The 57,671-nt window shown below is 45.8% G+C and carries 53 protein-coding genes and 1 pseudogene (2 of these 54 cut by a window edge); 38 read left to right on the top strand and 16 right to left on the bottom strand.

Going from position 1 to position 57,671, the window contains the following annotated elements:
* The 3 genes in view from R7Z49_RS04985 to R7Z49_RS04975 are tightly spaced (at most 44 nt apart) and all read left to right on the top strand, a layout consistent with a single transcriptional unit that may run on beyond the window.
* Positions 1–609, top strand: the end of a protein-coding gene (locus R7Z49_RS04985) for a dihydroorotase (protein WP_047104476.1). It extends 726 nt beyond the left edge of the window; only the last 609 of its 1,335 coding nucleotides appear in the window; its start codon lies beyond the left edge, outside the window; its stop codon occupies positions 607–609.
* Between the two features lie 44 nt (positions 610–653).
* The gene (locus R7Z49_RS04980) at positions 654–1,214 is read left to right on the top strand and encodes a carbonate dehydratase (RefSeq protein WP_017635738.1); all 561 of its coding nucleotides are present in this window, start codon (positions 654–656) and stop codon (positions 1,212–1,214) included.
* Positions 1,204–2,217 (top strand): CobW family GTP-binding protein, encoded by a 1,014-nt coding sequence (locus R7Z49_RS04975; RefSeq protein WP_005375717.1) that lies wholly within the window; start codon positions 1,204–1,206, stop codon positions 2,215–2,217. Before R7Z49_RS04980 ends, R7Z49_RS04975 begins: the two co-directional genes overlap by 11 nt.
* Before the next feature lie 207 nt (positions 2,218–2,424).
* Here the strand turns inward: R7Z49_RS04975 and R7Z49_RS04970 are convergent, their stop codons facing one another.
* On the bottom strand, positions 2,425–3,297 hold the full coding sequence (locus R7Z49_RS04970) for an aspartoacylase (RefSeq protein ID WP_064354625.1): 873 nt from the start codon (positions 3,295–3,297) through the stop codon (positions 2,425–2,427).
* Positions 3,298–3,444: 147 nt separating this feature from the next.
* Here R7Z49_RS04970 and R7Z49_RS04965 point away from each other — a divergent pair, with 147 nt between their 5' ends.
* The gene (locus tag R7Z49_RS04965) at positions 3,445–4,704 is read left to right on the top strand and encodes a peptidoglycan DD-metalloendopeptidase family protein (protein WP_054579012.1); all 1,260 of its coding nucleotides are present in this window, start codon (positions 3,445–3,447) and stop codon (positions 4,702–4,704) included.
* 523 nt (positions 4,705–5,227) lie between these two features.
* A complete protein-coding gene (locus R7Z49_RS04955; protein ID WP_053303729.1) occupies positions 5,228–6,442 on the top strand; it encodes a CobW family GTP-binding protein in 1,215 nt (404 codons plus the stop codon).
* A 147-nt stretch (positions 6,443–6,589) separates the two neighbouring features.
* On the opposite strand, the gene zigA is transcribed toward R7Z49_RS04955, so the two are convergent.
* Positions 6,590–7,789, bottom strand: a complete 1,200-nt coding sequence (gene zigA, locus R7Z49_RS04950) for a zinc metallochaperone GTPase ZigA (protein ID WP_005375723.1) — start codon at positions 7,787–7,789, stop codon at positions 6,590–6,592.
* 190 nt (positions 7,790–7,979) lie between these two features.
* On the opposite strand from zigA, the gene R7Z49_RS04945 reads away from it, so the two are divergent.
* On the top strand, positions 7,980–8,405 hold the full coding sequence (locus tag R7Z49_RS04945) for a TraR/DksA C4-type zinc finger protein (RefSeq protein WP_064354628.1): 426 nt from the start codon (positions 7,980–7,982) through the stop codon (positions 8,403–8,405).
* Between the two features lie 279 nt (positions 8,406–8,684).
* Positions 8,685–9,293, top strand: coding sequence for a MarC family protein (locus R7Z49_RS04940; protein WP_017635732.1), 609 nt, complete (start codon positions 8,685–8,687; stop codon positions 9,291–9,293).
* A gap of 419 nt (positions 9,294–9,712) precedes the next feature.
* On the opposite strand, the gene R7Z49_RS04935 is transcribed toward R7Z49_RS04940, so the two are convergent.
* The gene (locus R7Z49_RS04935) at positions 9,713–10,153 is read right to left on the bottom strand and encodes a phosphate-starvation-inducible PsiE family protein (RefSeq protein ID WP_005375731.1); all 441 of its coding nucleotides are present in this window, start codon (positions 10,151–10,153) and stop codon (positions 9,713–9,715) included.
* 775 nt (positions 10,154–10,928) lie between these two features.
* Between R7Z49_RS04935 and R7Z49_RS28105 the strand changes: the two are divergent.
* The 3 genes and pseudogenes from R7Z49_RS28105 to R7Z49_RS04920 all read left to right on the top strand — a co-directional run.
* Positions 10,929–11,708, top strand: a pseudogene (locus tag R7Z49_RS28105) (PAS domain-containing protein); the annotation flags it as partial.
* Complete coding sequence (locus R7Z49_RS28100) at positions 11,706–12,242, top strand: methyl-accepting chemotaxis protein (RefSeq protein ID WP_372036153.1); 537 nt, start codon at positions 11,706–11,708, stop codon at positions 12,240–12,242. The pseudogene R7Z49_RS28105 and the gene R7Z49_RS28100, both read left to right, overlap by 3 nt.
* 391 nt (positions 12,243–12,633) lie before the next feature.
* Positions 12,634–13,512 carry a DMT family transporter gene (locus R7Z49_RS04920; protein ID WP_005375761.1) on the top strand — a complete coding sequence of 293 codons (879 nt, stop codon included), beginning with the start codon at positions 12,634–12,636 and terminating at the stop codon, positions 13,510–13,512.
* A 46-nt stretch (positions 13,513–13,558) separates the two neighbouring features.
* Here the strand turns inward: R7Z49_RS04920 and R7Z49_RS04915 are convergent, their stop codons facing one another.
* The 5 genes from R7Z49_RS04915 to R7Z49_RS04895 form a co-directional block, all read right to left on the bottom strand.
* Positions 13,559–14,467 carry a hydroxymethylglutaryl-CoA lyase gene (locus tag R7Z49_RS04915; protein WP_318111405.1) on the bottom strand — a complete coding sequence of 303 codons (909 nt, stop codon included), beginning with the start codon at positions 14,465–14,467 and terminating at the stop codon, positions 13,559–13,561.
* Entirely contained in the window at positions 14,467–15,306 is an 840-nt protein-coding gene (locus R7Z49_RS04910) for an enoyl-CoA hydratase-related protein (protein ID WP_042521092.1), read from the bottom strand. The genes R7Z49_RS04915 and R7Z49_RS04910 overlap by 1 nt, the downstream gene beginning before the upstream one ends.
* Before the next feature lie 29 nt (positions 15,307–15,335).
* Positions 15,336–16,940: a carboxyl transferase domain-containing protein gene (locus tag R7Z49_RS04905; RefSeq protein WP_025767660.1), complete on the bottom strand. Its 1,605-nt coding sequence runs from the start codon at positions 16,938–16,940 to the stop codon at positions 15,336–15,338.
* 25 nt (positions 16,941–16,965) lie between these two features.
* The gene (locus R7Z49_RS04900) at positions 16,966–18,135 is read right to left on the bottom strand and encodes an isovaleryl-CoA dehydrogenase (RefSeq protein WP_248525410.1); all 1,170 of its coding nucleotides are present in this window, start codon (positions 18,133–18,135) and stop codon (positions 16,966–16,968) included.
* 66 nt (positions 18,136–18,201) lie between these two features.
* Positions 18,202–18,576 carry a MerR family transcriptional regulator gene (locus R7Z49_RS04895; protein ID WP_017821195.1) on the bottom strand — a complete coding sequence of 125 codons (375 nt, stop codon included), beginning with the start codon at positions 18,574–18,576 and terminating at the stop codon, positions 18,202–18,204.
* Positions 18,577–18,851: 275 nt separating this feature from the next.
* Here R7Z49_RS04895 and R7Z49_RS04890 point away from each other — a divergent pair, with 275 nt between their 5' ends.
* The 13 genes from R7Z49_RS04890 (at position 18,852) to R7Z49_RS04830 (ending at position 33,789) form a co-directional block, all read left to right on the top strand.
* On the top strand, positions 18,852–20,063 hold the full coding sequence (locus tag R7Z49_RS04890; protein ID WP_318111403.1) for an acetyl-CoA C-acyltransferase: 1,212 nt from the start codon (positions 18,852–18,854) through the stop codon (positions 20,061–20,063).
* Between the two features lie 23 nt (positions 20,064–20,086).
* On the top strand, positions 20,087–21,580 hold the full coding sequence (locus R7Z49_RS04885; protein ID WP_064354633.1) for a CoA-acylating methylmalonate-semialdehyde dehydrogenase: 1,494 nt from the start codon (positions 20,087–20,089) through the stop codon (positions 21,578–21,580).
* A gap of 19 nt (positions 21,581–21,599) precedes the next feature.
* Complete coding sequence (locus R7Z49_RS04880; RefSeq protein WP_186585217.1) at positions 21,600–22,754, top strand: acyl-CoA dehydrogenase family protein; 1,155 nt, start codon at positions 21,600–21,602, stop codon at positions 22,752–22,754.
* A 38-nt stretch (positions 22,755–22,792) separates the two neighbouring features.
* On the top strand, positions 22,793–23,578 hold the full coding sequence (locus tag R7Z49_RS04875; protein WP_145472032.1) for an enoyl-CoA hydratase: 786 nt from the start codon (positions 22,793–22,795) through the stop codon (positions 23,576–23,578).
* 8 nt (positions 23,579–23,586) lie between these two features.
* Positions 23,587–24,726: an enoyl-CoA hydratase/isomerase family protein gene (locus R7Z49_RS04870; RefSeq protein WP_186585218.1), complete on the top strand. Its 1,140-nt coding sequence runs from the start codon at positions 23,587–23,589 to the stop codon at positions 24,724–24,726.
* Between the two features lie 11 nt (positions 24,727–24,737).
* Positions 24,738–25,643: a 3-hydroxyisobutyrate dehydrogenase gene (mmsB, locus tag R7Z49_RS04865; protein ID WP_318111402.1), complete on the top strand. Its 906-nt coding sequence runs from the start codon at positions 24,738–24,740 to the stop codon at positions 25,641–25,643.
* A 110-nt stretch (positions 25,644–25,753) separates the two neighbouring features.
* Complete coding sequence (locus tag R7Z49_RS04860; RefSeq protein ID WP_005375778.1) at positions 25,754–26,512, top strand: SDR family oxidoreductase; 759 nt, start codon at positions 25,754–25,756, stop codon at positions 26,510–26,512.
* Positions 26,513–27,310: 798 nt separating this feature from the next.
* Positions 27,311–28,192 carry a ubiquinol oxidase subunit II gene (gene cyoA / locus R7Z49_RS04855; RefSeq protein WP_005388604.1) on the top strand — a complete coding sequence of 294 codons (882 nt, stop codon included), beginning with the start codon at positions 27,311–27,313 and terminating at the stop codon, positions 28,190–28,192.
* 5 nt (positions 28,193–28,197) lie between these two features.
* Positions 28,198–30,234 (top strand): cytochrome o ubiquinol oxidase subunit I, encoded by a 2,037-nt coding sequence (cyoB, locus tag R7Z49_RS04850; protein WP_005375781.1) that lies wholly within the window; start codon positions 28,198–28,200, stop codon positions 30,232–30,234.
* The gene (cyoC, locus tag R7Z49_RS04845; protein ID WP_005375782.1) at positions 30,224–30,826 is read left to right on the top strand and encodes a cytochrome o ubiquinol oxidase subunit III; all 603 of its coding nucleotides are present in this window, start codon (positions 30,224–30,226) and stop codon (positions 30,824–30,826) included. Before cyoB ends, cyoC begins: the two co-directional genes overlap by 11 nt.
* Positions 30,826–31,137, top strand: coding sequence for a cytochrome o ubiquinol oxidase subunit IV (cyoD, locus tag R7Z49_RS04840; protein WP_005375783.1), 312 nt, complete (start codon positions 30,826–30,828; stop codon positions 31,135–31,137). The genes cyoC and cyoD overlap by 1 nt, the downstream gene beginning before the upstream one ends.
* Positions 31,098–32,012: a heme o synthase gene (gene cyoE / locus R7Z49_RS04835; protein ID WP_033906955.1), complete on the top strand. Its 915-nt coding sequence runs from the start codon at positions 31,098–31,100 to the stop codon at positions 32,010–32,012. The genes cyoD and cyoE overlap by 40 nt, the downstream gene beginning before the upstream one ends.
* A 670-nt stretch (positions 32,013–32,682) precedes the next feature.
* Positions 32,683–33,789: an NADH:flavin oxidoreductase gene (locus R7Z49_RS04830; RefSeq protein WP_025767668.1), complete on the top strand. Its 1,107-nt coding sequence runs from the start codon at positions 32,683–32,685 to the stop codon at positions 33,787–33,789.
* A gap of 80 nt (positions 33,790–33,869) precedes the next feature.
* Here the strand turns inward: R7Z49_RS04830 and R7Z49_RS04825 are convergent, their stop codons facing one another.
* Positions 33,870–34,760 carry a LysR family transcriptional regulator gene (locus tag R7Z49_RS04825; protein ID WP_005375788.1) on the bottom strand — a complete coding sequence of 297 codons (891 nt, stop codon included), beginning with the start codon at positions 34,758–34,760 and terminating at the stop codon, positions 33,870–33,872.
* Positions 34,761–34,915: 155 nt separating this feature from the next.
* On the opposite strand from R7Z49_RS04825, the gene R7Z49_RS04820 reads away from it, so the two are divergent.
* From R7Z49_RS04820 to R7Z49_RS04790, 7 genes are all read left to right on the top strand, one after another.
* Complete coding sequence (locus tag R7Z49_RS04820) at positions 34,916–35,314, top strand: RidA family protein (protein WP_318111399.1); 399 nt, start codon at positions 34,916–34,918, stop codon at positions 35,312–35,314.
* Positions 35,315–35,387: 73 nt separating this feature from the next.
* Entirely contained in the window at positions 35,388–36,848 is a 1,461-nt protein-coding gene (locus R7Z49_RS04815; protein ID WP_025767670.1) for an aldehyde dehydrogenase family protein, read from the top strand.
* Between the two features lie 69 nt (positions 36,849–36,917).
* Positions 36,918–37,907 carry a dipeptidase gene (locus R7Z49_RS04810; protein ID WP_258490097.1) on the top strand — a complete coding sequence of 330 codons (990 nt, stop codon included), beginning with the start codon at positions 36,918–36,920 and terminating at the stop codon, positions 37,905–37,907.
* 109 nt (positions 37,908–38,016) lie between these two features.
* Positions 38,017–39,618, top strand: coding sequence for a BCCT family transporter (locus R7Z49_RS04805; RefSeq protein WP_005375792.1), 1,602 nt, complete (start codon positions 38,017–38,019; stop codon positions 39,616–39,618).
* A 101-nt stretch (positions 39,619–39,719) separates the two neighbouring features.
* Complete coding sequence (locus tag R7Z49_RS04800) at positions 39,720–41,456, top strand: hypothetical protein (protein WP_318111398.1); 1,737 nt, start codon at positions 39,720–39,722, stop codon at positions 41,454–41,456.
* Positions 41,453–42,184 (top strand): DUF3726 domain-containing protein, encoded by a 732-nt coding sequence (locus tag R7Z49_RS04795; protein WP_132936382.1) that lies wholly within the window; start codon positions 41,453–41,455, stop codon positions 42,182–42,184. The genes R7Z49_RS04800 and R7Z49_RS04795 overlap by 4 nt, the downstream gene beginning before the upstream one ends.
* Positions 42,185–42,327: 143 nt before the next feature.
* A complete protein-coding gene (locus R7Z49_RS04790; RefSeq protein ID WP_031777276.1) occupies positions 42,328–42,705 on the top strand; it encodes a nuclear transport factor 2 family protein in 378 nt (125 codons plus the stop codon).
* Positions 42,706–42,787: 82 nt separating this feature from the next.
* On the opposite strand, the gene R7Z49_RS04785 is transcribed toward R7Z49_RS04790, so the two are convergent.
* Both R7Z49_RS04785 and R7Z49_RS04780 read right to left on the bottom strand, forming a co-directional pair.
* Positions 42,788–43,783 carry an ABC transporter substrate-binding protein gene (locus R7Z49_RS04785; protein ID WP_132936383.1) on the bottom strand — a complete coding sequence of 332 codons (996 nt, stop codon included), beginning with the start codon at positions 43,781–43,783 and terminating at the stop codon, positions 42,788–42,790.
* A gap of 141 nt (positions 43,784–43,924) precedes the next feature.
* Positions 43,925–46,159, bottom strand: a complete 2,235-nt coding sequence (locus R7Z49_RS04780) for a hypothetical protein (RefSeq protein WP_132936384.1) — start codon at positions 46,157–46,159, stop codon at positions 43,925–43,927.
* A 427-nt stretch (positions 46,160–46,586) separates the two neighbouring features.
* On the opposite strand from R7Z49_RS04780, the gene artP reads away from it, so the two are divergent.
* The 5 genes from artP to R7Z49_RS04755 all read left to right on the top strand — a co-directional run bounded on the left by artP (position 46,587) and on the right by R7Z49_RS04755 (position 50,214).
* Entirely contained in the window at positions 46,587–47,315 is a 729-nt protein-coding gene (artP, locus tag R7Z49_RS04775; RefSeq protein WP_104970792.1) for an arginine ABC transporter ATP-binding protein ArtP, read from the top strand.
* 88 nt (positions 47,316–47,403) lie between these two features.
* The gene (locus tag R7Z49_RS04770; protein ID WP_132936385.1) at positions 47,404–48,147 is read left to right on the top strand and encodes an arginine ABC transporter substrate-binding protein; all 744 of its coding nucleotides are present in this window, start codon (positions 47,404–47,406) and stop codon (positions 48,145–48,147) included.
* 1 nt (position 48,148) lies between these two features.
* On the top strand, positions 48,149–48,838 hold the full coding sequence (artQ, locus tag R7Z49_RS04765) for an arginine ABC transporter permease ArtQ (RefSeq protein ID WP_005388570.1): 690 nt from the start codon (positions 48,149–48,151) through the stop codon (positions 48,836–48,838).
* Complete coding sequence (gene artM / locus R7Z49_RS04760; RefSeq protein WP_033906962.1) at positions 48,835–49,503, top strand: arginine ABC transporter permease ArtM; 669 nt, start codon at positions 48,835–48,837, stop codon at positions 49,501–49,503. Before artQ ends, artM begins: the two co-directional genes overlap by 4 nt.
* 138 nt (positions 49,504–49,641) lie before the next feature.
* Complete coding sequence (locus R7Z49_RS04755) at positions 49,642–50,214, top strand: protocatechuate 3,4-dioxygenase (RefSeq protein WP_132936386.1); 573 nt, start codon at positions 49,642–49,644, stop codon at positions 50,212–50,214.
* A 9-nt stretch (positions 50,215–50,223) separates the two neighbouring features.
* On the opposite strand, the gene R7Z49_RS04750 is transcribed toward R7Z49_RS04755, so the two are convergent.
* Positions 50,224–51,054, bottom strand: a complete 831-nt coding sequence (locus R7Z49_RS04750; protein WP_132936387.1) for a LysR family transcriptional regulator — start codon at positions 51,052–51,054, stop codon at positions 50,224–50,226.
* Between the two features lie 118 nt (positions 51,055–51,172).
* On the opposite strand from R7Z49_RS04750, the gene R7Z49_RS04745 reads away from it, so the two are divergent.
* Positions 51,173–51,820, top strand: a complete 648-nt coding sequence (locus tag R7Z49_RS04745) for a glutathione S-transferase family protein (protein WP_213961485.1) — start codon at positions 51,173–51,175, stop codon at positions 51,818–51,820.
* Between the two features lie 84 nt (positions 51,821–51,904).
* On the opposite strand, the gene R7Z49_RS04740 is transcribed toward R7Z49_RS04745, so the two are convergent.
* A complete protein-coding gene (locus tag R7Z49_RS04740; protein WP_025767679.1) occupies positions 51,905–52,576 on the bottom strand; it encodes a type 1 glutamine amidotransferase domain-containing protein in 672 nt (223 codons plus the stop codon).
* A gap of 117 nt (positions 52,577–52,693) precedes the next feature.
* Between R7Z49_RS04740 and R7Z49_RS04735 the strand changes: the two genes are divergently transcribed.
* Entirely contained in the window at positions 52,694–53,578 is an 885-nt protein-coding gene (locus R7Z49_RS04735) for a LysR family transcriptional regulator (protein WP_042521059.1), read from the top strand.
* A gap of 59 nt (positions 53,579–53,637) precedes the next feature.
* Here the strand turns inward: R7Z49_RS04735 and R7Z49_RS04730 are convergent, their stop codons facing one another.
* Positions 53,638–55,299: an electron transfer flavoprotein-ubiquinone oxidoreductase gene (locus R7Z49_RS04730; RefSeq protein WP_318111394.1), complete on the bottom strand. Its 1,662-nt coding sequence runs from the start codon at positions 55,297–55,299 to the stop codon at positions 53,638–53,640.
* 137 nt (positions 55,300–55,436) lie between these two features.
* Here R7Z49_RS04730 and R7Z49_RS04725 point away from each other — a divergent pair, with 137 nt between their 5' ends.
* Entirely contained in the window at positions 55,437–56,402 is a 966-nt protein-coding gene (locus R7Z49_RS04725) for an electron transfer flavoprotein subunit alpha/FixB family protein (RefSeq protein WP_005375829.1), read from the top strand.
* 67 nt (positions 56,403–56,469) lie between these two features.
* Here the strand turns inward: R7Z49_RS04725 and R7Z49_RS04720 are convergent, their stop codons facing one another.
* Together R7Z49_RS04720 and R7Z49_RS04715 are read right to left on the bottom strand one after the other, a co-directional pair.
* Positions 56,470–57,618, bottom strand: coding sequence for a dihydrolipoamide acetyltransferase family protein (locus R7Z49_RS04720; protein WP_085568971.1), 1,149 nt, complete (start codon positions 57,616–57,618; stop codon positions 56,470–56,472).
* On the bottom strand, positions 57,615–57,671 hold the final stretch of the coding sequence (locus R7Z49_RS04715) for an alpha-ketoacid dehydrogenase subunit beta (protein WP_017634235.1). Its footprint extends 927 nt past the window's final position; 57 of the gene's 984 nt are visible here — the last part of the coding sequence; its start codon lies beyond the right edge, outside the window — the gene reads right to left on this strand; its stop codon occupies positions 57,615–57,617. The genes R7Z49_RS04720 and R7Z49_RS04715 overlap by 4 nt, the downstream gene beginning before the upstream one ends.

Here is a 57,671-nt window from a genome sequence, read left to right as displayed (position 1 = left end):
GCACTTTTTGACGAGGGAGACATTCGAGATAAATCAATCACCGCGGAGGCTTGTGTTCACCATCTTTGGTTCAGCAACAAAGATTATGGCGCTCTTGGTAATTTGATCAAATGTAATCCTTCAATCAAGTTTCCTAGTGACCGCGATGCGTTGTTAAAAGCGTTAAATACGGGGCAAATAGATATCATTGCAACAGATCACGCTCCTCACACTTGGCAAGAAAAACAAGTGCCTTACGAGCAGGCTCCAGCCGGACTGCCGTTAGTTCAGCATGCGTTACTTACTCTCTTCGAGCATGTCCGTTTAGGTCATATGAGTTTGACTCAAGTAGTCGAAAAAACTGCGCACAACCCGGCCATTCGCTATGGCATTCAAGGCCGAGGTTTTATTCGTGAAGGTTACTACGCCGATTTGGTGTTGGTTGATGCTCATACCCCAACACGAGTTAGCAACGAAAACAGTTTATATCACTGTGGTTGGTCGCCTTTTGCTGGACATGAATTTTCAGCTCAAATTCAAAAGACTTGGGTCAATGGCGCGCTAGTTTATGCCAATAACAAAGTCATCGATAAACCAGCTGGAGCGATGCGTTTATCCTTCAATCGTTAAGTCGCTGACCGTTAAAAAAGAGCCATAAACAAACTGGAAGCATTATGTTAAGAAGAAACCCAACGGGCCATATGCCACAGGTGTCCTCAACAGCCTTTATCGATCCAACCGCTATTATCTGTGGCAAAGTCATTATTGAGGATAACGTTTTTATTGGACCCTATGCTGTTATTCGAGCTGACGAAGTTAATAACCATGGAGACATGGAAGCTATCGTCATCAAACGTGACACCAATATCCAAGATGGTGTCGTAATTCACTCTAAGGCAGGGGCTGCGGTGACCATTGGTGAGCGCTCATCCATTGCTCATCGTTCGATTATTCATGGTCTTTGCCAGGTTTGTGATGATGTTTTCATTGGCTTCAACTCCGTCGTGTTCAATAGCGTCATCGGTGAGAGGTGTGTTATTCGTCATAACTGTGTCGTCGATGGCCTCGATTTACCCGCTTATTTCCATGTACCACCGATGACCAATATTGGTGTCGGTTTTGATTTAGAGAGTATCTCTAAAGTGCCGCCAGAATATTCAGCTTTTTCCGAATCCGTCGTTTCTGCCAACCATGAACTAGTCCAAGGCTACCGGAGAATTGCCAATGAACTTTAATAAGCCACTGATTTCGCGAGTGCCGACTAACATCATCACTGGCTTTCTCGGGGTGGGGAAAACATCGGCAATAATGCACTTATTGACCCATAAACCTAGCCATGAACGTTGGGCTGTATTGGTCAATGAATTTGGCGAAGTTGGTATTGATGGCAGCTTGTTACAAGGCCAAAAAAAACAACAAGACCAAGTGTTTATTCGAGAGGTCCCCGGGGGATGTATGTGCTGTGCAGCAGGTCTTCCGATGCAAATCGCTTTAAATCAATTATTGTCTGAAGCAAGGCCAGATCGATTGTTGATTGAGCCTACAGGTCTTGGTCATCCTAAAGAAGTACTGCAAGTGCTATCGACCGAGTATTATCGTCAAATTCTCGCTTTGCAAAAAAACATTACTTTAGTCGATGCACGTAAACTATCGGATCCTAAGTACACTGAGCATGAAACGTTTAACCAGCAAATCACTATCGCAGATACAGTGGTAGGTAATAAGCGCGATCTCTATCAAGATGAAGATGAGCAAAAGCTGACGGCTTATATAGCAAAGCTCGGTCTGCGGGAAACAAAAGTGATTTTCGCTGAACATGGCGCTATCCCTTTTCATGAATGTGGGGGAGCGACTCGTATTGACGTGCAAAAAACGCCCTCTGTTCTTTATCGTGAAAGAGAGAAAAAGTCACTTGTTCCTGAGTTGCCTATGCCTGAGAGCGGCATTCTAAAAGCAACCAATCAGGGGGAAGGTTTCTACAGTATCGGTTGGCGTATATCCGCTGAAAACGTGTTCGATCATCAAAAGCTGAGATTATTGCTGCTCGACCTCAAGGTCGAACGAATGAAAGCGGTTTTTATCACGGGAAGCGGTATTTTTGGTTACAATCTAACATCAGATGGACTCACAGAGTTTGAACTAGACGAGTGTTCAGAAAGCCGCCTAGAACTGATCTCTTCCGGTCTAGATGACCAATTTGAAGATAGATTATTTCGATGTTTGGAGAAGGCATCATGATAGAAAAGAGAAAACTCTCCTTTTAACCATAATGTCTTACCTCCTTAAAATTCTAGTGGGGTTTCTTTTAAAGCTGCGCTTAGGGCACTTATGCTGCCGTATTAGGGTGGGGTTAGTACCCGTATTTTCTGCCTATGCGGTTCAGGCACAGTTTTATTCATGGTGTGAGGTATCCACGTTACACGTGGCCTAATTACTTGCTTTAAGTTACCCGGAAGAAACACGTCTTTTTTTAGCGAGGGCCATTGCTATATTTGCGGTACTGTAGGCGCTCTCATTGATAAAGTGCGGGTAAATTTCCCCTTTGCCATTCCAATGGATATCATAACCAGCGAAAGTCGCTAATAAAGGTGCTCCTGGTTTGACCGCCTCAAAATCTCTGCCACAAATAGTAGGGTGTACTAGTGCTTGCCGCATACCCTCTTGATCAAGTGGAATCCTGATTTCTTCGGTGTAAAAAAATGCCTCATAATCGCTCAGTAAGCCTATTTGGTTGAGGTTGTGCTTTTCAACATAGTCCAATACTGCGGTAAGCATCTGTTTCATCAACTCCAACGTACTGTACTCTAGCGCACCATGTGCTTGCGCCCCGACCTCAATCATTATTCCATATTGCCCAGCAGTACAAAGGTAAGGTTGCTCTTGCCATTCTTTTCGCTCTTCGAAAAGGACATGTGCTGATGGCATTCGTTGTTTGACGTACGCGCCCAGTTTCCGATAAAACACATCGTTAGAAAGCAAAATCAACGTCGCTCCCATATTGCTTGTTGTATTGTGCAGGTCAACAATCAACAGTTTTTCTTGGTTTGCATATTTCTCGATAAATTGATGTGCAATCTTGCTTTCATGCAAATCAGGACAATGATTGCTATTCATTGCTGAGAACTCGCGATTTAAGTCTGTATCGATGTATCGGACGTTGTGTTTTACTGCTTCGGAGTTTGCGATGATCGAGCAGGCTGAAAAGGTTGATCTATTGACAGAGTAACGTTTTTCTTTGATTAGTTTATGTAAATAAATACCAGAAAGTTCGTTTCCGTGTGTTCCTGCAACGATAAGTGCTGAATTGAATGTGTTCATTATTGAGCCTTCTCAAAGAGAATGGGGTGAATGACTGGTCTTCTCTTAGCCAATCCAGTGAACTGAATAAACGTTTACTAAACTGAGTAAAAATAATCCTAGATATGTTATAACATAACAATCATTGTTATTGATACTTAGTTTCTCATGAGTCAGTTTAAATTTATTGCTTTAATCGTTGCTGTGTTTTGTTTTTCGGTCGCTTTGCTTCTACCTACAGAGGATGAGCCAAATCAAGATAGTCACAGCGTTCAACTGAATCAAAGCAGTGATTCGTCACCACCTCCATCATCAAAGATAGTGGTTCCCTCAGATGTCAGTTTGACTCCGTTGCCTAAACCTAAACAAATACACTATATAGTTAAAGTGGGAGATACGCTCAGTGGTATCTTCGCTCAATTGGGTCTCCCTTACGGTATTTTGCAGCAAATTCTCTCAGTTGATCTTGATCACCTCCAGCTAGATATGATTCAGCCCGGAGAAGAGCTTGAATTAGTGATGGATGACATGGGGCAATTGAGTCGACTAATTTATCATATGAGCCTTGTAGAGAAGGCTATCTACACTAGAGAAAACGATGGCTCCTTCTCTTACGAATTTCAGGAAATTTCAGGGGAATGGCGTGAAACCTTATTTTCGGGAGAAATCAAAGGGAGTTTTTCAGTCTCGGCACATCGAGTAGGATTGGCATCAGGCCACGTCGCAAATATTACGCAGGTGATGAAAGATAAGATTGATTTTGCGCGATCTCTTAGAGCCGGTGACCGTTTCGATATATTAGTGAAACAGCAATATTTAGGTGAACACAAAACTGGCAATAGTGAGATTAAGGCTATTTCTTTTAACTTAGCGAGGGGCGAAGTCGCTGCATTTCTAGCCGAGGATGGACGGTTCTATGATAGAGCTGGTAACAGTTTGGAGCGAGCGTTTAACCGTTATCCTGTCGATAGGGCATACCGCCGAATCACCTCTGGGTTTAACCCTAAGCGTAAACACCCAGTGACGGGAAGAGTCACCCCGCATAACGGAACGGATTTCGCGACACCAATCGGTGCGCCAGTTTATTCTACTGGGGATGGAAAAGTAATTGCGGTCCGCAAGCACCCTTATGCCGGTAATTATTTAGTGATTGAACATAACAGTGTGTACAAAACTCGTTACCTACACTTGAATAAAATCTTGGTTAAAAAAGGTCAAGTTATAAAGCGTGGGCAAAAAATAGCCCTCTCTGGGAATACTGGTCGTTCAACCGGACCACATTTACATTTTGAAGTTTTAGTTCGTAATCGTCCGGTTGATGCAATGAAAGCCGACTTACCTATCGCGAAGTCGCTTCCTAACATCCAGAAACCTTCGTTTTTGGCGCGAGTATCAGAGTTTGATTATCTAGTAGAAACGAAAAACTGACTCCCGACAATTTGTTAGGGCTCAGTTATGCTATTTTGTGTTGTGAGGTTGGAGCAATAGGTGAGTGTCAATATGTGTTCCTAGAAGAATAATGACTGCGATTTTTTCTTTTACGTGCGCCCACATCCGCAACATCGGACACTTTGCAACAACCTCCGCCTTTGATCGGCCTACGTGAAAACATCACACCAATCGCGAGCATCGCAATACAACTTAGGAAAATAAGAACGGTAAGAACTAAAGTCATAACACCACCTCCTATAAATCGCTGTATTGTCATCTTTCTCCAATTTTATAAACAAAGCAATGGTCGTTTTGTAACCACTTATTATTTTTATCAATAGTCAGACCTTTGCTGGTGATGAAACGTGATGAGAAACGAAGGAGAGTTCTGAGAAATCAGCCCCTGTGATCTTTACCGATTCTTAAGTTTTGCGTCTAAGACAGCAATTGGATTCCTTCTATAACTCACTAAGACGTTATGTTATAACATGCGTTCATCCAGAGTTTGTAGGTCAAAAGTATGCCATCAATTCCAGTCACCATTTTGCATGGGTTTCTCGGGTCCGGGAAAACCACGTTTTTACGCAACATTCTTCAACAAGCCGATTCTTCTGGTATTGATCTGTCCGTTATTGTTAATGACATGAGTGAGTTAGACGTCGATGGCGTGCTTATCTTAAATACCGATGCGGTGAGTGAAGAGCAGGGCAACTTTGTTACGATCAGTGGAGACAGCATCAGCAGCCTGAGTGGTGTAAAGCAGCTCGATAAAGCCCTTAAAAAGCTCTGCGCAGAAAAATCGCCAGAATGGGTTGTGATTGAAACGTCGGGCAGTAGTCATCCTTTACCTTTGGTCGAGTACTTCAAAAGTAACGCACAATTCGCACTCAAAGACGTAATTACGTTGGTGGATGCGACTTGGTTGCGAGATGACTATCGACAAGGTTCTGCCTTAATCCCTAAGTGGCAGGAGAACGTGCAGCAGGGTGTTCGCGGCGTTGAAAACTTGTTGGTAGAGCAAATCATGTTCTCAAACCGTATCATGCTCACCAAGACGGACAAAGTGGACGACAATACCGTTCGCAACATCGCGCAGGCGATTCACCCGCTTAATGTTTACACCGAGATAATCAAAACGTCATGGGGAAACTTAGATATCCGCATGTTGAAAGGTGAGCAAGACTACAATTTCTTCCTCGTTGAGCAGTTAACCGCAGAACTTCGTGAGACGGCGAATGAGCCGTTGAATCTCTCTGATAAAGACGAACAAAGCCTTGTCGCCAAAGTGATCAAAGATGATCGACCTTTTCATCCTGCGCGTTTGTGGAATACCTGCCATCAGTATTTAACTAAAGGTGTGTTCCGCAGTAAGGGGTTCTTTTGGTTCCCAACTCGAGACGATGTTTCACTACTTTGGAGCCAAGCAAACGGCAATGTGGGGCTTGAAATTACAGGCTTTTGGCGCGCTTCGGTAATCAATGACGAATCGCAAAACTTCACAGAGGAACATCGTCAAATCCTACAAGATAAGATAGACAGCGTTGAAAGCCGCTTTGGTGATCGTCGTTGTCGCTTAACGGTGATTGGGCAAGAAAACGAAGTCGATGTGTTTATTGATGCGCTGGAAAACTGCTTTTTAACGGATGTGGAATTGGAGCAATGGCAACAAGGGGCAACATTTGAAGATCCTTGGCCAAAGAAAATAGCTAAGTTGAGCCAGAAGAAGACGGTTTGAATGCACTGGTGAGGATTCCCTCGCTACATGTTTGAATCTCGGGTTGTTTCGAGAACGGACTTACTGAATTGGCTCGGTATACCAAAATTGGCTCTGTGTAACGAAAAAGCCTCCCGAATGGTGGGAGGCTTTTTGTATCTCAGTCGTTTACTGTTCCCATTCAGGGAAAGGGTCTTCCAGAGATAACCAATAGTCGAGCCCTTGCTCCATCTCATCTTCTGTTAACAAGCATTCGTTAAGACGAGCAATCAATTTCTCTTGCTCTAATCCCTGACCAATAAACACCAATTCTTGTCGCATATCGCCGTATGGTTCTTGCCAAATGTCGTTTATAGCATCTAGGTAATCTTGATCCGTCGGCCATTCCTCCTTCGGAATCGCTTTCCAAAACATACCCGCAACACCATAACGTGCGATGCCTCCCGCTTGGCTCCATTGACCGACAAACTCTGGTCTGGTTGCTAGCCAAAAGTAACCCTTGGAACGAATCAGTTTGCCGTAATCTTTCGCATTGTGGAGGAAGTCGTAAAACTTCTCTGGATGGAAAGGGCGTCTCGCATGATAGGCAAAGCTGGAAATGCCGTATTCTTCGGTTTCCGGTATGTGCTCGCCTCGCATTTCCTTCAACCAACCTGGGGCTTGTTGTGCCTTTTCAAAACTGAAGCTTTGTGTGTCGAGTACCGCATCAAGTTCTACTTCACCATTCGAGATAGGAAGAATAGTGGCCGATGTATTAAGAGTTTTAAGAATCGCAAGAAGCCTTTCGATTTCTGATTTCTCAGCAAGGTCGGTTTTACTTATCAAGATAACGTCAGCGAACTCTACTTGATCAACGAGTAAGTCAGCAACGCTGCGTTCATCGTCTTCACCTAATGATTCGGCTGTCTCTGTTAAGAACTTAGCTTCATCGTAATCACGCAGAAAGTTAATCGCATCAACCACCGTAACCATGGTGTCTAAACGTGCAACGTCTGAAAGTGATAGCCCGTTTTCATCAGCAAACGTAAAAGTCTCTGCAACGGGAAGTGGCTCGGCGATGCCAGTGGACTCGATAACTAAGTAATCGAATCTGCCTTCTTGCGCGAGTTTAGTGACTTCTTCAAGCAGATCTTCACGCAGGGTACAACAGATGCAACCGTTACTCATTTCAACCAACTTTTCTTCACTGTGGTTGAGAGAAACTTCATTCTGAACGGTCGCTGCATCGATGTTGACTTCGCTCATGTCGTTGACGATGACCGCGACTTTTCTGCCTTGTCTATTGTTAAGAATATGACTTAAAACGGTTGTTTTTCCTGCGCCTAGAAAGCCGGACAAAACCGTAACAGGGAGTTTCTGGGTGTTCATGCTCATGCTCTTTATAGTGTAATGTTATAATATAACAATTAATATAGTCGGTGATCTTAACTCTGGCATCAAGCAGTTTGTGAGTGTGTCGAGCACTGCACCTTATTGGCGGCTTTATTTGTCGTTTAGTTGCACAGGTTCAGATGTCCGGAATTTAGAGATCGAACTCTTATCTCGGTGTGGAGGTTCTATGAACGAAGAGAAAAAGCATGTCATGACAGAAGAAGAAATTCTTGCAGCGCCCGAGGCGGATTATATGAATGAAGCTCAGCTCGCGTTTTTTGAAAACCGATTATTTGAGCTTTATGAATTGACGTTAGCGCATATTGAACGCGCGAAAGAAGAGATGATTGCGCCAATGGAATTCAGTGACGAAAGCGATAGGGCGTCCAGTGAGGAGCAATCTGCAATCGCATTAAGAATCATAGATAGAGAGCAAAAGCTGTTACCTAAGATTCAACGATCGTTGGCTCGCTTGCGCGCAGGGGAGTATGGCTATTGTTTAGAGTCCGGAGAACCTATCGGCATTCCAAGGTTATTGGCACGACCTACTGCTGAATATAGTGCAGAAGTAAAAGCTCAAATGGAGTCAAAAGAGCACTGGTATAAACACTAAAGCCTCACTATCTTATGACGTCGATATTCTTCTCGTTCACTTGTTTTTTTGATGTTCTCTGAGAAGTCTAAAGCGATGGCGACTACCGTTAGGTATGGTAGTCATTACCTTTGAGATATTAATAGTTATCGATAGGATAGAAGTAAGTTCTGTATTGTAAATAACGCACCATTTTTGTTTTTCTGAATGAGCTCTCGCTATGTTAGCGTCAAACATTTTCTCTGCTACTTCAAGCTGATCTTCTATCCTTAAAGCTAAATTGGTACTGGAGAAAGTAGCATGATTGACTTTGTGGCAACTTTTATCTTTTTCTTTGCTGTCATCGATCCCATAGGTACTGTGCCCGTTTTTATCGCAGCCACAAAAAGCTATGAAGAAGTGGCAAAGCGTAAGGTCGCTCTTTTTGCGACTCTATTCTCCGCTGCTATCCTACTGTTTTTTGTTGTTGCTGGTGAAATCATACTTACAGCAATGCGTATTCCCTTGTCTGCGTTTCAAATCTCGGGCGGTATCGTATTGTTCTTGTTTGCTTTGACTATGATATTTGGTGAGAGTAAACCAGCAGAAGAAATCAGAACGCTCAATAGTCATCATGATACAGCAGTTTTTCCTCTAGCCATTCCATCAATTGCTAGCCCTGGCGCAATATTAGCCGCCGTTTTACTCACAGAGAACGTGCGGTTTAATATTTGGGAGCAAGTCCAGACAGTGGCTATGATGCTGCTGGTACTATTGGTTGTTTATATCTTGCTATTAATGGCCAGCGGCATACACAGGATTATTGGGAATACAGGAGCTAGTGCTGTAAGTCGGATCATGGGGTTGATATTAGCCGCTGTGGCCACGACCAACACTCTGAATGGGATTGAAAGTTACTTTGACCTTTAAGGCTTTTTCGCAAACTGAGCTGAAGGTATGCGTTAAGAGCTAATTTTACGGCGAGATGACCGACCACCTGACAATCACTTTTCTGGCGGTTACTTTTAGCCGGATGTAATCCTTCAGGCTATTCGTGACGACCTTGTTTAAGAGGATCACGGAAAAGTTTAAATTAAAATACATAGATGTTGAGGGTATAAATCAGATGGGGAACTGGAGCAACACTTGCCCCATTGAGCTTTGCCAATACTCAAAGATTAGCTGCTAGAAAATAATATCGATAATTTCTCCGCCTAGGCACTACTCTATAATCTTGTAGTCTCGCAGTATATAGAGCCTAGCATGGTGGAATTTATTAGCTTCCAACGTGCCAAGACAAGACTTTTTCATGCCTTGAGAGTATCTGAAAATTCGGGAGGCTGAGAAGTTTATTCAGTATGGCTCTTATTGGGCAGTTTATGGATCAGCCAGTAACCAAGACTCATACTAAGAACTACAGCCGCAATTCCAATCAGGTACATTGGAGACAAGGTTTCAAAGTCTATAATAATGACCTTTCGGGAGATTGCCATCAGCGCGGTGGCCATGACGATTTTTACATGAATAACATTTTCTCTCAGGTAAATAGTTATATTGATGAAAATTTCAATAGCAATTAAAACGGCCATAAAAGCACCAAAAGTGGCTAGCATATCTGAAATCGTCAGAATGAGTTTAGGTGGCGTGATAAGTTTTTGATATATCGTCCATGCAACATCTATCACACCCATGACGATTACAAACAACATAACTATCGACAATACTCTTACAGACCAATGAATCACTATCTGTAATTTTTTTGTTAACTTATCATTTTTATCGACTTCCATGGCCCTGTTTCCTTCGCTTGTTTATGTTCACTTAACCTTCATATGTTGAAGCTAGACAATTGAATACATGTCGTTTAAAGCATAGTTGCTGTGGTGAGAGATAGAAGCGTCCGAGGGAAGGAAGTTATGAAACTTAGGAGTGGGCACAATGTTGGACACATAATGTAATCTCTGGTGTCATGCGTTATTACCTCATTACCTCATTACCTCATTACCTCATTGCCTCATTTCTGATCGTGACGAGTCGACTGGTGAGGTGGTGATTCATCACCTTCACGGCAAACTGAATGAGCGGATACCACAACGTATTGATACTGGGCAAATCGATGCGCTTGTTGCTGGTTCCTCCGTGCGTTGTTAATAGAAATACAAGCGAATAAGGAGTGGGTAATCGCTCAAAAGTCGGGTGGAAAAGCGGTAAAACGGCGAAAATTATTGGAACTAAGTCAAGGCCCTTTTTTTAAATGAAAAGGCTTATTGATCTGAACACACCACTTCTCCATATAAGTATATCCACAAATACAAACCTCAAATTGGCGATAAAGAGCTTTAATATTGATAAATATATAAACAACTTGGGTGCTGAAGAAATTTCAGTATACTGCGCTTAGGTTACACTGGAGAAAAAATCGCCGTATTCCCTGCGGGGTCCTTTGATAAGAAATAGAAATCGCGTTTGAATATGCAACCAAACGATTTTGCCGCTTGCAGTTTATTCGGTATACAAATAATAAACCTTTGACTAATCCGAAGGTCGGTCAAATGAGAGAAAGTCATGTTTTTTAATAAGTCGCTTCAACAAGAAAATCAACGATTAAAGCAGGAGTTGCAAATCCTGCAGCAAATCCAAACCAGTTTAGATGAAGAGATGATCCGCTTAACATTGGATAGTAAAGGCCTCATTACTTCTGCAAATACCAAACTACAGCAAGAACTTTTCTTACATGATGATGAGATCTTAAAGAAATCAATTACTGAATTGGTACCGTCAAATTCGCGCAATACAGACCACTTTCATCGAATGAAGAAAGCCGTCCAAGATAAAGTGTTCTGGAATGGGGCATTGCAAGTACAGAAAGGTAATGGTGAGGAAGCCTGGTTAAGAACGATTATCCAGCCTGTTTTAAATGAGCGCAGAGAAGTAGAAAGCTTTTTTGTTTTTGCTTCTGAACTTACGCGAACGATCAAATCATCCCGTGAGCAAGAGGACATGCTAAATGCATTAAGTCGTTCTATGGCGGTGATTGAGTTCACATTAGATGGCCATGTTTTAAAAGCCAACGATAATTTCCTAAACACAATGGGTTATACGCTTGATCAGATTCTAGGGAAGCATCATCGCATGTTTTGTGATCAGGAAGAGTCGAGCTCTCAAGCTTACCGTGAGTTTTGGCAACGTTTAGCAAAAGGGCAATTTTCATCAGAGCGATTCAAACGAGTTAACCGTTATGGTGAAGAGGTGTGGCTAGAGGCTTCATATAACCCTATCCATAACGACAGAGGAGAGCTCTACAAGGTCGTTAAGTTCGCGACAGATATTACCCAGCAGGTGATGCAGGAACAGAAAATGGCCCAGGCTGCGCAATTGGCGAACGAAATCTCCCAAGAAACTGGAACACAAACCCTGCAAGGGCAAGAGGTTATAGGCTCAACGTTAGAAAAGATGCAGATACTTTCCGAGCAAATGCAGCAAGCGAACACCGCGATTGACGAGCTTAAAGCGCACTCATCGCGTATTAGCGAGTTGGTAAATAGCATCAGTGGTATCGCTGACCAAACTAACTTATTGGCGTTAAATGCGGCGATAGAAGCGGCTCGTGCGGGTGAGCATGGTAGAGGTTTTGCCGTTGTTGCTGATGAAGTCAGACAGCTTGCTACAAGAACCAATGCAACCACCGATGAAATTGTCACAATGGTCAGTGAAAACCTACAGCGAACAGATAACGCAGTTAAGCTGATCGCTAAATGCCAAAAAGAAGCACTAGATACGCTAGAGCTCTCTGAAAAAGCAGGCAATGTGATGAATGAAATACAAGATGGCGCTAGCCGTGTTGTAGAGGCCGTGGAGCAATTTAACCGCTCGTTGTAGTTAATCAATAAGTTTTCATTGTAGGGGCGATGGGTAAAAAGCAATTCGCCTTATTCAACCTGTATTGAGGAGCGCTGAAGTCGCAATACTACTCCTGCCGCAGTCAAGTTAAGCGTTTTGAAGGGGAGGTAGTTCGACACCCGGTACAGGTTTTAGCCAGTTTGCTTGCTGTATAGAATGCTAAAGTAATTTAGTATGCGAAAAGGCTTGCCTTAAGACTTTGCCTGCATTTAATGTATCTAGCAGCAGAACTTCAATCTGCGTGACAACAATACAGGAGAGGATCGGGCTTTCACTTTTTCGCTCGACACAAACCCCTTTCAAATTTACACAATAGCGCAGTAAAACTCTCTTGCTGCGCTATTGTGTGTTCCATATTTTGTGAGTACTTATGTTTAACTCAGAACGCAAAGCGACGGTTATTCTGGTTGCGACGACGATGATCGCTGCACTTGGCTGGATATTCTCTAAGGAAACAATACAGGGTTTACCACCTTTTGGCTTTATTGGGGCGCGATTTACTATCGCTTCGCTCTGCTTACTGCCTCTATGTTACCGACCTTTGCTGAAAGCAAACTTAAAAGATGTGCTTTCTGCTGGTGGTGTCGGGCTCCTGTTAGGCAGTGCCGTTATGACATGGATTTACGCTATTTCTATCAGTGATACTCTTGGGGAAGGCGCATTTATCATGAGCCTTTCCATGCTGTTTGTGCCGATTGTTGCATGGGTTATGTTTCGTCAACGACCACAACGAATTTTCTGGCTTTCTTTGCCTATCGCTGTATTAGGTCTTGCTTGTCTTTCTTTAGTTGGTGGCTGGAAACAATCGGCCAGTCAATTGTGGTTTCTTGGTGCAGCACTGGTTTTGGCGCTTCATTTTAATGTGAACAGCAAATACTCTCAAAAACTACCTGTGCTGCTGCTTACTTGCGTGCAACTTTTTTCAGCAGGTTGCTTAGGTTTGTTGGTTTCATTTTTTATGGAATCTTTCCCGGCTGAGGTGGACTCCTCTATTTGGTGGTGGTTTGCGTTGAGTACCTTATTAGCGACGAGCTTGCGTTACGTAATGCAAACCATGGGGCAAAAATTTGTTCAGGCAGGTAACGCTGCTCTAATTATGATATTAGAACCAGTTTGGACGGTTATTCTGAGCGTGCTGTGGTATGGCGAAGTGCTAACGGCAAATAAACTAGTAGGTTGTGTGCTTATCTTATTTTCTCTAATTATTTATCGTACTGGCGGGCGGTTTCGCTTCCCTACTCGAAAGTAGAGCAAATTAACTTGGGTTGGGAGAATTTGAGGTGCCGGATGGCCTTCTACGAAAGTGATAATACGCGGTTACGCAATGCTAATGACACTTTTGATGTAGGCTGCCGACCCAGCTCTTCGCTGATCATCCAGCCAGCTTTAGCCAGTAGCTCTAAGTCGATCCCCGTTTCTATTCCTAACCCTTGGCATAAATACAGTACATCCTCCGTTGCGACATTTCCTGATGCGCCATGAGCGTATGGGCATCCACCCAGCCCAGCTACACTACTGTCGATGGTATTGATGCCCATACTCAATGCCTGATAAATGTTGGTGAGAGCTTGTCCCCATGTGTCGTGGAAATGGACAGCAAGCTGGCGAAGAGGTGCAACCAACATGACGGCTTCCAGCATAGCAGCGATACGGTTTGGCGTGCCTGTACCGATTGTGTCGCCTAGAGACACCTCATAACACCCTAAATCGATGAGTGATTTGACCACGCTCGCCACTTGTTTAGGGGCTGTCGGGCCATCGTAAGGGCAGTCGGCAAAGCAGGATAGATAGCCACGAACAGGGATGCCGTGTTTGGTGGCTAATCGCATTACAGGTTCGAAGCGAGTTAGGCTTTCTGCAATCGAGCAATTGATATTGTGTTGGCAGAATCCTTCTGATGATGAAGTGAAAATCGCGACCTGATTGGCACCAGCCTCCAAGGCTTGTTCGAAGCCTTTTAGGTTTGGTGTCAGGGCAGAATAAGTAACATGATTTCGCCTTGTTATTGCTTTCATGACCTCTGTTGAGTCCGCCATTTGTGGCACCCATTTGGGCGAAACAAAAGAGCCCGCCTCAATATGCGTTAACCCAGTATCAGAGAGTAAGTTGATCAGCCGGATTTTAGTCTGGGTCGCAACAGGAGGTTCATTTTGCAACCCATCTCTAGGACCTACTTCGACAATCTTTACTTTGGAAGGTAGCATTACTTGTCCTGTGACTTGGTGACCCAACTTGGGCTACGTTTTTCAAGAAACGCTTGCAGCCCATCTTGACCTTGGGGTGATACTCTAATGTCCGCAATGAGCTTGCTAGTATAGTGAATCAGTTGTTGATCGATGGGGTTTTGATGACATTGATGGCAGAGCGTTTTCGCTTTACGCATCGCATCTGGGCTATTCAGTAGCAACGTCTTGATTACGCTATCGACCGCATTTTCAAGCTGTTTGGCTTCTTTCACTTCGTGCACAATACCAAACCGTTCGGCATCTTCGGCTGAAATGACTTCACCACTTAAGATATAGCGTCTAGCTTGTCTATTCCCCATCGCGCGCATGACGTAAGGCGCAATGGTCGCTGGAACTAAACCAAGCTTAACTTCACTTAAGCAAAAGTTGGCACTTTGGCTTGCGATGGCGATATCACTACAACAAATCAACCCTAAAGCACCACCATAAGCGGAACCTTGAACAACTGCGATGGTGGGTTGAGGGAACGAATCTAATGTTTCCATGAGTCTTGCCAAGTTTTGGGCATCAACGAAGTTATCTTGCCTCGTGCTGTCGGCCATCGACTGCATCCAATTCAAATCGGCCCCGGATGAAAAGTGCTTGCCGTTACTTCTTAATACCAAGCACCGCACATCCGTTCGTAAAGCGAGATAATCTAGGCGGTGGATCAGCAAGTCGATCGTACAAGCGTCAAAAGCATTGTGTTTAGCTGTTCTGTTTAGGGTAATGGTCGCTACGCCATTATCATCGACATGCCAAAGAACATCATCTTGCCTTTGGGCGTTGGGAATAATGCTTGGTTGCATTTCCTGCATACTAACTTCCTTAATTCATCTTTGGATGTTTACATTCTGAAGACGCCAAACTCGCTATCAGGAATGGGGGCATTTAATGCTGCCATTAACGCTTGACTCAACACCTGACGCGTTTTTTTAGGGTCAATAATTCCGTCATCCCATAGCCGAGCACTCGCAAAATAGGGATGTCCTTGTGTTTCATACAAGCCTATGATCGATTCTCTAAAAATGTGCTCTTCTTGCTCTGACCACTCTTCCCCCTGACGTTCCTTCGCGTCTTTTCGAACTTGTGTTAAAACGCCTGCTGCTTGTTCTCCGCCCATAACAGAAATACGCGCGTTCGGCCACATCCACATCATGGTTGGATCATACGCTCGGCCGCACATGCCGTAATTACCAGCGCCGTACGATCCACCGATGATCACGGTAAACTTCGGCACGTCAGCACAAGCGACGGCCATCACTAGCTTGGCGCCATGTTTTGCGATGCCTTCTTCTTCAACCTTTTTTCCGACCATAAAGCCGGTAATGTTTTGGAGAAAGAGAAGCGGTGTTTTCCGTTTGGCGCACAGCTCAATAAAGTGCGCGCCTTTTTGTGCCGATTCAGAAAACAAGATACCGTTGTTTGCCACAATACCAATCAAGTGTCCTTGAATACGAGCGAAGCCACACACTAGCGTTCTGCCGTACAAGGCTTTGAATTCGTCGAAATCAGAATCATCGACGATGCGGGCAATAATTTCTCGAACGTCGAATGACAGTCGTAAGTTGGCATTCACAATTCCGTAGATTTCTTCTGCGTCGTAGCGGGGAGGAAGCACGGTGTTTTCTGGCTTAACAGGTCTTGTTCTATTGGCATTGGCAATGGCTTCTCTCGCAAGCATTAGGGCATGTTCATCATTTTCAGCGTAATAATCTGCGACACCAGATTTTCGACAATGCACGTCTGCACCGCCGAGCTCTTCACCCGTCACGACTTCGCCAGTGGCCGCTTTCACCAAAGGTGGCCCCGCCAAAAAAATGGTGCCTTGCTCTTTAACCATAATGGACACATCCGCCATGGCAGGAACGTACGCGCCCCCAGCAGTGCAAAGCCCCATCACAACAGCAACTTGGGGGATGCCTTTCGCCGACATTCTCGCTTGGTTAAAGAAAATGCGACCAAAGTGTTCTTTATCGGGGAAGACGTCGGACTGATGAGGGAGATTTGCGCCACCGGAGTCCACCAAGTACACGCAGGGGAGTTGGCAACGTTGGGCAATCTCTTGCGCTCTAAGGTGTTTTTTTACCGTGAGTGGGTAGTAGGTTCCGCCTTTTACCGAAGCATCGTTGGCGATGACCATGCATTGAATCCCCTCTATGATACCAATGCCGGCGATAACGCCAGCGCAGGGGATCGCTTCGTCATACACTTGCCAGGCGGCAAACTGGCTGATTTCAAGAAAGTCAGTGTTGTCATCAAGCAAGCGCGCGATGCGTTCTCGTGCGGGGAGTTTTCCTTTTTGCCTCTGGTGCTGAATGGCTTTTTCACCGCCGCCCTGTTTGATGGTCTCGATGTGTTGATTAAGTTGAGTGACCAACGTTTCCATCGCAGCTTTATTGGAAAGAAATAACTCGTCAGTTGGCTTAGTTTTACTTTTGATAATGGCCATAATGACTTCCTTGTCGTATGTTCCGTTAGCGAGATTCTTCGAACAACTCTCGGCCTATTAACATGCGGCGAATCTCTGAGGTACCCGCGCCGATTTCATAAAGCTTTGCATCACGTAGCAAACGACCAGCAGGGTATTCATTGATGTAGCCATTCCCACCGAGCAGTTGTATTGCATCGAGTGCCATTTGTGTGGCGAGCTCTGCACTGTACAAAATCGCTCCTGCCGCATCTTTGCGTGTTGCGTTACCTCGATCACAAGCCGCTGCGACGGTATATACATACGCTTTTGCTGCACTCATTCGAGAGTACATATCGGCGATCTTGCCCTGAACTAACTGAAACTCGCCAATGGATTTTCCAAACTGCTCTCGTTCATGTACGTACGGGACCACAATGTCCATGCAAGCTTGCATTATCCCGAGTGGTCCGGCAGCGAGGACGACGCGCTCGTAATCCAGCCCACTCATTAACACCTCGACGCCTTTATTCAACTCGCCAAGGATATTCTCTTTTGGCACTACGCAATGGTTAAATACAAGTTCGCAAGTATTCGAGCCTCTCATGCCTAGCTTGTCCAGCTTTTGAGCATGAGTGAAACCTGCGAAGTTACGTTCAATAATGAATGCGGTAATGCCACGTGAACCTGCGCTGACATCCGTTTTAGCGTAAAGCACCACTACGTCAGCATCGGGCCCGTTTGTTATCCACATTTTGTTGCCATTCAGTACAAAATGGTCGCCCTTGTTCTCCGCTTTCAGTTGCATGCTTATCACGTCTGAACCGGCATTGGGCTCACTCATCGCTAGGGCGCCAACGTGCGTACCATCAATGAGTTTTGGAAGGTATTTTTCGCGTTGAGAAGGCGTGCCGTTACGAAAGATTTGGTTGACGCACAGGTTAGAATGAGCGCCGTAGCTTAGAGCGACAGACGCAGAGGCACGGCTGATTTCTTCCATGGCAACAACATGAGCGAGGTATCCCATGCCTGCACCACCAAGCTCTTCATCGACGGTCACACCAAGCAACCCCATTTCTCCCAACAAAGGCCATAAATGATTCGGGAACTGGTTATCGCGGTCTATCGCAGCGGCGATGGGCGCAATATGTTCCGTAGCAAAGGCATTAACGTGTTCTCGGAGCATATCGATGGTATCACCAAGTCCGAAATTGAGTGGGGTATAGGTGCTTTTCATAACGTCTCCCGGTATCAGAGGTAAGGTGGAAAAGCCGATAGCGGTGTTGCTAATTGAGTATAGCGTTTATGTCTGCTTGCTTTTGAGTGTTTGAATACAACGCTCCTTAGCGGCATTCAACTCAGCCATAACGACGCTGATGTCGTTGAGTTGTTGTTGTAGGACAGCTTGTTTCTCTTCAATGATATTGAGCATTTTCAACAACTGTCCTTCGGTTTGTTGCATGTCGTAGAGCTCGAAAAGTTCACGAATTTCTGCCAACGAAAAACCGAGTCGTTTCCCTCTTAAAATCAGTTTGAGGCGAATTCTATCCCTGCGTTGATAAACGCGCATATTGCCTTTTCGCTCTGGTTCAATCAGACCCACGTCTTCATAAAACCGGATACTGCGAGTAGTAATATCAAACTCCTTGGCGAGGTCACTGATCTTGTATTTTTCCATAACATACTTACCTCGAATAAAAATCCAGTTTCTGGAAATCGAACCTTTAATGGGAAGGTCGAACATCAACTTTGAAATATAAACGCCTGCTTGGTGTGTTTTTTCATCTCATTGTAAAGGCTAGTGCTATGCTTACGTAAACGTCAAGAAATCGCGGAATGAAAGTTTGTTAGTGAAAAAGGCGATAAAGGCTGGTGTGGCGCTTGGTGAGTAATTCTATGTAGGGTGTCATCATTCTGCCAAGTGTTCACATATACCTTAAGGGAATGCGAATCATGGGAAAAGACATCTGGATTGTCAGCGCGAAAAGAACGCCAATTGGGCGCTTTCAAGGCAAGTTGCAAACTTACTCTGCTCCTCAATTAGGCGCACTGGCGATCAAGGCGGCAATGCACGAAGTGAATGTGACTTCGGTGGATGAAGTGTTCATGGGATGTGTGCTTCCAGCAGGGTGTGGACAAGCTCCTGCGAGGCAAGCATCTATGGGGGCCGATCTTCCTTTGGGTGTAGGGTGCACCACCATTAACAAAGTGTGTGGCTCTGGCATGAAGAGCGTCATGTTAGCGCACGATCTCATTAAAGCTGGAACGATTCGCTCAGCCATTGCTGGTGGTATGGAAAGTATGACCAATGCGCCGTATTTGCTGAGGGAGGCGAGAAAGGGAATGCGCATGGGGCACCAGTCTACGTATGACCACATGTTTCTCGATGGGCTACAAGATGCTTACGAAGGGCACTTAATGGGTGTTTATGCTCAGCAAGTCGCTGACAGGCTTAAGTTCACCAGAGAGCAAATGGATGAATGGGCCGTGATGTCGGCAAAACGTGCGTTGGAAGCTCAAGAGCGAGGCTTGTTTGCCGATGAACTTTCGCCGGTTTCACTCAATACCAAGTCAGAACAAGCGGTGCTGGACTACGATGAGCACCCACGCTCGATTGACCTTGGTAAAATTCCTCAACTCAAACCTGCATTCGATGAAAAAGGTACGGTGACCGCTGCTAATTCGAGTGCCATTTCAGATGCCGCGGCGGCTCTTGTGCTTATGGATGAAGACACTGCGCGTCATCAGGGGCTTAAACCACTTGCGATCATCAAGGCGCACTCTACACATGCCAGAAAACCTGCAGAATTTACTTTGGCACCCGTCTACGCAATTGAGCAACTGCTGTTCCAGCTAGATTGGTCAATTTATGAAGTGGACCTGTGGGAAATCAATGAAGCCTTTGCCGTTGTGACACAAATAGCGGTGGCGGAACTTGGACTAGATACGAGCAAAGTAAATATTAAAGGTGGAGCCTGTGCACTTGGGCATCCGATAGGGGCTAGTGGCGCACGAATTCTGGTGACATTGATTCACAGTTTGCGTCAGCTACAAGCGCTAGGCACCAATGGTGATCTCGAAGCCAAAAAAGTGATGCGGGGTGTTGCGTCACTTTGTATCGGTGGTGGAGAAGCCACGGCGATAGGCATTGAAATACCGCTTTAATTGAAATCAGAAAGGAGTAAATGATGACTCGTTTGGTTCCCTTGTTTATTGGTGGCGAGTTTCGTGAATCTCAAACATCGGATTGGGTTGAGGTAACCAATCCTGCCACTAATGATGTCATTGCGTACGTTCCATGTTCCACAGAGCACGAGATGGAAGCTGCCATTGATAATGCGAAAGAGACATTCCAATCCTGGAAGGAAGTGGCAGTATCCGAGCGTGCCAGAGTCATGCTTCGTTATCAGCACTTGCTCAAAGAGCATCATGATGAGCTTGCCACACTGCTTTCTCATGAAACGGGTAAGATTTTAGCGGATGCTAAAGGCGATGTATGGCGTGGTATCGAGGTGGTTGAGCAGGCGGCAAACATTGCTAGCAACATGATGGGCGAAACCGTCGAAAACGTTGCCACGGATATTGATAGTTACTCAATGATTCAGCCCCTAGGTGTGTGTTGCGGCATTACGCCATTTAACTTTCCTGCCATGATTCCGTTGTGGATGTTCCCAATCGCTATCGCTGCGGGCAATACATTTGTGCTTAAACCCTCCGAACAAGTGCCATTGACCTCTATTCGTTTAGCTGAATTATTTGAGCAAGCTGGCGCGCCGAAAGGAGTGTTGCAGATCGTTCATGGCCGCAAAGAGCAAGTCGACTTTCTTCTGGCTCATCCTGATATTCGAGCGGTGTCATTTGTTGGCTCGGTTCCCGTTGCCCGTTATATCTACACCACAGGGACTAAACATTTTAAACGGGTTCAAGCTTTTGCTGGTGCAAAGAATCACATGGTGATCATGCCTGATGCAAACAAAGATCAAGTGGTGAATAACCTAATCGGAGCCTCCGTAGGGGCTGCGGGGCAGCGTTGTATGGCAATTTCTGTTGCGGTATTTGTCGGCGATTCAAAACAATGGATTACAGACCTCAAACAGGCAATGGCGAAAGTACACCCAGGGCCTTGGGACGATGAGCAAGCTGCTTATGGCCCACTGATCAGTGAGCAAGCTAAACAACGCGTATTGGACCTAATTGAAGATGGCAAACAACAAGGCGCAGTGTGTGAACTCGATGGCAGTCAGTGTGAAGTGGAAGGCTTTCCCGATGGAAACTGGATTGGCCCAACCTTGTTTAGCGGTGTAACAGCGAACATGTCGATTTACACGCAAGAGATATTTGGCCCTGTCTTAGTTTGTATGGAAGTCGAAACGTTGCAAGAAGCTATTGAGTTAGTGAATCGCAACCCTTACGGCAACGGAACTTCTATATTTACCGCTAATGGCGCTGCTGCGAGAAAATATCAGCATGACATTCAAGTCGGTCAGGTTGGGATCAATGTGCCAATTCCAGTCCCTTTACCATTTTTCTCCTTTACTGGTTGGAGAGGCAGTTTCTATGGTGATTTACATGCGTATGGTAAACAAGCGGTACGTTTTTATACCGAGACTAAAACGGTGACGGCACGTTGGTTTGATGACGATATTCCGACGGGGCCCAATCTGACCATCCAACTGCGCTGAGTGAATAAAAGGAGCTTTTATGGACTTTGAACTTAATGAAGATCAACGTGCATTTGCTGATACCGCTCAGCAATTTGCCGATGAGTGTTTAGCACCGATGGCGGCGGAGTGGGATGAAAAGCAGATCTTCCCCAAAGACGTATTGAGAGAGGCGGGGGAACTGGGGTTTCTCAGTCTCTACACTCCAGAAGCGCAAGGTGGCCTAGGGCTGAGTCGCTTGGATGCTTCAATTATCTTTGAACAACTGGCCATGGGATGTACGTCCACTACGGCGTTTATGACGATTCACAACATGGTCAGTTGGATGATAGCCAGTTTTGCTACCGATGAAGCCAAAACGCAGTTCTGTCCGAAATTAGTTACGGGGGAGTGGTTAGGCTCCTATTGCTTAACCGAGCCTAATGCGGGATCGGATGCCGCTTCGTTGGCCACAACCGCGAGCAAAAAAGGTGATACTTACGTGTTGAATGGTGGCAAAACCTTTATCTCTGGCGCAGGAGAGACAGATGTTTTGGTCGTGATGGCGCGAACCGGAGAAGCGGGTGCCAAAGGCGTGTCCGCATTTGTTATTCCTGCTCACGCTGATGGTATCAGCTATGGGCGCAAAGAACCCAAAATGGGTTGGAACAGCCAACCAACACGAGCGGTTACTTTTGAAAATGTCGTTATTCCAGCTAGCCATTTACTGGGCGAAGAAGGGCAAGGTTTTGTCTTTGCGATGAAAGGGCTTGATGGAGGGCGTATAAATATTGCGACCTGTTCCGTCGGTACGGCTCAACAGGCCCTCGAGCAGGCGACACAATACATTCAGGAGCGTAAGCAGTTCGGCAAGTCGCTTGCGCAGTTTCAAGCCTTACAATTCAAATTGGCAGACATGGCAACAGAGCTAGTGGCTGCGCGGCAGTTAGTGCGCTATGCCGCCAGCAAACTCGACCGAAATGACCCCGATGCCAAGGCTTATTGCGCGATGGCAAAACGGTTCGCAACCGATGTGGGTTTCCAGGTTTGCGACCACGCGCTGCAGCTTTATGGCGGCTATGGTTACATCAAAGAGTATCCAATGGAGCGTCATTTCAGAGATGTGCGTGTGCATCAAATTCTGGAGGGAACGAACGAAATCATGCGCTTGATCATCGCACGTCGTTTGCTCTCTGAGGAGTCGGCCTTGCTGTAGCGAAGTATTGGATTTGCTCATTGAGAAAGGATTCAGATATGCCATTAACCCAAGAAGCCATTCAACATACGATCACTAATCACGTTGCGGTGGTGACGATGAACAACCCGCCAGCCAATACGTGGACAGCAGAGAGCCTCAAGGTACTGAAGTCGCTGATACTCACACTTAACAATGATAAGCAGGTCTACGCACTGGTTTTAACCGGCAGTGGAGAAAAGTTTTTCTCTGCTGGTGCAGATCTCAAGCTATTTTCTGACGGTGACAAAGCGGTTGCGTTAGACATGGCGCGATGCTTTGGTGAAGCCTTTGAAACGCTCTCGGAATTCCGTGGTGTTTCCATTGCCGCTATTAATGGTTACGCCATGGGTGGAGGTTTAGAAGTGGCATTAGCTTGTGATATTCGAGTCGTTGAAGAGCAAGCGGTACTTGCTTTACCTGAAGCCAAAGTCGGACTTTTGCCCTGCGCTGGCGGTACCCAAAACCTCACAGCGTTAGTAGGGGAAGGCTGGGCAAAGCGTATCATTTTATGTGGAGAGCAAGTCAGCGCTGACAAAGCAAAAGAACTAGGCCTAGTTGAGGAGTTGGTTCCCAAAGGTGAAGCTTTAAGTAAAGCGCTGGAACTTGCTGAATCTGTTGCGAACCAGTCACCATCTTCTGTCGCCGCATGTAAGGCGCTCATTCAAAATATGCGCTCTGCGCCACTTAAGCACGGCTTAATGAAAGAGCGAGAGTTGTTTCTGAATCTTTTTGATACGGAAGATCAAGTTGAGGGTGTTCGCGCCTTTTTAGAAAAACGCCCACCGCAATGGAAAAACCGATAGGAGGCCACATGGCAGGGATGGTAACCATTAGTGAAATAGAGTGCTTAGATGGCGTGCACCGCATTGGCATCGCAACGTTAGACAACACCGCTTCATTGAATGCATTGACGTATGACATGTTAGTCCAACTTAACGATCAGCTTATCAAGTGGCAAGATGATCCACATATGGCTTGTGTGGTACTGACTGGCGCTGGAGAAAAAGCATTCTGTGCTGGTGGTGATGTTCGAGCTATGTATCACGTCATGCATAACGAGAGTAAAGAAAAAATCGTAGAGTTCTGTACGAACTATTTCTCGTTGGAGTATGAGTGTGACTATCTCATCCACACTTACAACAAACCCATTATCGGTTGGGGAGAAGGTATTGTCATGGGCGGTGGGATGGGGCTTTTTATGGGAACCAGCCATAAAGTTGTGACAACAACATCACGCCTTGCTATGCCAGAAATCAATATCGGACTGTATCCTGATGTGGGAGGTACGTGGTTTTTAAGCCAGATAGATCCGCAAGTGGGTTTATTCCTCGGATTGACAGGTTCAATGGTTAATTCAAGTGACGCTGTCACTATTGGTTTGGCCGATTGGTTACTGTTGGAAGAGCAGTATCCCACCTTACTGGATGAGCTGAAGCGGCTCCAGTGGGGCAAAGAAGATGCGAAAGAGTTGGTAACTGCACTACTACAGTTAATGGAAGAACAAGTTATTGATAGCAAACCAACCACGCAAATTTGTCCATACTTAGATCAGATAGAGGAAGCGTGCAAAGGCTTTGATCTTAATACGATAGCACAGCGAATCATGGCTATCGACGGGAACAGTCAGTGGATAGAAAACGCGAAACAAACGTTCGCCGCAGGCAGTCCGATCACCGCGCATATTTGCTTCAGACAAGTGAAAGAGTACCACAGCTTACCGCTTGCAGATTGCTTCCGTTTAGAGTTGAGTTTGTCGGTTCGCAGTGCCTTATTAGGTGAGTTTAAAGAGGGCGTCCGTTCTCGGCTCATTGACCGGGATGGCGAGCCGAGCTGGATATTTAACAGTGTCAGTGAAGTCGATGAAGATGTTATCGATACTTTGTTTACCTCGCTTTGGTCAGATAACGAGCATCCGCTTGCTAATTTGGGTGAACAAACACTAGGTCAATAAGGAGAATGATCATGAGTACCATCGCATTTATCGGTTTAGGAAGGATGGGGCATCCTATGGCGCAAAACTTACTCGCGTCTGGATTTAACGTGCAAGTATTCGATGTCGATAGCGAAGCCGCAAAGCAACTAGTACCTTTTGGTGCGGTGGTGGCGAGCTCTATCGAAGAGGTAGTAGATGGTGCTAGCACAGTCATCACGATGCTACCAGCAGGGTCTCACGTTCGTTCCGTGTATCTTGGTGACTTACACGGTGGCGTAGGTGTCCTCAATCTTGTCTCGCCAAGTACCTTGATGATTGATTGTTCAACCATTGATCCGGACTCTGCGCGATTAGTCGCCAATGAAGCGGCAAATAAACGCGTGTTGTTTGTCGACGCGCCCGTTTCGGGGGGCGTTGCTGGCGCTAAAGCGGCGACATTAACCTTTATTGTTGGTGGTTCGGATCAAGCGTTTTCTAAAGCCAATGCGATTTTGCAGTATATGGGAAAAAATGTTTTCCATGCTGGCAAAGCAGGCGATGGTCAAATGGCAAAAATCTGTAACAACCTTATGCTCGGCATTTTAATGTCTGGTACGTGCGAGGCATTAAACCTAGGTATCGATCATGGACTCGATCCAAAAGTGCTATCAAACATCATGCTGCAAAGCTCTGGCCGAAATTGGGCATTGGAGCTTTACAATCCTTGCCCAGGCGTGATGGACAGTACGCCAGCCAGTCACGATTACCAACCGGGCTTTATGAGCAAACTCATGCTAAAAGATCTCGGCTTGGGGTTAGATGCGGCGTTACAAACACATTCTTCGGTTCCGATGGGGTCGTTAGCGCGCAACTTATATTCTTTCCACAACGCGAGCGGCCACGGCGAGCTCGATTTCTCAAGCTTATTTGAGTTATACAAGAGTAAGAAAGGCTAGACCGAGTTTTGTGACAAACCAGCCCGAGATGGTGACGTAAAATGCGCATCATTTCGGCCAACTTAGACTGGTTGAGGTATAGAACATTACGAGCTATGGAGTGCACCAATATGGACATAAAAAGTAGTGTTATTGCCATTACAGGAGCAGGGCAGGGGCTTGGGCAAATGATGGCCATTACCCTTGCTCAAGCTGGCGCTGATTTAGCGTTATTGGATGTAAACGCCAGTGGCTTAATGGAAACACAAGAGCAGTGTCGAATGCTGAGTGCGAAAGCGTTGACATATCAAGTGGATGTCACCAACGAAATCGATGTTGAAACCACGTTTGAAGCGATTATCCAAGATTTTGGTCAACTCAATGGGTTAGTCAATAACGCTGGCGTGTTAAGAGATGGGTTACTTGTAAAAGCAAAAGATGGCGTGATCAGTAAGATGTCTTTAGATCAATTCAATTTGGTCATGAACGTTAACGTGACAGGAACATTTTTGTGTGGGCGTGAAGCTGCCGTCAAGATGATTGAGAGTGGCTCCCAAGGCGTTATCATCAATATTTCTAGTGTTGCGAGAGCAGGGAATATCGGACAAACCAATTATTCTGCGTCAAAAGCGGCGGTCGCGACCATGGCGACAACATGGGCCCGTGAGCTCGCAAGATACGGTATTCGCGCGGCGGCGGTTGCACCAGGTGTAGTTCATACCGCGATGGCAGAGCAAATGAAACCAGAAGCCATAGAGCGATTAGAAAAGATGATCCCAGTTGGCAGGATGGGCGAAACAAGCGAAATCGCGCATGCAGTAAAATACATTATTGAGAGTGATTACTTTACTGGCAGGGTTTTAGAAGTGGATGGCGGTATTCGTATGTAAGTGACCACTTAAATAAGGCTCTGATAGACCTGAATAATAAGTTTCTTTCCATTTCAACATTTTCTATGTTGTGGAGTGCTAATTCTGCGCAACCCAAATGTATTTACAACTTATGTTTGGATTTACCTTGAGAATGATTTCTCGCAATCCAATAAAGAGATGTAAATACCACTCAAATATTAAGTGAAATCATTAATTTGATGCTGATCACACTTTTGGTTTTTTAGTTTCCGCTTCTCATTAAGGCTATCTGCGTAAATGAAGTTGATAGTCAGTCTCATCAATTTTAAGTTTCAACTATTTGTTTTTAAATAATTAATTGTTGAAGCACGAGAAATTCGTGTTGAGGTTAATATTCGATTTAAAGTGTGTAACTTCCATTAATGGAAGGTTAGTTTCCAGTTGTGGCTAATGAGCTTTAACTTTTTACTCCTCATAATGCGCCAAATGTAACATAGTGTTTCAAAGTGTAACAATAAACTCACGCTAAGAGTGTGGTTTTGATCTCCACTCAATTCCGTTTTGTTTCGCTCTGAGCCCGACGTTACTCATGCTCAACACATAAACATTCTAATGACTATAACAACTGGTTCTTGGCTTGATACCAATCGTATCGTAGCAAATAACGGTTCATTCTAGCTGGTTAAATGCTTGATGACGAAGTTGAAAAATTGTAAGTAGAATAACTACTTATCGAAGTTTTTTCTTGTTCTCATACATTACCTCTGCGCTATTTGTGAGCTTTTATTTACTTTGATTGGCATCTGCTTTGAAACCAGACAACCATCGAGAAAGTTAATGGAAGCCTCAAGATATAAACGCATCTTGTCGAGGGGAAGTTTGGCGTCCGTCATACTTATGCTCTCAGGATGTAATTCAGCTTTACTTGACCCCAAAGGTGCCATTGGTGTGCAAGAAAAAGAGTTAATTATTACTGCTCTTTTGCTGATGTTGATCGTTGTAATCCCTGTGATTTTAATGACGATTTACTTCGCTTACCGATACCGCGCCTCTAACACTGAAGAAGAGTACGCACCCGAGTGGTCACACTCGACCAAAATCGAAGTGGTGGTATGGACAATTCCAATCATCATCATTGCGATTCTTGCGACGATCACATGGCGTTCAACTCATGAACTAGAGCCATCCAAACCTTTGGAAAGTGATGTTAAACCAATGACCATCGAAGTGGTGTCACTCGATTGGAAATGGTTGTTCATATATCCAGAAGAAAACATTGCGACGGTGAACTATGTGGCGTTCCCGAAAGACGTGCCAGTGCAGTTCAAACTGACTTCGGACAACATCATGAACGCGTTTTTCATCCCTCGCTTAGGTACACAGATCTACGCGATGCCAGGAATGGTAACCAAGCTCAACCTGATAGCGAACCACGAAGGTGACTACAAGGGTTTTGCATCGAACTACAGCGGCGAAGGCTTTTCGCAAATGAAGTTCACAGCTTCAGCAATGTCTGATCGTGCTGCGTTCCTAAATTGGGTGCAGAAAGTGAAGGCGAGCCCTGATCGTATTGAAGATTGGGAGCAATACAGCTCACTGGCAGCGCCAAGTATCGCAGAGCCAGTCACTTTGTTCTCTAGCGTTCCTCCGTTCTTGTTCACCGACGTTGTGACTCAGCATCCTGGTTCAATGAACTGTTTGCCTGAAAACCAAGGATAATCGTAATGTTTGGAAGATTAACTCTTGATTCAGTTCCATTCCACGAACCTATTATCGTCATCACCCTAGCGGTTGTGGCGCTGGTTGGTTTAGCCGTAGTTTACGCGGTGACCAAAGCCGGAAAGTGGCAATATTTGTGGAATGAATGGTTTACTTCAGTAGACCATAAAAAACTTGGCTTCATGTACATCGCAGTAGCGATGGTGATGCTTGTTCGTGGTTTTGCTGACGCAGTCATGATGCGTAGTCAGCAACTCCTTTCTTCTGCGGGTGAAGCAGGTTACTTGCCACCGCATCACTACGATCAAATTTTTACTGCCCACGGCGTGATCATGATCTTTTTTGTAGCGATGCCATTGGTCATTGGTTTGATGAACATCATCGTGCCATTGCAGATTGGTGCACGTGACGTGGCTTTCCCGTATCTGAATAACTTGAGCTTCTGGCTGTTTGTTGTTGGTGTCATCCTAACAAACATGTCTCTCGGCTTAGGTGAATTTGGTCGTACAGGTTGGCTAGCGTATCCGCCGCTTTCAGGTATTGAGGCAAGCCCAGGAGTCGGGGTCGACTATTGGATTTGGGCGCTGCAGATATCAGGTGTTGGTACGACGTTAACAGGCGTGAACTTCTTCGCGACCATTTTGCGTATGCGTACACCGTCTATGCCAATGATGAAGATGCCAGTTTTCACTTGGGCGTCTCTGTGTGCAAACATTTTGATCATCATTTCATTCCCAATCCTAACGGTGACTATCGCTCTGCTTACGCTGGATAGATACCTAGGCATGCACTTCTTTACCAATGATCTTGGCGGCAACGTAATGATGTACGTCAACCTGATTTGGGCTTGGGGTCACCCAGAAGTGTACATTTTGATCTTGCCAATTTTTGGTGTGTTCTCAGAAGTCACCGCAACCTTCTCACGTAAAAAGTTGTTCGGTTACACATCGCTAGTTTGGGCTACCGTAGTTATCACGATTCTTGCCTTTGTTGTTTGGCTACACCACTTCTTTACGATGGGGTCTGGCGCGAACGTAAATGCCTTCTTCGGTATTGCCACGATGATCATTTCTATCCCAACAGGGGTGAAGATCTTCAACTGGCTATTCACCATGTACAAAGGCCGCATCCGCTTTACGACGCCAATGATGTGGACGGTGGGTTTCCTGATCACCTTTACTGTTGGTGGTATGACGGGCGTACTAATGGCTGTTCCGGGTGCAGATTTCGTTCTGCATAACTCAGTATTCCTTATCGCTCACTTCCACAACGTTATCATCGGTGGTGTGGTGTTTGGATGTTTCGCTGCGATCACTTACTGGTTCCCGAAAGCGACCGGTTTCACCATGAATGAAACTTGGGGCAAACGTGCGTTCTATCTTTGGATTATTGGTTTCTTAATGGCGTTCCTACCGCTTTATGCGCTGGGCTTTATGGGGATGACTCGTCGTTTAAGCCAAGACATCAACCCAGAATACTTCCCACTGTTGTCGATTGCCGCAGCAGGTACGGTTGTGATTGCGCTGGGCGTATTGTCTCAGTTCATCCAAATTTACGTGAGTATCCGTGACCGCGAGCAAAATCGTGATTTAACTGGTGACCCGTGGGGTGGACGTACTCTTGAGTGGGCAACATCGTCTCCACCGCCGTTCTACAACTTTGCGCACCTACCAAAAGGTGATGTGCTGGATGCCTTCTGGTACCAGAAACAAAGTGGCGAGTTCGATCCAACTAAAGAAGTGGAATACGAACGTATTCATATGCCAAAAAACACGGCAACAGGCATCTACGTGTCGGCTTGGTCGCTCCTATTTGGCTTCGGCATGATTTGGTACATCTGGTGGCTAGCGGCGGCAAGTTTGGTCGGTATTATCGTGACGTGTATTCAGCATAGCTATAACGATGATGTGGATTACTACGTGGAAGTTGAAGAGATCAAAGCAATTGAGGCCGAACGTCGAGCTCAGCTTGAAGAAGCGAAGAAAAACTCAGTGAAAGACAGCGAAAGTAAAGATGATCTGGAGGTGACGTATGCAAACTAATATCGCAGCACATCACGACCATGATCACCACCATGACACGAATGGCAACAAGCTATTTGGCTTCTGGGTTTACCTGATGAGTGACTGTGTACTGTTTGCGACCTTGTTCGCGACATACGCTGTGCTGTCGAGCAATTCAATTGCGGGTCCAACAGGTAAAGACATTTTTGAACTCCCATTCGTGTTTGTCGAAACCATGCTGCTTCTGTTTAGCAGTATCACATTTGGTTTTGGCATTATCGCGATGAAGCGCAACAACGTTGCTGGTCTCAAACGTTGGATGTTAGTCACGTTCGCGCTTGGTCTTGGCTTTATCTGTATGGAGGTCTATGAGTTCCATCACCTGATTGAAGAAGGCTATGGGCCACAAACAAGTGCATTCCTATCGGCATTCTTTACGTTGGTTGGTACGCACGGCTTGCACGTAACCTTTGGTCTGATTTGGTTAGCGGTAGCGTATCATCAACTGTCGACGAAAGGTCTGAACGACAATATGGCAATGCGCTTTAACTGCTTAAGCCTATTCTGGCACTTTCTAGATATCGTTTGGATTTGTGTCTTTACCATCGTTTACTTACTGGGGGTAATGTAATGGATCAACATGTAGAAACCAGTTCGTCAGATTACGTGAAAGGCTTTATTGCCTCACTGATTCTGACGGTAATTCCGTTCTACTTTGTTTGGACGAAATCATTACCAGATACAACGACCTATGCGATTCTATTTGGATGTGCATTAGTGCAGATATTTGTTCACTTTAAATACTTCTTGCACATGGAAACAAAAACATCCGACGGACGTTGGAACCTTGTATCACTGATGTTTACCGCCATTGTTGTACTTATCCTTATCGCTGGCTCGGTATGGATCATCTACAACATGAACGTCAACATGAAGTTGTAGGTCAAGGTATGCTGAAAAGTTATTTGTCTATCACTAAACCGGGCATTATTTTCGGCAACCTGATTTCTGTTGCGGCGGGGTTCTTCCTCGCCGCAAAAACAGAACCAGCCAGTCTAATGCTGTTCGTTACGACGTTAGTTGGTGTTGGGTTAGTCATCGCTTCAGGTTGTGTGGTGAATAATATTTTCGATCGTGATATCGACCAAAAGATGGCACGTACACGAAATCGTGAAACAGTGAAAGGCAACATCAATATCGATATTGCGTTTGTTTATGCACTTGCTTTATTGCTGGTAGGAACCGCACTGTTATTTATCCGAGTGAACCCACTATCCGCTGTCGTCGTGTTGCTTGGCTACGTGTATTACGTGTTCTTTTACACGATGTGGTACAAACGTAACTCGGTGTATGGAACCTTAGTGGGAAGTATCTCAGGCGCAGTTCCGCCATTGGTGGGTTACTTAGCGGTAACAAACTTCATTAGCTTGGAAGCGATTTTACTCTTTACCATGTTCTGTCTCTGGCAAATGCCGCACTCGTATGCCATTGCCATGTTCCGCATGCAAGACTACCGAGAAGCCGGGATTCCCGTATTGCCAGTTAAAGAGGGCATTCATAAAGCTCATCGACACATGAAAGCGTATGTCGTGGCGTTTGGAGCAGCATCATTGGGGTTATTTTTACTAGGTGAAGCCGGGTATGAATACTTAGCGGTTGCAGCGGTTGTTTGCTTTATGTGGACGAAAGTGACCTTTCGCAGCATTGATGACAACAACTATATCGCTTGGTCAAAGTCGGTGTTTAAAGTCTCACTGCTAGTGGTGATGGGGATCAGTGGTGTGCTTGGTGTCGAGTTGATTCCTCTAGCTCTGTAACAACCAAACCTAAGCGTTTGCTAAGCGCCAATATCTTTTGCTGCTGAATGCATGAATGGCCTTACCTAGAAGTAAGGTCATTTAACTTTCTATTGTTCTTTATTTTCCCTGTTTTTCCTGCTCCTCCTCTAGCTTCACTATCACGTATTCATATCTAAAAGCAAAAACAACCAGTGTGTAAAACATAGTGAAGCACGTTTTCGCTGACGCGTAATAATGCCAAGAGATAGTGACTATTAAGCTAAAAAGTATAAACAGCGCAATAACTCTATTCGCCATATGAAAATTCAATATCGATAGTTTGTAATGTAAACATTTGGGGAGAGTGCTAGTTCCCATAGCAGCATACAAACTAACAATGTGAATGTTTGAGTTGAATCACCAGCTAGCGAAATACAAAAGTTTTACGACTGAAAGTGGGTAAGGAAGCACCTTAGCTCCAGTGAAATGAACACGATTAAGAATCATCCTTTTACATAATCTAAAAACTCACCAAACCTTAACCCAGATTAAAGTTTTGTCGTCTCCGAGGCATTAAGGTGCGCCTGTAGTTTGCAGGTCTCAAGGATTCAGAGAAGGAACAGCCATACATTGTGTATCGCTGTTCCTTTTTGGTTCTTGTTTACTTGCGAAAAGATAAAACATAAAGACAACTTTAAGAGGACTGGTTTTGAGCATTTTGTTTTCCGAAGCCCGAATTGGCAACATGACCCTAAAGAACCGTTTTGTGAGAAGCGCAACGTGGGAGAACATGGCGACCGAAGATGGTCACATGACGGTAAAGCTTTACGATATTTACGAAACGCTTGCGAAAGGGGAAGTTGGGCTTATTGTTACGGGTTATGCCAATATCGTTGAAGAAGAGAAACCCAACGCAGGTATGATGGGGATCTACAACGACTCTTTTATTGAAGAATACAAAAAGCTAACAGAGCTAGTACATCTACAAGATTCTAAAATCGTGATGCAAATTGCTTACGGTGGCACCAAAACCACCCATAACGTCGGTGAGCGTGTCATCTTCGCTCCGAGTGACGTGCCTGAGCGTGGTACAAATACGCAAGGCAAAGCGATGACAAAGGACGAAATAGACTACATCGTAAAGGCATTCGCATTGGCGAGTAAACGTGCTCAAGACGCTGGTTTTGACGGCGTAGAGATTCATGCGGCGCACACTTATTTAATTAACCAGTTTTTAAGCCCGTACTATAATCGTCGCGAAGACGAATATGGTGGTGACTTAGAAAATCGCATGCGCTTTCTTTTAGAAATTTATTCTGAAACCAGAAAGCTGGTTGGAAGCGAATTTCCCATCCTCGTTAAACTGACGGCAACAGAGTTCTTTGACGGCGGTTTAACGTTCAATGAAACTCGCGTCGTCTGCAAGAAACTTGAAGAAATAGGCGTTGATGCGATCATCGTATCTGGCAATGTTCACGGCAAAGCAAACGAACTTGTTGGTCAAACGTTCGATGGTTACACACTACAAGAAGAAGGTTACTTTCACGAATATGGTCACGTGATCAGTCAGGACGTTAGCATACCGGTGATTACTGTCGGCGGGCTGAGCGACATTGATGCGATTGAGAAAATTGCAGAAAACACAGGTATCCAATTTTTTGCTGTGTCACGCCCTTTATTGGCTGAGCCACAGTTGATCAAACGTTGGAAAGAAGGCAATCGCGCACCAGTAGATTGTGAACGTTGCTCAAAGTGTCGTACCAAGCGTGGTAACTTTTGCGTGGTGTATAAGAACCGAAATCGTCGCAAAAAATAGAACGAAGCGAATACACAAATACAAATTAGCCTCCACTCTGAATATGGAGGCTTTTAATTATCCGCATGTTAATCGAACCATTATTTATCTTCTTTTTGATAGTTTAAATAATGCACACAAAGATCGTGAAATGCTTTAGCTTGAGGCGAGATCGTGCGATCGGTTAACGTAAATATACCAATTTGCCTTTCAAGTGGTGGATCGATAAGCGGAATCCAAACCAAGCGTGTTTCATTGGTTGGGAAAGCAAGCTTCGGTAGGGTCGTGACACCAATCCCAAGTTCTAAGACAGAAAACAGTGAAGTAATATTTTCGACCGAATAGAGCGCTTGCTGACTCAGAGCTCTTGCTGGGGTTGGATCGAGAAGCGTACAAGTGCCGTTACGGATAAAGGGTTGTTCCAACAAAGTTTGCCACTCGATTCCTTCTGGATGACTTGCAATAGGGTTGTCCTTTAAACACACCACGCCTATTGGATCGGCTAACAGCGGCGTAAAGTCAATGCCGCCCTCATCGAGGTGAGAGGGGTTACCGAGCGCCAAGTCGACTTCACCGGAGAGTAAGCGAGCCTCGACGCCCGCCGCGTTATCATCGATCAAGCTTACTTCTACATTTGGATACTGCTCGCAAAAGGCACCCAACACGCTAGGGATGAGTTTCGCTGCAACAGAAGGAACGCTCGCAATTCGCACTCTCCCTTGCTGTCCGGCCGCGGCAGCTTTGAGATCGTTGTCCAGCGCACTGTAGATATTGAGAAACTGAACCACCTTGGGCAGACAAATTTCACCAAACGGGGTCAATTTGGTTTTGTTTCCGGGTTCAAACAGCGTTTGCCCTAGAATTTTTTCAAGCTCTTTTATCGATGTTGACAGTGCCGCCTGAGAACGATTTGCACGATGTGAAGCGGCTCGAAAGCCTCCTTCCTCGACTACCATCACAAAATGCATTAATTGTTGAAGCTTAATACTCATCCCTAATGCCTCTTAATCCCTTTATTTACGTTATTTTAAACAGAGTGATAAGTTTAATTTATCAAATGTCAAAAATTTACCGTTAGATTTATCGCCTGTCAATGTGCATTATTTAACCATATTGAAACAAAGCTGTTACAAAGGTTGAAAGGCACGTGAATACTCCTACTAAAAAACACCCAGTTAAAACCAGTCTATTTGCTTCTAAAGCGCCGCTTGAATGGGCGATAGTCAACAACGGAACCCTGTATACGGCTCAAATTCCTATTGATGACACAGGCGCGATTGTGGAAGGCGGTATCGAAGCACAAACACGTCAAACCTTTAACAATCTCATTCACACCCTGGAGTGTGCAGGGGAGTCTTTGGACTCGGTGTTGCAGGTCCTGATTTATGTGTCTGACAGAGAATACTTAAAGACCGTTAACCAAGTGTACGCGGAATATTTTGAAGCGCCGTACCCAAATCGCGCCGCCATGGTGGTTGCAGGGTTAGCGCGAGAAGAGATGTTGGTGGAGTTTGTTGTCTACGCGTCGGCAAGCCAACCAGAATAAATCCAACGAGAATAATTAGAGATCAGTGAGTGAGTGGCTTGCCATCACAAATCGGAAGAACAAGGAAAGAACCATGACTTTTATTAACAATGTTCAAGCAGAAAAATCCCTCTATATAGCAGGTGAATGGCAATCGGGCATGGACACCATCGCCAATATTAACCCTTCTGATATCAGCGAAAACATTGGCGATTTCGCACAAGCGAGTGTGTCGCAAGTAGAGCAAGCGATTCAAGCGGCTAAATCAGCGCAGCCAGAGTGGGAAAAAACACCAATCGAGCGCAAGCAAGCAGTGCTACAAGCGATTGGTGATGAGCTCATTGCACGATGTGACGAATTGGGCACCTTGCTTTCGCGTGAAGAAGGTAAGCCATTTGCTGAAGGTCGAGGTGAGATTTACCGTGCTGGCCAATTCTTCCAATACTTTGCTGCTGAGGTTCTGCGTCAAATTGGCGATAGCGCTGCTTCCGTCCGTCCAGGTGTCTCCGTTGAAGTTACTCGCGAAGCCGTCGGCGTTATCGCCATTATCTCTCCTTGGAACTTCCCAACAGCAACAGCGGCTTGGAAAATCGCGCCAGCACTTGCGTTTGGCAACAGCGTCGTCTGGAAGCCTGCCAACCTAACCCCAGCAAGTGCCGTTGCGCTGACAGAGATTATCCATCGCCAAGGTTTACCTGCTGGCACGTTTAACCTCGTTTTGGGCAGCGGTTCGCAAGTCGGTAATACCCTTATCAATTCGAAGGACGTGAACGGCGTTAGCTTCACTGGTTCTGTGGACACTGGCCGTAAAGTTGCAGCGGCAACGGCACCAAATTTTGTGCGTTGTCAGCTAGAGATGGGTAGCAAAAATGCGCTCGTAGTGGCAGATGATGCAGACATTCAGATTGCTGTCGAAGCGACAATCGCAGGCTCATTCTCGGGTGCAGGTCAAAAGTGCACCGCGTCTTCTCGTCTTGTGGTTATGGACGGAATTCACGACGCGTATGTTGAAGCGCTAATCAAACGCATGAGTGAACTTAAAGTGGGTCACGCACTGGAAGAGGGCGTGTTCATGGGCCCAGTGGTTGATGGTAACCAACTGAATGCGAACTTTGAGTGGATCGAAAACGCACGCCAAGCAGGCGCGGAGCTGGCTTTCGGTGGTGAGCGTCTGAGCCTAGAGCATGACGGTTACTACATGTCACCAACTCTGTTTTTAAATACACAGAATGGCTGGGAAGTGAACCAAGAAGAAGTCTTTGCGCCAATGGCGAGCGTGATTCGCGTTTCTGATCTGGATGAGGCAATTGCAGTCGCGAACGATACGCGCTTTGGCCTGACAGGCGGCATTATCACGCAAAGCTTGCGTAATAGCGCGATCTTCAAACAGCAAGTCCAAACGGGCTGCGTCATGGTTAACTTGCCAACTGCGGGTACAGATTATCACGTTCCATTTGGTGGCCGTAAAGAGTCTAGCTTTGGTCCTCGTGAGCAAGGTCAGTACGCCAAAGAGTTCTACACCGTAGTGAAAACCGCTTATCAGCGTCCTTACTAAGATCGGCAGGGTAACTGATGGTGTCAATTGCCCGCACGAAAAGGCTAAGAAATTGTTTAAGGAGTGGTTATGTACCAACAACGGATTGTGATTGACGGATTGCAGTACTGCAATTGGGATCGAGAGTATTTCCAAACGCTTAAGGCGAGTGGCATTACCGCCGTTCATGCCACCATCGTCTACCACGAAACTGCGCGCGAAACCTTAACGCGTTTTGCTGAGTGGAACTTGCGCTTCGAGCAAAATGCGGACCTCATCATGCCTATTTATTCAATGGCAGATGTAGAAAAAGCCAAAGCAGAAGGCAAAGTCGGCATCTTCTTCGGCGCGCAAAATTGCTCACCTATCGATGATGAAATTGGTCTGATTGAAGTGATGCGCCGCCAAGGCCTGCTGATCATGCAACTGACCTACAACAACCAAAGCTTACTGGCGACAGGTTGTTACGAAAAAAACGATTCCGGCGTAACTCGCTTTGGTAAGCAAGCGATTGAAGAGATGAACCGAGTCGGAATGATCATTGATATGTCCCACAGTGCAGAGCGTTCGACGTTGGAAGCCATCGATCTTTCTTCGCGTCCAATTTGTATCAGCCATGCTAACCCGACGTTTGCGCATGACGCACTGCGCAACAAGTCTAATACCGTGATCAAAGCACTGACGGAGCGCGGTGGTTTGATTGGATTCAGTTTATATCCGTTCCATTTGCCAAATGGCAGCCAGTGCACGTTGGATGATTTCTGCCAGATGGTTGCGAAAACCGCAGACATGTTTGGCGTTGACCATTTAGGTATCGGTAGCGATTTGTGCCTAAATCAGCCGCAACAAGTGTTGGAATGGATGCGCAACGGGCGTTGGTCAAAAGCGATGGATTACGGCGAAGGTTCAGCAAGTAACTCGGGATGGCCAGATGCGCTGCCATGGTTCTGCGGCAGCGCAGGGATGGAGAACATCTACAACGGATTAATGGATCACGGATTCAGTGAATCTGAGGCTGGAAAAATATTGGGTGAAAACTGGTTCAACTTCCTTAAAGAAGGATTAGAGCCTATTTCATAGCATTCCCCAAAGTAGGAACCGCCTGCCCACATAATAACAATACGGCAGGCGTAAAACTCACATTTGTAGCCAGTCTTTGGCTGCTGCAAAGAACCTCTGGAGCCAGAGTATGTCTGATTTAACCAATAGCATGAAAGCTTCCACGATGAGCGTGTCATCGGGTAAGTCAAAAGTAAAACACAACACATCAACAACAGAAAACACGATGGACAAATTAGGACTGAATAACCCGGCCTTTTGGTATAGCGGTGGTTTCATCGCGTTGTTCGTTGCTATTGCACTTTATGACGGCGAGCTGTTATCTACGATCGTTAACGCCGGTTTTAGCTGGGCAGTTCAGGTGTTTGGTCCATACTGGCAGTTACTGCTGCTTCTCACTTTTCTTATTGGTCTTGGCTTGGCTGCAGGGCGAACAGGCAAGGTGATGTTGGGCGGGATTGCAAAACCAGAAATGGACTCTTTCCGCTGGATGGCGATTATTTTCTGTACCTTATTGGCTGGTGGTGGTGTTTTCTGGGCCGCGGCTGAGCCTATCGCACACTATGTTAGCCCACCCCCTTTGTACGGCGCGCAAGATAACCCGCAGCAAGGTGCGGTGAATGCGTTGTCACAATCCTTTATGCACTGGGGCTTTCTAGCTTGGGCGATTGTAGGTAGCTTAACTTCCATCGTGGTGATGCACCTACATTACGACAAAGGTTTACCACTAAAACCCCGTATTTTGCTTTACCCAGTCTTGGGCGAACGAGCACTTAAAGGCCAACTCGGTGCATTGATTGACGCGTGCTGCATTATCGCGGTAGCCGCGGGCACCATCGGGCCCATTGGGTTTCTAGGCTTGCAGGTTAGCTACGCGTTAAATGCGCTGTTTGATATTCCTGATGGCTTTACCACTCAGCTTATCATCATCTTGTTTGCGATTGCTCTTTACACCTTGTCAGCACTCAGTGGATTAAGCCGAGGTATGCAACTGCTTAGTCGTTACAACGTGATTCTGGCAATGGCATTGATGGTTTACATCCTGTTTTTTGGCCCTACGAATTTTATCTTTAACGGATACATTCAAGGTGTAGGGAGCATGCTGGATAACTTTATCCCAATGGCGACCTACCGTGGTGATGAAGGTTGGCTAAGCTGGTGGACAGTATTTTTCTGGGGCTGGTTCCTTGGTTATGGTCCGATGATGGCAATTTTTATTGCGCGTATTTCCCGTGGTCGAACTATCCGACAAGTCATTTCCACCATCAGTATTGTGGCTCCGTTAACCACCTGTTTTTGGTTCACGATTGTGGGCGGCTCAGGTCTTGCGTTTGAAATTGCTGAACCGGGTAGCGTGAGTGCGGCGTTCGAAGGCTTTAACCTGCCAGGTGCTTTGCTTGCGGTGACTCAGCAACTACCAATGCCAATGCTGACTTCAATTCTATTTCTGATTTTAACCACGATCTTCATCGTCACGACGGGCGACTCAATGACCTACACAATCAGTGTCGTGATCAGTGGTGAAACGGAGCCGAATGCGATCATCCGTACCTTTTGGGGCGTAATGATGGGTGTGACGGCACTAATCCTGATTTCTCTTGGCTCTGGTGGCATCTCTGCACTGCAATCTTTCATTGTGATTACCGCGGTTCCGGTTTCGTTGATTCTGTTACCGTCACTTTGGAATGCGCCGCAAATCGCAATCAAAATGGCGAAAGAGCAAGGGCTATAACAATTATCTAATTCAAACAACGTGGAGCTTGTGCGGGTGTTTTCCTCCTGCATCCGCACAAACCCTAGTATTCTTACAATAACAAATAGGTGGTGAGCAAAATGGATGCACATCGTTCTACTTATACGGAAGCAACTATGCGCGATGCAGCGATTGTCATGGCAGCCGAAAGGCTTGGCGCAATGCACCAAAACCGAATCAGCTTTGTACGCAGTCTGATTCGTAATATGGCAAGCCAAAACTGGCAAGTAACCAAGCATGAGTGGCAGCTTTGTCCTCGTGGTTATGGTCATGTGATTTACAAATTGACCACGCCAGAGCACGTTTATCATTTGGTGGTATTCTGTGATGAAATTGCCGACGACGAGCGTAATGATCGCGTAATTGCTGAAAAGTGGGACGTCACATTTGCACTGGTTCAAGGCGATGTTGATGTTACTTTGTTGGAAAGATTGCGAGAAAATGTACCGCTGCAAGAAGCGGGACGTAATCCAAACAACGTACTTGTTCTTGCTCGCGCAAATAAAAGTGTGCGCGTGTTTGAGCACATTGTTAGCGCACTTTCTCAAGGCGAGCAGCCTGAGCCGAAAGAGTTAGCGGAAGTGGGTTATATCCTGCGTACCACAGCAGTTTATGGTAACGGAAAGTTTGGTATCGCCGATTTCAAACTGTTAGAGAACAACTCAGATTTCAGCCAGTCTTTTAGTGCGCAAATGTGTGCCGTATATATGTTGCGTGAATTCAGCCTAGATTGGGTGCACTATCTGGCACTTCAACAAGGTGGCGACAACGCGGTGGCTTTGCATCGTGGCTTGCAGCGCTACCTTGGTGTCGGCAATGCGACTGGCTTAGGCATGGCTCCATACTTGATTAATCACCCGTGCATCGTTGACCAATGGATGACCTCTCGCGAACGTGCGGTAGCGCGAGTCTTTGCGATGCCATGTGAAGCTTCATTCCATGCTCCTTTGCAAGGATTACTACAAAAAGCACAGCGTCATTTAGAGCAAGTCATCACCATCAATGAACATCAAGATAGGCTCAATCACCAAGCGATAGCAGACATCAAACAACTGCTATCAGAGCTAACAACGTTAATGGCATCACATCCGAACTGGGCGAGTTTGGTCGAGCAAAAGAAAACAATGAGTGTGGAAGCCCAAGAAACCCTCACCTCTTGCTTGATCGAACTCTACCCATCTTTAGTGGATGAATTTGCTAGCCAAATGAATACGGATGAAACGTTATCGATTCCGGGCGGGAAAAAGATCCAAGATTTACTGGAAGTGTTGCAAAGCAAGTACCGCTGGGCGATTGATGCGGATTACTCACTAGCCGAGAACAACTACTGGTTCTGGTATCGCTCACAAGATAAAGAAGAGCCAAGGCTTGGTGTTCGCGGGGAAGAGGCTGGAGAAGAAAAAGAACTGCCGCTTGATATCGGCAGACAAGTGAATCGCTTGTACCAGGCCTTGCTTGACTGTGATGTAGAAATGTCCGTAGCAGAGTTTCTATTGCAAAAACCGGCTTATCGTTCGATCACACGTCGCGTATGGACGCTAGGCAACCGTGCGATGGGGGATATTCAAATGAATGTGCTGCGTAAAGATGCGTTACCAATGCACTTACTGCGCTGTAAATTGGCGATCTTTGGCGCGACTAAGTTTGATCCGCGCTCGGATCGTTGGGTTCGAGTAACTTTCTTCCAAGGTGCGCCGTTGTTAGATGAAATTCACGACCCTAAACTGGCAGACACATGGATTTTCCCTAGCATGCCGCCGCGTGACGAAATTGCGCAAAGTGATAATCAAAAAATCAGTGGAGGATTTGAATTATGATCGTCTCTCACAACGAATTGGTGGCCGCCGTTAGTAAGGCATTTCTTGGCATGCGCCGTCACTGTGGTGAGGCGGATGTCATTGCGAACATGGTGGCGGACTTGCAAATGGTTGGCTTACATGGAGTTCGCCATTTTAATAACGCGAGTCTGTTTCTTGGGTTAGATTCAGACTGCGCCGTATCGGTGACCAACAGCACGCCGTCAAGCATAGAGGTAGAACTGCACAACGGGAGTGTAGCGTGTCATTTACCCGCGGTGTTGGATTTCGCGCTCGAGAAAATGATCAACCGTAAGTCGATTACCATTACGTTGAAACAGTGTCATAACCGTTGGTTGGGTTTCAGTGAGTTGTTGAAGCTCTCTGCGAAAGGCATCGCGTGTCGAGCACAGTGGGTCAATGGCTCTAGTCCCAAGCGAACGCTTTATGTGTTAAACCGCGGACGAATCGCACCAGAAGTCTTTTTCTCGGATCAGTTTGATGGGCATGATACGGATTTGCATAGTATGGTTATCGAGCTCTCCGTGAACGATTTCGATATCGAGAAAAGTGCACAAGGATATACCACCCACATTGAAGGCGATGAGTTAAGCCGTACGCAACAAGCTTCTTGGCAAAATGGTATCTTTGTCGAAGACCAAGAATGGGAAACACTGAAACAAACGGCAACCGCGTTGCTGGTGGAGAACAGTGAGCGTTCTATGCTCGGTGCTGGTGGTGTGGTTTAAGCTATGAAAGGCGATGATTCCAAGTAGAAGTGATGAAGGCTGCTGTTTAGCGGCCTTTTTTTGTGCGCGATGTTCAGTCACTTCTGAAGTTCAAAGACTATGATTACCGTTATCCGCAAGATGGAGCAACACAGGTAAGAAAAATGGATCTGCAAGAGAATAAAAGAAATGCCATTGCGTTTTACGAAACCGCCTATAGAGGTAACCCAAGAAAGGCAGTTGAAGACTACGTAGGTGATGAGTACATCCAGCACAATCCATTAGTTGGAAATGGCCCCGAGGCTTTTATCGAGTATTTTGAGCGGATGCAAAATGAGTATCCCGATAAAGATATTACGTTTGTGCGAGCCATTGCTGAAGGGAACTTGGTGGCACTACACACTCACCAAACATGGCCTAATGATATTGAATACGTGACGATGGATTTCTTTCGTTTTGATCATAATGGGAAGATTGTTGAACATTGGGACGCTCTGCAAGAGATACCCAAAGAAACATTGAATGGTCACACCATGTATTAACGAGTCGTTGACGAGTCTCCCATGCCGTTTATTCAAACGGTATGGGAGGTTAAATGATTTGTGGCACTTTAAGTATTAATCATCAAAGCGCTTTTTCGATTCTCGCCGCGACGTCTTCAGATACCCAGCCTTTCCACAAGTCAGGGTAGGTATTAAAGAAGTAAAACATCGCTTCTTCACCGTCCGCGTAGTTATCTTCCATCCATGCGAGCATTTCACTCATTTGCTCGTTGGTAAATCCGCGTTTCTGCAAGTACGCGAATGCTTGGGGTTCTTTGCTCGCAAACGCCTCAGTTGTTACTGTGCGAACTGGAGAAGGTGGGTACATTGTTACTTTTGGTGAAGCGCAATCAGGCTGAGTGGTACAGTTGCGATACTCTTCTAAATCTGTTCCGCTACCAAAATCCACTTTGACCATATCATACTTGCCCAATACGGGGGTCGGTGACCAGTAGTAACCAAACCAAGGCATTTTGCGATCATAGGCTTTGGCGATGGTGCTAGCTAATGCTGCGCCAGATCCTGGGTCAACCATCTCAAAGCCGTGCTCACTTAACCCTAATGCATTAAACAAGTGACCGGAGGTGATTTGGCATGTCCAACCAGCAGGGCAGCTATAAAACGCGAACTTGTCATCATCCTCTGGGTGTTCAAATAGTTTGGCGTGCTTGATGACGCCTTCTATCGTCGCGAGTTCTGGATACTGTTTTACCAGATAGGCGGGAACCCAAAAACCTTCTTCACCACCATTGACAAGCGATTCACTAGCGATGCGCAAGCGTTTATCCGCAATCCCTTTATCAAGTGCTTCTTTAATGCCGTTTGTCCATAACTCTGGCGCAACGTCAGGTTGCCCCTTTTCAATCATAGAGGTGCCTGTAGGAACGCTATCACCAGGGATCAATTCCGCATCGCACTGGTAGCCTTCATTTAAGACAAATTGGTCGATGTGCGCCATTAAGCTGGCCGAATTCCAATTCATGTCTGCGATGGTTATTTTTCCGCATTCGTCTGCATTTGCATGAGTAGATAATGCTGATAGCAGCAGAACAGAGAGCATTGAAGGTGTCGTCTTCATGTGACTGAATTTCCTTGTCGTTGTCATTTACTTCAGTATATACATCGGTTTATAAAGATTCAGTGAACAAGTTTTTTTCAGTGACGTTAAGCATAAAAACGGTGATTTATGAAGCGTTTGGTGAGGCGTGTTGAAAGGGAGTTAATACAGCAAGAACACTCCTTCGTAGCCGCCAATCTCAATATGAGAAACATAGTCGCCGATGTTACCGTCTTGATCTACAGGTCGCATAGGCTCTGGAAGTGCGATAGTTATCTTCGGTGAGGAGAAATAATCGATATTCTTACCAAAGAAATCAGTTCGATACAGAACTCGGCCTTTGGTGAACTCGCGGGCTAACACCATCTCTGTAGGGCCATGCATCACTACCGTATCGTCTGAGTGATACGCAAAGTACGTATGGGTTGGTAACAAATCGATAGCGCCATTAGGCAAGTCAGGATGAGCCACTTTGCTCATAGAAGCATCTCCAATCACCGTGTAATCGGCAGGATAGGGCGTGCTGGTGGACATCATTAGCGGAGTCGCCTGATACCCCTCTGGTATTTGATTGGCAGGCTCTCCCAAATCAACGGCAAGCAAGGCGCTAGGTTGATAAGCAATATTCTTTGGTACGCCTGCCTTCCAGAAGTTGTCACTTGTTGCGTTATTACTTCCATATAAGTAGCCATTGTTCCACTGATTAAAGTAAATGCGCTCAGGGTGATAGTTTAAGTAGAACACCGCTAGTGCAGAGTATTGGTCCTGTTTCCAATTGTTTTCTGTGTTACCAAAGTATTGAACGCGACCATAACGCGTGGTCGCTTGATAAATCACTTTCTGGCCAGCTTTGGCGAGTGCAGAGTTATCCCAAAATTTAGTCAAGCCAGCATAGCCACTAAAGCCGGTAGCAGGGAAAAGGTAGTGCTCGCGCAAGTACAAGGAGCCAGCGTTAACCAAGTGGTTTTGCCCATTACGACCGAATAAGTTTGCCGTACCTATGTTGAGGCCAATTAACGCATCTTCATCCAGCGTTGCCAGTTTATTCAAGAACGCCGAGAATTGCGCTTTGTAAGCATCGTCAGCAGCTTGGCTACCCGCCACCAAACCAAGTTCATCCACTGTGCCTCCGGAATATATGTAGAACTGATTTGCACCGAGTAACTTATTCGTATCGTCGTTGTACGCACCATTTAAACCTTGTTTCGCCCATTCAGCTTGGTAAGAGTGGCGCATTGTATTGGCAAAAAAGGGATTGCCGAGATTGGTCAATGCCCAAGAAGAGGTTTGATTCCACATACGACCAAATGGAATAACGCGTGACTCCCAACGAAATCGTGCGGTTGCATTCTTATTTGAACGGTTTTTGTATTCATTCCAAGAAAGATAATTGTCTTGGTTTCGATCTGCAGATTTGTCGAAGCCACGAATTTTACGCCAGCGTTGAATGGTTTGACCTTCAGGTGTCTCCGTTGGTGCTCCTGAGATATTGACGGCAGGGAAGCTATCTTTGAGTTGAATGTTTTCGAGACGTGGGCGGTTTTCTATGTTGTCGTCATGCCAAGTAATTTTCGCAACGTAAAGGCGGCCGCCGTCGCGTAAAAAGGTGGAGCCAAAGTACTGACCGCCACCATAAGTTTTTCCGCTACCATCATGCGTTGTAGCGCGAACCCAATCCAAAGGAACAGACCAGCTTACTGTTTGGTTTTTAGTCATGTTCTCAGTTTTGTCTTTTTTAATCGCGAAGCTTTTCCATTCAGTTACCTGACCAAACGAGTCGATAGCAGGAGGGTATTCAATCGTAAAGCTGCCACCCTGAGCAAACTGAGAAAACGTAAAGGTTAAGCGGTCGAACTTCTCTGAGTGATAAACATAGAGGGCACCACCATTATTCGCCTGACCGAATACATCAGCATCCCATGGCGGTGGTTGATATAGCCAAAAACCGGCGTGGTCAGCGCTGGCGGTATAGCCAACGATCATCGGTTTTCGATTGAGTAGAGTATTCTCGCCATGGCTTGAGTCGACTTCAGCTAGGATAGTGTCTTCAGAAAAGTGGAGAAAGAAATCTTCGTAGTCAACTCCATTCAGTTCTGCTTGGTTACGTATATCGTTTTCCAGCCAACCTGAGTTAAGTTCCAGCTTTTGGTTGTACATGTAACCAAGCGCTTTTACACGCTCGTTATCACTCTTATTTTCGTAAGCTCCAAACACGATATCGGCATTATCCAACTCCCATTCAAGTGCAGCGGCAGCAGAGATAGGCTTATCTTGAAGATCAATACCCTGTTCATGCAACCCAGGTAATACGATTGCTGTTCTACTCCAAACGTTGGGTACAGAAAGCAAGCTCAAAGAAATGAGTGTAACGAGAGAAAAACAATGCGACTTCAACATGGAGTTATCCCATTAATACTTAGATGACTCAAATTAAGAGTCAGATACAAAGAGAAATTATAGTCCATTCGCGAAGTCGTAATCAGGACCCTGCCATAGAGGACTTTACAGGAAAACTAACAGGGGATGCTGTGCAAAAATGAGCGGGTGTACTTGGAATAGATCATCCTCATAGACTCAAAACTTCCTCTACACGTCAGCACAAAAATAACCACCATTTTAACCTTGTTTCGGTCGTCACCATGTTGTTGGATTTTTCTTCAACAAATTCAGTTAAAACTAACTCTTCAAACCAGTCAGATACTCTGTCTTGGTGGTAGCTGATCATACAAAAAATTAACAAATTAAATTTTTATACATTTTTATTGCATAAAAAGTCCAGTTGAGTAATATAAATACCAAGTGACAATTAATGCGGTATGTCAGCATGACTATTCAGGTAAGCGGAATCAATAAATCCTACGGTGAGACACAAGTGCTTCACGATGTCAGCTTTAAGTGTGAAAGCGGGGAAACACTGGTGTTACTTGGTCCAAGTGGCGCAGGTAAGAGCTCTCTACTGCGTGTTCTTAACCTTCTTGAAGGGGCGGATAACGGCAAGCTAAACATCGCAAATGATGTTTTTGATTTCTCTACTGAAATCAAAGAGAAACAAGGTTTAGCACTTCGTCGTAAAGTAGGCATGGTGTTCCAGCAGTACAACTTATGGCCGCACATGACAGTGATGGAGAACCTGATTGAGGCTCCGGTAAAAGTATCTGGCATGGATAAAGAAGAAGCGAAGAACCAAGCAATGCAAATTCTCGCAACGCTGCATTTGGCAGACAAAGCGGATGCATGGCCGATGCAGCTTTCTGGTGGTCAGCAACAACGTGTGGCGATTGCTCGTGCATTGATGATGAAACCGGAAGTCTTGCTTTTTGATGAACCGACCGCAGCGCTTGATCCGGAAATTACTAACCAAGTCGTTAAGATTATTAAAGATTTAAGCGAAACTGGCATCACCCAAGTCGTAGTAACGCATGAGGTCGATTTTGCTAAGAAAATCGCTAGCCACGTACTGTATCTAGAAAAAGGACACATCGTCGAGCACGGCACAAATGATTCGTTTTCTAATCCGCAAACCGCCCAGTTTGCTGACTACCTAAATCACTAAATTACGTTTTTAAAGTTCAGTCTATTTAACAGATAAGCTCGGCTGTCATTGCGAGTGTCAGCCCACTAAGTACACACGGAGTATTGCAATGAAAAAGATTCTACTAGCTTCACTAATCGGCCTTTCTTCTGCAACTATGGCAGCAAACGCAGCAGCACAAGAAGAGATCAAATTCGCGATGGAAGCGACGTACGCACCATTCGAATACATGGATGAAAACAACCAAATCCAAGGTTTTGACGTGGATCTGGCGAACGCACTATGTAAAGAAATGGAAGCCAAATGTACCTTCCACAACCAATCTTTTGACAGCCTGATCCCTGCATTAAAATTCAAGCGTTACGATGCGGCTATCTCTGCAATGGATATTACTGACGCGCGTTTGGAGCAAGTGAACTTTTCTGACCCTTACTACGACAACTCAGCAGCGTTTGTTTCTATCAAAGAAAAAGTGGCTGTTCAAAAAGCACTAGAAGGTAAGCGTGTTGGTGTTCAAAACGGTTCAACACACCAAAGCTACCTGATTGAACAAATGCCGGGCGTAACAGCGGTTCCTTACTCAAGTTACCAAGACGCATTCATCGATATGAAGAATGGCCGTATTGATTCTGTATTCGGTGACACAGCTGTCGTAGCAGAATGGTTCAAGAAAGAAGATAACCTAGCGTACGTGGGCGAGCACGTTACTAACCCTAAATACTTCGGTAACGGTTTCGGTATCGCAGTAAACAAAGGTAACGACGAGCTAGTGAACAAGCTGAACACGGCACTGAAAACAGTGAAAGCGAACGGCGAATACGACGTAATCTACAACAAGTACTTCGGTAAGTAATATGGCACTAACGGGTTACTCTTTATCGCTTGTTCAAGCTAGTTGGATGACTGTCCAGCTAGCCTTCACAAGCCTTTTAGTCGGTTTGATTCTGGCAGTGGTATTCGCCAGTGGTGAAATGTCTCGCCGCGTTTTCGTTAAATGGCCAATGACGGCGTTTGTGACGATTGTACGTGGCTTGCCAGAAATCCTTGTCGTGTTGTTCATCTATTTTGGTTCGACGCAGGTTCTGTTTTTAATCACCGGCGACTTTATTGAAGTTAGCCCGTTCTTGTCTGGCGTGGTGGCGTTGTCATTGATCTTCGCTTCCTACGCTTCTCAAACTCTACGTGGCGCATTAAAAGCCGTTGGAAGAGGGCAGAGAGAAGCAGCAAGTGCACTCGGCATCAGTCAAGCACACGCTTTCGTTCGCATTGTTTTACCACAAGCAGTAAGACATGCACTACCAGGTTTAACTAACCAATGGTTGGTTCTGCTGAAAGACACCGCGCTTGTATCACTGATTGGCGTAACGGATTTGTTGAAGCAAGCGCAGCTAACATCTGCAGCGACGCATGAAGCGTTTACATGGTACGCAACCGCTGCGGCGATTTACTTAGGCATTACTTTGATTACGCAACGTGCCGTAAAACTGATTGATAAGAAATTCTCAATTCAAGGTATGAGCATGGGACAGGAGGCGACCGCATGAACGAACAACACGTTTGGCAAATGCTGGATGGCTTAGGCACTAGCCTCCAATTGACCGCTGCTTCCTTGGTTGTGGGCTGCCTCTTAGCTTTGATGATGACGCTGACTCTGATCCTACGTACTCCGGGTTTGCATTGGTTAAGTCGTGGCATCATCACCTTGTTTACTGGTACGCCTTTATTGGTGCAGATCTTCTTGGTGTACTACGGTCCGGGTCAGTTTGATGCTGTAAGAGAAAGTGTATTTTGGACATGGTTAAGCCAACCTTGGTTCTGTGCGATGTTAGCACTAGCACTAAATACCGCTGCATACAGCACTCAGTTGTTCAAAGGAGCGTTTAACGCGATTCCTTCCGGTCAATGGCAAGCGTGTCGTGCATTAGGCATGAACAAAACCGCAACACTGAAAGTGCTTCTGCCATACGCTATTCGCCGTGCTGTTCCGGCTTACTCGAACGAAGTGATTTTGGTCTTCAAAGGCACGTCACTAGCAAGCACGATTACGATCATGGATCTGATGGGTTACGCGCAGCGCATTAACGCACAAACCTACGATACGTTGACGGTATTTGGTATTGCAGGCGCATTTTATTTAACGGTAAATGGTGTGCTAACTCTCATTTTCCGTCAGGTAGAGAAGAAAGCATTGGCGTTCGAAGCCGCATAATCCTTCAATCAACACTCATCATTTAGTTCCACAGTGCCTCTGCGAATGGCTCTCTTGCAGGGGCATTTTTTATATTCGTCATGGCAAATTCCTCAAGTTCTCCCAAACTTAATTCAACGCAATTGTATTGGTGGCACCATGGAAAGAAGACACTTTTTAGCGCTGTGGACATTGTTGTTCGCACCCTCATTAAAAGCGAAAACACCAATGCGGCCAACGCCAGCACAAACTGAAGGGCCATTTTATCCAGTAGTGGACATTCCTCTTCGTCAAAACTTGATTCTGCAATCAGAAGGTTTGGTCGGTGAAGCTATCGTGTTGCAAGGTAAAGTCGTAGATACATCGGGAAACCCTGTCTCAGGCATCAAAGTAGAAATCTGGCAATGCGATGGGCAGGGGATTTACGATCATCCTAAGCAACCAAATAACGATAAGTTTGATGCGCACTTTGCTGGCTTTGGTGCAGTTTTAACTCAATCGGATGGTCACTACTTGTTTCAGACCTTGTACCCTGTACCTTATGCTTCTCGCCCACCGCACATTCACGTTAAGTTGTTGCGAGATAATCAAGAACTTCTGACCACTCAGTTGTACTTGAAAGGCAATACTGGCGATGAATGGTGGGGAGGCAAAGCCCGTGATTATCTGCAGTTTGAAACTATACGAATCGACGGGCGGTTAACGGGCCAATTTAACTTTGTGATTGGCTAGCTAATCCGGTTAAGCCATTAATTCAACCAATTGCGCCAAGCATTCTTTATCCAGTGTCGGATGAGGCTCGACGCCCGTGACCAAAACGATATCCACGGAAGGTAGCGATGGCATATCGTCTAAGATCTTAAGATCCTCGCTAACGCTAATACTGCCCATCGCACCGATAGCCATGCCTGAACGTACAATTGCTCGTTGTGCAGAAGCCGTATTGCAACATGCCAGTAGTTGATAAGGAGTGCCACGTTTGGTTAATCCGTCTACTGCTGCCGCATGGTATTTACAGTCGGTTTGGAATAGGGCGAGAGGGAGAGGTTGGGCGTTCTCAATGTCAAAATCAGGATGAGCAATCCACACGCCTTTGTCGCTTGCTAGCCAGTAACCTTCCTCACTGTCCGGTGCTCTTGTCACAATAGCGGCGTCTAGCTTTCCTTCATCAAGTTTTTCTCTCAAGGTGATGCTCGGCTCACTAAAGACCTGAATCGAACATGTGGGCTCAGATTGCTGTAATACGCGGATGACTTTAGGCAAGATATTGTCGTTGTAGTCTTCTGGGCAACCTAAGCGAAGAGGACGCTTATTTTCATAACGTTTCACTTGTTTCAGTGCTTGATTGTGCAAGCTAACCAATTGCTCTGCGTGAGAGCGTAGTGCTAATCCCGCTTCACTTAAGACAAGATTGCGACCTTCTTTTTCAAACAAACTGACGCTGAGTTCGTCTTCTAGCTTACGCATTTGCGCACTGAACGCGGATTGGGTGCGATTGATCTGCTTGGCTGCACGAGTGAAACTTCCCGTTTCGACAAAAGCCAGAAAGCTGCGTAACGCATCGATATCCATATCTAAAACTCATCCATCGTTTTTGTTGAAGTGTTCCATCAAAACTATCCGTTAGTCCCCTTAAATACAATCAGATATTGTGAATGGGTACTCAAAACACGAACCGCATGGAGGCGTCATGAAACTGTTTATTGCTAACCAAAACTACTCAAGCTGGTCACTGCGCGCATGGCTGATCTTTTCTCAATTCAAACTGGATGTGAAAGTCACCAAGCTCAAATTATTCACGGAAGATTTTTATAAGACCTTGGAAGATGTTACACCAACGGCGAAAGTACCTACCTTGGTGGATGGTGACGCAACCGTGTGGGATTCATTAGCGATTTTGGAATATGTTAACGAGCAATACTTACAAGGCCAAGCATGGCCAAGCAACTCTGCAGAACGAGCTAAAGCCCGCGCCATTGCCTCAGAAATGCATTCGGGGTTCTTTGATTTAAGAAACGAGCTCCCAATGAACATCCGTGCGCGCAGAAAAGTCGATTTAACGGAGGGTGCGCGTAAGGATATTGCGCGTATTGATGCCATTTGGGCTGAGCAAGCCAAGCTGTATCCCAACGGCTGGTTATTTGGAGAATGGTCGATTGCAGATGCTATGTATGCACCTGTGGCATTGCGTTTCCAAACTTATGGCATCGAGTTATCGGAGGGTGCCAAAGCTTACCAACAGAAGGTGCTAGCAAGTGAATCTTTACAGCAATGGCTGGAAGAGGCGAGCCAAGAAACAGATATCGTAGAAGAGGACGAGGCAGGGGAAGAAGTATAAGCGCATCTTGCGATCGCCTGTAGCAAGGGAAAGCATGACAAAGCACGCTTTCCTCTTCTAGGATGGTTGTCGTTTCCGGCGCGTTTAAGCTAGGTGTTCAACAATCGCTCTGCCTACGCCGTGTGCGCTCGTTGGGTTTTGACCTGTGATGACACGATCATCCACAATTACAAACTCTTGCCAAGGTTGCACTTTAGAGTAGCGCGCTGCGCTGCGTGCAAGAGATTCTTCCAATAGGAATGGGATATCGTTGATGGTGCCGAAGTCGATCTCTTCTTCGCGAGTGAAACCTGTCACTGATTTAGACGCAAGTAGCTTCTCGCCATTGCTAAGCGTGATAGGAAGAAGAGCGCCCGGACCATGACAAACTGCTGCCACAATACCGCCATCTTCATAGTGTTTTGCGGAAATCTTGGCAAAATCTTCGTTGCTCGCTAGGTCTGAAAGAAGACCAAAGCCACCCGGATAGAAGATCGCATCATAGTTGTCACCGTTGATTTGTGATACTGGAATCGTGTTGTTGATGCGGTTCTGGAAATCATCATCCGCCAAAATTTTCTCGTTGGCTGCGTCGCCTTCGATGTCGGTTCCGTACAGTGGTGCTTGTCCACCTTTGATAGAGGCAATGTCGTAATCGAAGCCTGCACCTAGTAGCTCGCTAAGGGCATGAGTGAGCTCTGGCGCGTAAGTTCCGTTTGCTTGGTCAGTTTCACCAAGAGTCGCATGGTTCGTCACAATGATGAGTACTTTCTTCATGATGGTTTCCTTTTTGGCTTACGTGTATTTGTTGAACACCTTCATACTAATTGCTAAACAAATAAGTGATAATACGATTAATTGGCAAAACATTATTGCTATATAGCAAAGGTAAGTATGGACAGTTTTGAAGGCATCAATGAGTTTGTTACGGTTGCTGAGAGCTTAGGGTTTTCTGCAGCGGCAAAACAGTTAGGTTGCAGTACCAGTCATGTCAGTCGCCAAGTCACAAGATTAGAAGAGCGATTAGGTGTCGCTTTGTTAGCCCGTTCGACAAGAATGGTGAGTCTAACGGAAGCGGGGCAAGCGTATTATCAGCAGTGTAAAGAGTTGGTGATTGGGCTTCAGCAAGCCAATGAACAGCTCACCACGCAGCAAACTCAGTTGAGTGGTACGTTACGCGTGAGTGCCGCTGGTGCGTTTTCTGAGAACCATGTAGCGCCTGCCTTGATGGCGTTTGCCAAGCAACATCCTAATCTCACGGTTGAAATTAACTTCAACACCAGCATGGTCAACTTTATTGAAGATGGTTTCGATTTTGCCATTCGTTACGGCAGGTTGAGTGATTCAGGCTTGGTTGCGAGAAAGCTGGTGGATCGTCCCATGGCAGCGGCAGCCAGTCAGCGTTATCTCGATGAACATGGTTTACCAACGCACCCAGAGCAACTCAAGCGTCATAGCTGCATTATTGCCAATAAGGACGTTTGGTTGTTTGAAAAAGACGGCAAGCCTTTAGATGGCGTAAAAGTGCAGGGCAGATGGAAGAGCAATAACGCACACACGGTCTTGCAAGCCTGTGCAGAAGGATTAGGTGTGGCGTACTTACCGAAGAGTAGTTTCAACGATGCTATTTCGTCTGGTCGTTTGGTGCCAATACTAGAGCCGTATTGGGGAAGCGGCAACAGCAGCTGGATTGTTTATCAGAATCGTCACTTTCTACCACTACGAGCGCGATTGGCTATCGACTTCTTGCTTGATCATTTTGTCGATTGGCAGGAGTAATGAGGCTCTGCCAATCGGTTTGTTTATCCATTTGTTAGATCGTCAACATACTAACGTATCTACATGTTTTGATAGCTTGGTCCGCCGCCACCTTCTGGTGCTTTCCACGTGATGTTTTGCGAAGGATCTTTGATGTCACAGGTTTTGCAATGCACGCAGTTGGCGGCATTTATCTGAAACTTCAACTTACTCTCAACTTCCACCACTTCGTAAACCCCTGCAGGGCAATAGCGCTGGCTCGGCTCGTCATACATACCTAAATTCACATCAATTGGAATGTGAGGGTAAGTCAGAACAAGGTGACAAGGTTGATTCTCTTCGTGCTGTGTTCCCGACAAAAATACCGACGAAGGCTTATCAAAACTGATTTCACCATCTGGTTTTGGGTATGCAATTGGGTGGCACTCTTGTTTAGGTTTTAACTGCTCATGATCGTGCGAATAGTCCTTGATAGACCAAGGTAACGGCTTCTTAACCAGTGGTTGCCACAGGTTGTGTTCAAAAGTCGAAAGAGCACCGCCAAGTATGCTGCCAAACTTATGAATGTTCGCGCCAAAGTTACGCGTTTCGGCGAGTTCGTCATACAACCATGATGATTCAAACAACGACTGGTAGTCTGGCTCAGAAGCTCCAGTTTGTCGGGCCGTATGTACCGCTTCTGCTGCAATGATTCCGGACTTCATTGCTGTGTGGCTGCCTTTAATTTTTGCGACGTTCAAAGTCCCCGCATCACAACCAATCAATAAACCGCCAGGGAATTGCTGTCTCGGCAGAGAGGAAAGCCCACCTTTCGCAATGGCTCTTGCGCCGTAAGCGATGCGCTGAGCACCTTTCAAATGTGGTTCAATAGCAGGATGGTGCTTAAAGCGTTGAAATTCGTCAAACGGACTCAAGTAAGGATTGCTGTAATTCAAGTCGACAATAAGCCCGACGGCGATTTGGTTGTTCTCCATGTGATAGAGAAAACCGCCGCCTGTGGTATTTGTTTCACTCAAGGGCCAGCCAGCGGAGTGGATAACACTGCCAGATACATCCTTACTGTCAGTGGGTAACTCCCATATCTCTTTTAGGCCAAGCGCGTAGTGCTGTGGTTGCTTTCCTGCGTCTAGGTCGAACCTTTGAATAAGTTCTTTACCCAGATGTCCGCGACAACCTTCAGCAAAAAGGGTGTATTTTGCCCTTAGCTCGATACCTGGTTCAAAGTTAGGTTTGGCCTGGCCGTTCTTATCTAGTCCCATATCGCTCGTGTTAATGCCTGTCACGGCGCCAGTCTGATCATAATTGATGCTTGCAGCGGCAAAGCCCGGAAAAACTTCCACCCCAAGATTTTCTGCTTGGTTAGCGAGCCAACGGCAAAGGTTGGCAAGGCTAATTACGTAATTATTCTCGCCATTTATCATTGGACGCGGTGTAAGGAAGTGGGGAACGCGAATATGGTTTTGTTCAGTAGTAAGATAAAGGAAATCATCTCGTTGAACTGAGGCTGCTAGCGGGGCGTCCATTTCTTTCCAATTGGGGAAAAGCTCATCTAAGGCACTAGTTTCAAAAACAGCGCCAGATAAAATATGTGCGCCCACTTCTGAGCCTTTTTCTACAACGCAAATTGAAAGTGCGTCACCTTCACTGTCTTGGTTGAGTTGAGCTAGCCGACAAGCGGCGCTTAAGCCTGCAGGTCCGGCCCCCACGATCACGAAATCAAACTCCATGCATTCTCGTTCCATCTTTATGCTTCCTTTCTATTATCGTCATCTGCGTGACAGGTTTTGGTTTCTATACAGAAAACTATAGCTCAGTTGACGTTAACGTGAAGCGGACTAAGCTCAAGTAATGGATCTGACGTGTTATATGAGGCATGACCATGGAAGACCGACCATTAGCAACACTTGTGCTCGCAGAGCATGACAACCAATCGTTGGCTGTAGGGACGCTGTGTGCAATTAAAGCGGCATTTGAGATTAAGGATGATGATAAATCGCTTCCTGTTTCTGTGTTGCTTATTGGATATCAGTGCCAATCAGTTTTGGATGAGTTGAATTGTGTTCAGGGTGTTGCAGAAATTATCTGGGTTGATGCGAAGGGATATGAACATGGATTAGCGGAAAATATCGCACCTTTGATCTCACAAGTAGCCAAAAACTACTCACATATTCTTTCTCCTGCCAGTACATTTGGTAAGAATGTGATGCCTCGTGTGGCGGCGTTGCTTAATGTTGGTCAACTTTCTGACGTGATGACAATCGAGTCTATCGATACGGTGATTCGTCCAATTTATGCTGGAAATGCATTGGCGAGAGTCACGTCGAATGATCCCTATAAAGTGATGACCATAAGAAGTACGGCTTTTGATGCCGCAGAGCTATCTGACACGCCAGTTGTCCCTAAGCTTACTCAAGTCGATACGGTGATTATCAATAAACTTAGTGAGTTTGTTTCGCAACAAACGCCAGAAAGTGAGCGACCAGAATTGCCAGCGGCTAGAGTAGTGGTGTCGGGGGGGCGTGCATTCGGGAGTAAAGAGAAGTTTGTTTTAGTAGAACAATTGGCGGACAAGCTAGGTGGAGCGGTAGGGGCGTCACGAGCGGCGGTCGATGCGGGCTATGTGTCTAATGACCATCAAGTCGGGCAAACCGGCAAAATTGTTGCACCGGAGTTATACATTGCCGTCGGAATTTCTGGAGCGATCCAGCATTTGGCGGGAATGAAAGATTCCAAGGTGATTGTTGCAATTAATAGCGATCCTGATGCGCCTATTTTTGACATTGCAGATTATGGATTGGTCGGCGATTTGTTTGTGGTAATGCCTGAGCTGTTAGAGAAGCTGTAGATATAGTCTTGTTCCCTAAAACAAAAGGCTTCCAAATTGGAAGCCTTTATCATTTGATTTTAATAAGTTACTTTTCGCTCGGACGTTGCAGGTGCTCTGCAAGTACTTTCGTAAACCTTGCAGCTTCACCACCAGTACAAGCGCGATGATCAAACGTTACGGATAGCGGCATTGCTTTCACCGAAATTGCTTGACCATTTCTTATCACAACTCGGTCGAGTATTCGGCCCGCGCCGACAATAGCGACTTGTGGCGGTGTGACGACAGGTGTTGCGTAAATACCGGCAATCGCGCCGAAGTTGGAAAGCGTAATCGTCGCGTGCTGCAATTGCTCACGACCGATTTTTCTCTCTCTGATCCCTTCAACGGTTTGATCGAGCCAACGACGAATATCTTGTGGCTCATATTCATCTGCGTGGCGCAAAACTGGTACGTACAATCCATGACGGCTATCTACTGCAATTCCTACATTGACCGTTGTGTGTACGCAGCGTGTCATGGTTTCGGCATCAAACCAAGCGTTTAAAGCAGGCTCTTCTTGACACGCATGAACAATAGCTTGAACAAGGCGGATACTGATATCTTCGTTTGGCAGCCAATCTTCCAACAACGCTTCTTCCGTAATGGTTACGGCTGCAACATGTTCATGCGATTCGGTCATAGACGACACCATGGTACGTCGAGCGCCTTTCAAAACTTCGGTGCCTGGACGCTGTTTTCCGGCTTCGTCGTAAATATCGGCATCAACGATAAGTCCGTTCGGGCCACTACCTGACACGAGGTTAAGATCTACCCCAAGTTTTTGTGCCAACAAGCGAGCCGAAGGCAGGGCGGTAACGAGGTTGCTTTCTGTCGTGTTGTGGTTGCCACCAATCCAGAAATCATCAACGTTAACATGATGCGCTTGGTGAGAAACGCTACCGACGACGGTTGCGGCGTCAGCAGTGGCTTTTTTCTCTGCCATTACTTCTCTCCCGGCACCTGTTTCATCAATCTCTAGCAGTAATGCACCAATATTGACGATTTCACCTTCCTCACCATGACGGCTGACCACACGGCCCGAATAGGGGGCAGGGACGTCTACCGTCGCTTTTGCTGTCTCTACGGTTAAGATCACTTGATCTAATTTAACCATGTCTCCGACATTAACGTGCCATTTGACAATTTCTGACTCAGCGAGACCTTCACCGAGATCGGGTAAATTAAACGTCTTCATTTCCAATCCTCCACGAGTTCGCGCGCCGCGGTCACAATGTCTTCTTCCTGAAC

The organism is Vibrio sp. 1562 (assembly GCF_033340155.1).
GTDB classification, from domain to species: Bacteria; Pseudomonadota; Gammaproteobacteria; order Enterobacterales; family Vibrionaceae; genus Vibrio; species Vibrio alginolyticus.
This window is presented reverse-complemented; position numbering and strand designations above follow the sequence as displayed.

Excerpts from the sequence above, each read along its gene's own strand:
- R7Z49_RS04980 (WP_017635738.1), top strand. The coding sequence starts at position 654 with ATGTTAAGAAGAAACCCAACGGGCCATATGCCACAGGTGTCCTCAACA.
- R7Z49_RS04975 (WP_005375717.1), top strand. The coding sequence starts at position 1,204 with ATGAACTTTAATAAGCCACTGATTTCGCGAGTGCCGACTAACATCATC.
- R7Z49_RS04970 (WP_064354625.1), bottom strand. The coding sequence starts at position 3,297 with ATGAACACATTCAATTCAGCACTTATCGTTGCAGGAACACACGGAAAC.
- R7Z49_RS04965 (WP_054579012.1), top strand. The coding sequence starts at position 3,445 with ATGAGTCAGTTTAAATTTATTGCTTTAATCGTTGCTGTGTTTTGTTTT.
- R7Z49_RS04955 (WP_053303729.1), top strand. The coding sequence starts at position 5,228 with ATGCCATCAATTCCAGTCACCATTTTGCATGGGTTTCTCGGGTCCGGG.
- zigA (WP_005375723.1), bottom strand. The coding sequence starts at position 7,789 with ATGAACACCCAGAAACTCCCTGTTACGGTTTTGTCCGGCTTTCTAGGC.
- R7Z49_RS04945 (WP_064354628.1), top strand. The coding sequence starts at position 7,980 with ATGAACGAAGAGAAAAAGCATGTCATGACAGAAGAAGAAATTCTTGCA.
- R7Z49_RS04940 (WP_017635732.1), top strand. The coding sequence starts at position 8,685 with ATGATTGACTTTGTGGCAACTTTTATCTTTTTCTTTGCTGTCATCGAT.
- R7Z49_RS04935 (WP_005375731.1), bottom strand. The coding sequence starts at position 10,153 with ATGGAAGTCGATAAAAATGATAAGTTAACAAAAAAATTACAGATAGTG.
- R7Z49_RS28100 (WP_372036153.1), top strand. The coding sequence starts at position 11,706 with ATGCAGGAACAGAAAATGGCCCAGGCTGCGCAATTGGCGAACGAAATC.
- R7Z49_RS04920 (WP_005375761.1), top strand. The coding sequence starts at position 12,634 with ATGTTTAACTCAGAACGCAAAGCGACGGTTATTCTGGTTGCGACGACG.
- R7Z49_RS04915 (WP_318111405.1), bottom strand. The coding sequence starts at position 14,467 with ATGCTACCTTCCAAAGTAAAGATTGTCGAAGTAGGTCCTAGAGATGGG.
- R7Z49_RS04910 (WP_042521092.1), bottom strand. The coding sequence starts at position 15,306 with ATGCAGGAAATGCAACCAAGCATTATTCCCAACGCCCAAAGGCAAGAT.
- R7Z49_RS04905 (WP_025767660.1), bottom strand. The coding sequence starts at position 16,940 with ATGGCCATTATCAAAAGTAAAACTAAGCCAACTGACGAGTTATTTCTT.
- R7Z49_RS04900 (WP_248525410.1), bottom strand. The coding sequence starts at position 18,135 with ATGAAAAGCACCTATACCCCACTCAATTTCGGACTTGGTGATACCATC.
- R7Z49_RS04895 (WP_017821195.1), bottom strand. The coding sequence starts at position 18,576 with ATGGAAAAATACAAGATCAGTGACCTCGCCAAGGAGTTTGATATTACT.
- R7Z49_RS04890 (WP_318111403.1), top strand. The coding sequence starts at position 18,852 with ATGGGAAAAGACATCTGGATTGTCAGCGCGAAAAGAACGCCAATTGGG.
- R7Z49_RS04885 (WP_064354633.1), top strand. The coding sequence starts at position 20,087 with ATGACTCGTTTGGTTCCCTTGTTTATTGGTGGCGAGTTTCGTGAATCT.
- R7Z49_RS04880 (WP_186585217.1), top strand. The coding sequence starts at position 21,600 with ATGGACTTTGAACTTAATGAAGATCAACGTGCATTTGCTGATACCGCT.
- R7Z49_RS04875 (WP_145472032.1), top strand. The coding sequence starts at position 22,793 with ATGCCATTAACCCAAGAAGCCATTCAACATACGATCACTAATCACGTT.
- R7Z49_RS04870 (WP_186585218.1), top strand. The coding sequence starts at position 23,587 with ATGGCAGGGATGGTAACCATTAGTGAAATAGAGTGCTTAGATGGCGTG.
- mmsB (WP_318111402.1), top strand. The coding sequence starts at position 24,738 with ATGAGTACCATCGCATTTATCGGTTTAGGAAGGATGGGGCATCCTATG.
- R7Z49_RS04860 (WP_005375778.1), top strand. The coding sequence starts at position 25,754 with ATGGACATAAAAAGTAGTGTTATTGCCATTACAGGAGCAGGGCAGGGG.
- cyoA (WP_005388604.1), top strand. The coding sequence starts at position 27,311 with ATGGAAGCCTCAAGATATAAACGCATCTTGTCGAGGGGAAGTTTGGCG.
- cyoB (WP_005375781.1), top strand. The coding sequence starts at position 28,198 with ATGTTTGGAAGATTAACTCTTGATTCAGTTCCATTCCACGAACCTATT.
- cyoC (WP_005375782.1), top strand. The coding sequence starts at position 30,224 with ATGCAAACTAATATCGCAGCACATCACGACCATGATCACCACCATGAC.
- cyoD (WP_005375783.1), top strand. The coding sequence starts at position 30,826 with ATGGATCAACATGTAGAAACCAGTTCGTCAGATTACGTGAAAGGCTTT.
- cyoE (WP_033906955.1), top strand. The coding sequence starts at position 31,098 with ATGGATCATCTACAACATGAACGTCAACATGAAGTTGTAGGTCAAGGT.
- R7Z49_RS04825 (WP_005375788.1), bottom strand. The coding sequence starts at position 34,760 with ATGAGTATTAAGCTTCAACAATTAATGCATTTTGTGATGGTAGTCGAG.
- R7Z49_RS04815 (WP_025767670.1), top strand. The coding sequence starts at position 35,388 with ATGACTTTTATTAACAATGTTCAAGCAGAAAAATCCCTCTATATAGCA.
- R7Z49_RS04810 (WP_258490097.1), top strand. The coding sequence starts at position 36,918 with ATGTACCAACAACGGATTGTGATTGACGGATTGCAGTACTGCAATTGG.
- R7Z49_RS04805 (WP_005375792.1), top strand. The coding sequence starts at position 38,017 with ATGTCTGATTTAACCAATAGCATGAAAGCTTCCACGATGAGCGTGTCA.
- R7Z49_RS04800 (WP_318111398.1), top strand. The coding sequence starts at position 39,720 with ATGGATGCACATCGTTCTACTTATACGGAAGCAACTATGCGCGATGCA.
- R7Z49_RS04795 (WP_132936382.1), top strand. The coding sequence starts at position 41,453 with ATGATCGTCTCTCACAACGAATTGGTGGCCGCCGTTAGTAAGGCATTT.
- R7Z49_RS04790 (WP_031777276.1), top strand. The coding sequence starts at position 42,328 with ATGGATCTGCAAGAGAATAAAAGAAATGCCATTGCGTTTTACGAAACC.
- R7Z49_RS04785 (WP_132936383.1), bottom strand. The coding sequence starts at position 43,783 with ATGAAGACGACACCTTCAATGCTCTCTGTTCTGCTGCTATCAGCATTA.
- R7Z49_RS04780 (WP_132936384.1), bottom strand. The coding sequence starts at position 46,159 with ATGTTGAAGTCGCATTGTTTTTCTCTCGTTACACTCATTTCTTTGAGC.
- artP (WP_104970792.1), top strand. The coding sequence starts at position 46,587 with ATGACTATTCAGGTAAGCGGAATCAATAAATCCTACGGTGAGACACAA.
- R7Z49_RS04770 (WP_132936385.1), top strand. The coding sequence starts at position 47,404 with ATGAAAAAGATTCTACTAGCTTCACTAATCGGCCTTTCTTCTGCAACT.
- artQ (WP_005388570.1), top strand. The coding sequence starts at position 48,149 with ATGGCACTAACGGGTTACTCTTTATCGCTTGTTCAAGCTAGTTGGATG.
- artM (WP_033906962.1), top strand. The coding sequence starts at position 48,835 with ATGAACGAACAACACGTTTGGCAAATGCTGGATGGCTTAGGCACTAGC.
- R7Z49_RS04755 (WP_132936386.1), top strand. The coding sequence starts at position 49,642 with ATGGAAAGAAGACACTTTTTAGCGCTGTGGACATTGTTGTTCGCACCC.
- R7Z49_RS04750 (WP_132936387.1), bottom strand. The coding sequence starts at position 51,054 with ATGGATATCGATGCGTTACGCAGCTTTCTGGCTTTTGTCGAAACGGGA.
- R7Z49_RS04745 (WP_213961485.1), top strand. The coding sequence starts at position 51,173 with ATGAAACTGTTTATTGCTAACCAAAACTACTCAAGCTGGTCACTGCGC.
- R7Z49_RS04740 (WP_025767679.1), bottom strand. The coding sequence starts at position 52,576 with ATGAAGAAAGTACTCATCATTGTGACGAACCATGCGACTCTTGGTGAA.
- R7Z49_RS04735 (WP_042521059.1), top strand. The coding sequence starts at position 52,694 with ATGGACAGTTTTGAAGGCATCAATGAGTTTGTTACGGTTGCTGAGAGC.
- R7Z49_RS04730 (WP_318111394.1), bottom strand. The coding sequence starts at position 55,299 with ATGGAACGAGAATGCATGGAGTTTGATTTCGTGATCGTGGGGGCCGGA.
- R7Z49_RS04725 (WP_005375829.1), top strand. The coding sequence starts at position 55,437 with ATGGAAGACCGACCATTAGCAACACTTGTGCTCGCAGAGCATGACAAC.
- R7Z49_RS04720 (WP_085568971.1), bottom strand. The coding sequence starts at position 57,618 with ATGAAGACGTTTAATTTACCCGATCTCGGTGAAGGTCTCGCTGAGTCA.